The organism is Kaistia granuli DSM 23481 (assembly GCF_000380505.1).
Classification (GTDB): domain Bacteria; phylum Pseudomonadota; class Alphaproteobacteria; order Rhizobiales; family Kaistiaceae; genus Kaistia; species Kaistia granuli.
The window spans coordinates 113416-171086 of sequence record NZ_AQYH01000003.1 but is presented as its reverse complement, the minus strand read 5'-3'; the positions used below and the strand labels follow the sequence as shown (position 1 = coordinate 171086).

At 65.4% G+C, this 57671-nt stretch carries 50 protein-coding genes (2 of these 50 only partly in view); 25 read left to right on the top strand and 25 right to left on the bottom strand.

Annotation, left to right across the window (positions count from 1 at the left end; genetic code table 11):
• The 4 genes from G342_RS0103150 to G342_RS0103135 form a co-directional block, all read left to right on the top strand.
• Positions 1 to 2463, top strand: the 3' portion of a protein-coding gene (locus G342_RS0103150) for a sensor histidine kinase (RefSeq protein ID WP_018181651.1). Its footprint begins 258 nt before the window's first position; only the last 2463 of its 2721 coding nucleotides appear in the window; its start codon lies off the left edge, out of view; the stop codon is at positions 2461 to 2463.
• Entirely contained in the window at positions 2460 to 3155 is a 696-nt protein-coding gene (locus G342_RS0103145; protein WP_018181650.1) for a response regulator transcription factor, read from the top strand. Before G342_RS0103150 ends, G342_RS0103145 begins: the two co-directional genes overlap by 4 nt.
• 128 nt (positions 3156 to 3283) lie before the next feature.
• On the top strand, positions 3284 to 5089 hold the full coding sequence (locus tag G342_RS0103140) for an aminodeoxychorismate synthase component I (protein WP_018181649.1): 1806 nt from the start codon (positions 3284 to 3286) through the stop codon (positions 5087 to 5089).
• A gap of 52 nt (positions 5090 to 5141) precedes the next feature.
• Positions 5142 to 5609, top strand: a complete 468-nt coding sequence (locus G342_RS0103135) for a cupin domain-containing protein (RefSeq protein WP_018181648.1) — start codon at positions 5142 to 5144, stop codon at positions 5607 to 5609.
• A gap of 33 nt (positions 5610 to 5642) precedes the next feature.
• Here G342_RS0103135 and G342_RS0103130 read toward each other — a convergent pair whose 3' ends face one another.
• Positions 5643 to 6164 (bottom strand): L-2-amino-thiazoline-4-carboxylic acid hydrolase, encoded by a 522-nt coding sequence (locus tag G342_RS0103130; protein ID WP_018181647.1) that lies wholly within the window; start codon positions 6162 to 6164, stop codon positions 5643 to 5645.
• Positions 6165 to 6323: 159 nt separating this feature from the next.
• Here G342_RS0103130 and G342_RS0103125 point away from each other — a divergent pair, with 159 nt between their 5' ends.
• Positions 6324 to 8756, top strand: coding sequence for a heavy metal translocating P-type ATPase (locus G342_RS0103125; protein ID WP_018181646.1), 2433 nt, complete (start codon positions 6324 to 6326; stop codon positions 8754 to 8756).
• Between the two features lie 11 nt (positions 8757 to 8767).
• Here the strand turns inward: G342_RS0103125 and G342_RS23060 are convergent, their stop codons facing one another.
• From G342_RS23060 to G342_RS0103105, 4 genes are all read right to left on the bottom strand, one after another.
• On the bottom strand, positions 8768 to 10003 hold the full coding sequence (locus G342_RS23060; protein WP_051094072.1) for an AI-2E family transporter: 1236 nt from the start codon (positions 10001 to 10003) through the stop codon (positions 8768 to 8770).
• A 159-nt stretch (positions 10004 to 10162) separates the two neighbouring features.
• On the bottom strand, positions 10163 to 10459 hold the full coding sequence (locus G342_RS0103115; RefSeq protein WP_018181644.1) for a hypothetical protein: 297 nt from the start codon (positions 10457 to 10459) through the stop codon (positions 10163 to 10165).
• 200 nt (positions 10460 to 10659) lie between these two features.
• Positions 10660 to 11157 carry a pyridoxamine 5'-phosphate oxidase family protein gene (locus G342_RS0103110; protein WP_018181643.1) on the bottom strand — a complete coding sequence of 166 codons (498 nt, stop codon included), beginning with the start codon at positions 11155 to 11157 and terminating at the stop codon, positions 10660 to 10662.
• An 85-nt stretch (positions 11158 to 11242) separates the two neighbouring features.
• Entirely contained in the window at positions 11243 to 12028 is a 786-nt protein-coding gene (locus tag G342_RS0103105; protein ID WP_018181642.1) for an IclR family transcriptional regulator, read from the bottom strand.
• 308 nt (positions 12029 to 12336) lie between these two features.
• On the opposite strand from G342_RS0103105, the gene G342_RS0103100 reads away from it, so the two are divergent.
• The 8 genes from G342_RS0103100 to G342_RS0103065 all read left to right on the top strand — a co-directional run bounded on the left by G342_RS0103100 (position 12337) and on the right by G342_RS0103065 (position 21147).
• The gene (locus G342_RS0103100) at positions 12337 to 13404 is read left to right on the top strand and encodes an ABC transporter substrate-binding protein (RefSeq protein ID WP_018181641.1); all 1068 of its coding nucleotides are present in this window, start codon (positions 12337 to 12339) and stop codon (positions 13402 to 13404) included.
• A gap of 108 nt (positions 13405 to 13512) precedes the next feature.
• A complete protein-coding gene (locus G342_RS23055; RefSeq protein ID WP_210162352.1) occupies positions 13513 to 14304 on the top strand; it encodes an ABC transporter permease in 792 nt (263 codons plus the stop codon).
• Entirely contained in the window at positions 14301 to 15089 is a 789-nt protein-coding gene (locus G342_RS0103090; RefSeq protein WP_018181639.1) for an ABC transporter permease, read from the top strand. The genes G342_RS23055 and G342_RS0103090 overlap by 4 nt, the downstream gene beginning before the upstream one ends.
• Positions 15086 to 16171, top strand: a complete 1086-nt coding sequence (locus G342_RS0103085) for an ABC transporter ATP-binding protein (RefSeq protein ID WP_018181638.1) — start codon at positions 15086 to 15088, stop codon at positions 16169 to 16171. Before G342_RS0103090 ends, G342_RS0103085 begins: the two co-directional genes overlap by 4 nt.
• Entirely contained in the window at positions 16168 to 17667 is a 1500-nt protein-coding gene (locus G342_RS0103080) for an amidohydrolase family protein (RefSeq protein WP_018181637.1), read from the top strand. The genes G342_RS0103085 and G342_RS0103080 overlap by 4 nt, the downstream gene beginning before the upstream one ends.
• Positions 17668 to 17669: 2 nt before the next feature.
• On the top strand, positions 17670 to 18776 hold the full coding sequence (locus G342_RS0103075; RefSeq protein WP_040878121.1) for a DUF4432 family protein: 1107 nt from the start codon (positions 17670 to 17672) through the stop codon (positions 18774 to 18776).
• A gap of 539 nt (positions 18777 to 19315) precedes the next feature.
• A complete protein-coding gene (locus tag G342_RS0103070) occupies positions 19316 to 20002 on the top strand; it encodes a hypothetical protein (protein WP_156830766.1) in 687 nt (228 codons plus the stop codon).
• Between the two features lie 50 nt (positions 20003 to 20052).
• Positions 20053 to 21147: a linear amide C-N hydrolase gene (locus G342_RS0103065; protein WP_018181634.1), complete on the top strand. Its 1095-nt coding sequence runs from the start codon at positions 20053 to 20055 to the stop codon at positions 21145 to 21147.
• 112 nt (positions 21148 to 21259) lie between these two features.
• Here G342_RS0103065 and G342_RS0103060 read toward each other — a convergent pair whose 3' ends face one another.
• Complete coding sequence (locus G342_RS0103060; RefSeq protein WP_018181633.1) at positions 21260 to 21466, bottom strand: tautomerase family protein; 207 nt, start codon at positions 21464 to 21466, stop codon at positions 21260 to 21262.
• A gap of 95 nt (positions 21467 to 21561) precedes the next feature.
• On the opposite strand from G342_RS0103060, the gene G342_RS23050 reads away from it, so the two are divergent.
• Positions 21562 to 22917, top strand: a complete 1356-nt coding sequence (locus G342_RS23050; RefSeq protein ID WP_156830765.1) for an MraY family glycosyltransferase — start codon at positions 21562 to 21564, stop codon at positions 22915 to 22917.
• Here G342_RS23050 and G342_RS23045 read toward each other — a convergent pair.
• Positions 22854 to 24155 carry a glycosyltransferase family 4 protein gene (locus tag G342_RS23045; RefSeq protein WP_018181631.1) on the bottom strand — a complete coding sequence of 434 codons (1302 nt, stop codon included), beginning with the start codon at positions 24153 to 24155 and terminating at the stop codon, positions 22854 to 22856. The two genes, G342_RS23050 and G342_RS23045, sit on opposite strands and share 64 nt — an antisense overlap.
• Positions 24156 to 24440: 285 nt before the next feature.
• Between G342_RS23045 and gmd the strand changes: the two genes are divergently transcribed.
• Positions 24441 to 25511: a GDP-mannose 4,6-dehydratase gene (gene gmd, locus G342_RS0103045; RefSeq protein ID WP_018181630.1), complete on the top strand. Its 1071-nt coding sequence runs from the start codon at positions 24441 to 24443 to the stop codon at positions 25509 to 25511.
• Positions 25495 to 26454, top strand: a complete 960-nt coding sequence (locus G342_RS0103040) for a GDP-L-fucose synthase family protein (protein WP_018181629.1) — start codon at positions 25495 to 25497, stop codon at positions 26452 to 26454. The genes gmd and G342_RS0103040 overlap by 17 nt, the downstream gene beginning before the upstream one ends.
• A 105-nt stretch (positions 26455 to 26559) precedes the next feature.
• On the opposite strand, the gene G342_RS0103035 is transcribed toward G342_RS0103040, so the two are convergent.
• The gene (locus G342_RS0103035) at positions 26560 to 28011 is read right to left on the bottom strand and encodes a lipopolysaccharide biosynthesis protein (RefSeq protein ID WP_018181628.1); all 1452 of its coding nucleotides are present in this window, start codon (positions 28009 to 28011) and stop codon (positions 26560 to 26562) included.
• Positions 28012 to 28277: 266 nt separating this feature from the next.
• Between G342_RS0103035 and G342_RS0103030 the strand changes: the two genes are divergently transcribed.
• Both G342_RS0103030 and G342_RS0103025 read left to right on the top strand, forming a co-directional pair.
• On the top strand, positions 28278 to 29342 hold the full coding sequence (locus tag G342_RS0103030; protein ID WP_040878118.1) for an NAD-dependent epimerase/dehydratase family protein: 1065 nt from the start codon (positions 28278 to 28280) through the stop codon (positions 29340 to 29342).
• The gene (locus tag G342_RS0103025) at positions 29339 to 30700 is read left to right on the top strand and encodes a DUF4910 domain-containing protein (RefSeq protein WP_018181626.1); all 1362 of its coding nucleotides are present in this window, start codon (positions 29339 to 29341) and stop codon (positions 30698 to 30700) included. Before G342_RS0103030 ends, G342_RS0103025 begins: the two co-directional genes overlap by 4 nt.
• Positions 30701 to 30729: 29 nt before the next feature.
• Here G342_RS0103025 and G342_RS23040 read toward each other — a convergent pair whose 3' ends face one another.
• Positions 30730 to 31716 (bottom strand): glycosyltransferase family 2 protein, encoded by a 987-nt coding sequence (locus tag G342_RS23040; protein WP_018181625.1) that lies wholly within the window; start codon positions 31714 to 31716, stop codon positions 30730 to 30732.
• Positions 31717 to 32002: 286 nt separating this feature from the next.
• Between G342_RS23040 and G342_RS0103015 the strand changes: the two genes are divergently transcribed.
• From G342_RS0103015 to G342_RS23030, 6 genes are all read left to right on the top strand, one after another.
• Positions 32003 to 33310 carry a class I SAM-dependent methyltransferase gene (locus tag G342_RS0103015; protein ID WP_051094068.1) on the top strand — a complete coding sequence of 436 codons (1308 nt, stop codon included), beginning with the start codon at positions 32003 to 32005 and terminating at the stop codon, positions 33308 to 33310.
• Positions 33307 to 34119, top strand: a complete 813-nt coding sequence (locus G342_RS0103010) for a glucose-1-phosphate cytidylyltransferase (RefSeq protein ID WP_018181623.1) — start codon at positions 33307 to 33309, stop codon at positions 34117 to 34119. The genes G342_RS0103015 and G342_RS0103010 overlap by 4 nt, the downstream gene beginning before the upstream one ends.
• Positions 34116 to 34769, top strand: a complete 654-nt coding sequence (locus G342_RS0103005) for a PIG-L deacetylase family protein (protein WP_018181622.1) — start codon at positions 34116 to 34118, stop codon at positions 34767 to 34769. The genes G342_RS0103010 and G342_RS0103005 overlap by 4 nt, the downstream gene beginning before the upstream one ends.
• A 136-nt stretch (positions 34770 to 34905) precedes the next feature.
• Entirely contained in the window at positions 34906 to 36147 is a 1242-nt protein-coding gene (locus G342_RS23035) for a glycosyltransferase family 4 protein (RefSeq protein WP_018181621.1), read from the top strand.
• A gap of 4 nt (positions 36148 to 36151) precedes the next feature.
• Complete coding sequence (locus G342_RS25905) at positions 36152 to 37420, top strand: hypothetical protein (protein ID WP_018181620.1); 1269 nt, start codon at positions 36152 to 36154, stop codon at positions 37418 to 37420.
• Between the two features lie 116 nt (positions 37421 to 37536).
• Entirely contained in the window at positions 37537 to 38664 is a 1128-nt protein-coding gene (locus G342_RS23030; RefSeq protein WP_018181619.1) for a glycosyltransferase family 4 protein, read from the top strand.
• Between the two features lie 100 nt (positions 38665 to 38764).
• Here the strand turns inward: G342_RS23030 and G342_RS0102985 are convergent, their stop codons facing one another.
• From G342_RS0102985 to G342_RS0102945, 9 genes are all read right to left on the bottom strand, one after another.
• A complete protein-coding gene (locus G342_RS0102985) occupies positions 38765 to 40051 on the bottom strand; it encodes a glycosyltransferase family 4 protein (protein WP_018181618.1) in 1287 nt (428 codons plus the stop codon).
• Complete coding sequence (locus G342_RS0102980) at positions 40048 to 41193, bottom strand: glycosyltransferase (protein ID WP_198010725.1); 1146 nt, start codon at positions 41191 to 41193, stop codon at positions 40048 to 40050. The genes G342_RS0102985 and G342_RS0102980 overlap by 4 nt, the downstream gene beginning before the upstream one ends.
• A gap of 123 nt (positions 41194 to 41316) precedes the next feature.
• Positions 41317 to 42489, bottom strand: coding sequence for a polysaccharide biosynthesis/export family protein (locus G342_RS0102975; protein ID WP_018181616.1), 1173 nt, complete (start codon positions 42487 to 42489; stop codon positions 41317 to 41319).
• A 75-nt stretch (positions 42490 to 42564) separates the two neighbouring features.
• A complete protein-coding gene (locus tag G342_RS23025) occupies positions 42565 to 44823 on the bottom strand; it encodes a GumC family protein (RefSeq protein ID WP_018181615.1) in 2259 nt (752 codons plus the stop codon).
• 27 nt (positions 44824 to 44850) lie between these two features.
• Positions 44851 to 45678 (bottom strand): response regulator transcription factor, encoded by an 828-nt coding sequence (locus G342_RS23020; protein ID WP_018181614.1) that lies wholly within the window; start codon positions 45676 to 45678, stop codon positions 44851 to 44853.
• Positions 45679 to 45965: 287 nt separating this feature from the next.
• Positions 45966 to 46463: a thermonuclease family protein gene (locus tag G342_RS0102960; protein ID WP_198010724.1), complete on the bottom strand. Its 498-nt coding sequence runs from the start codon at positions 46461 to 46463 to the stop codon at positions 45966 to 45968.
• A gap of 113 nt (positions 46464 to 46576) precedes the next feature.
• Positions 46577 to 46816, bottom strand: coding sequence for a hypothetical protein (locus G342_RS0102955; RefSeq protein ID WP_018181612.1), 240 nt, complete (start codon positions 46814 to 46816; stop codon positions 46577 to 46579).
• A gap of 150 nt (positions 46817 to 46966) precedes the next feature.
• A complete protein-coding gene (locus G342_RS0102950; protein ID WP_018181611.1) occupies positions 46967 to 47188 on the bottom strand; it encodes a hypothetical protein in 222 nt (73 codons plus the stop codon).
• A gap of 116 nt (positions 47189 to 47304) precedes the next feature.
• Complete coding sequence (locus tag G342_RS0102945) at positions 47305 to 47514, bottom strand: cold-shock protein (protein WP_018181610.1); 210 nt, start codon at positions 47512 to 47514, stop codon at positions 47305 to 47307.
• 288 nt (positions 47515 to 47802) lie between these two features.
• Between G342_RS0102945 and mazG the strand changes: the two genes are divergently transcribed.
• On the top strand, positions 47803 to 48660 hold the full coding sequence (mazG, locus tag G342_RS0102940) for a nucleoside triphosphate pyrophosphohydrolase (RefSeq protein ID WP_018181609.1): 858 nt from the start codon (positions 47803 to 47805) through the stop codon (positions 48658 to 48660).
• A 30-nt stretch (positions 48661 to 48690) separates the two neighbouring features.
• Here mazG and hflX read toward each other — a convergent pair whose 3' ends face one another.
• The 7 genes from hflX to G342_RS0102905 all read right to left on the bottom strand — a co-directional run.
• Positions 48691 to 50142, bottom strand: a complete 1452-nt coding sequence (hflX, locus tag G342_RS0102935; RefSeq protein ID WP_018181608.1) for a GTPase HflX — start codon at positions 50140 to 50142, stop codon at positions 48691 to 48693.
• Entirely contained in the window at positions 50143 to 50397 is a 255-nt protein-coding gene (hfq, locus tag G342_RS0102930; protein WP_018181607.1) for an RNA chaperone Hfq, read from the bottom strand.
• Positions 50398 to 50543: 146 nt separating this feature from the next.
• Positions 50544 to 51419 (bottom strand): D-amino-acid transaminase, encoded by an 876-nt coding sequence (locus G342_RS0102925; RefSeq protein ID WP_018181606.1) that lies wholly within the window; start codon positions 51417 to 51419, stop codon positions 50544 to 50546.
• A gap of 83 nt (positions 51420 to 51502) precedes the next feature.
• On the bottom strand, positions 51503 to 52867 hold the full coding sequence (gene ntrX, locus G342_RS0102920; protein WP_018181605.1) for a nitrogen assimilation response regulator NtrX: 1365 nt from the start codon (positions 52865 to 52867) through the stop codon (positions 51503 to 51505).
• A gap of 14 nt (positions 52868 to 52881) precedes the next feature.
• The gene (locus tag G342_RS0102915; protein WP_018181604.1) at positions 52882 to 55161 is read right to left on the bottom strand and encodes a sensor histidine kinase NtrY-like; all 2280 of its coding nucleotides are present in this window, start codon (positions 55159 to 55161) and stop codon (positions 52882 to 52884) included.
• Positions 55162 to 55295: 134 nt separating this feature from the next.
• Positions 55296 to 56738, bottom strand: a complete 1443-nt coding sequence (gene ntrC / locus G342_RS0102910; RefSeq protein ID WP_018181603.1) for a nitrogen regulation protein NR(I) — start codon at positions 56736 to 56738, stop codon at positions 55296 to 55298.
• Position 56739: 1 nt separating this feature from the next.
• Positions 56740 to 57671, bottom strand: the 3' portion of a protein-coding gene (locus tag G342_RS0102905) for a two-component system sensor histidine kinase NtrB (RefSeq protein ID WP_018181602.1). It continues 190 nt past the right edge of the window; the window shows 932 of its 1122 coding nt (coding positions 191-1122); its start codon lies beyond the right edge, outside the window — the gene reads right to left on this strand; it ends in the stop codon at positions 56740 to 56742.

Sequence of the window (57671 nt, the reverse complement as noted above, 5' to 3'; positions counted from 1 at the left end):
ATCGCGCATCGCGGCCAGATCCTCGAGGAGATGGATCTCGATGCGGTCCTGGCGCGGCGACCGCAGCTCGTGCTGGTCGATGAGCTCGCCCATACCAACGCGCCCGAAAGCCGGCATCCGAAGCGCTACATGGATGTCGAGGAGCTGCTCGACGCCGGCATCGACGTCTACACCACGCTGAACATCCAGCATGTCGAGAGCCTGAACGATGTCGTCGCGCAGATCACCCGGGTCCGGGTCCGCGAGACGGTACCGGATTCCGTGCTCGATGGCGCCGACGACATTGAGGTGGTTGATCTCTCGCCGGCAGATCTGATCCACCGCCTGCAGGAGGGCAAGGTCTATCTGCCGACCACGGCGAAGCGGGCCGTCCATCACTTCTTCCAGCCCGGCAATCTGACGGCCCTCCGCGAACTGGCGCTCCGGCGCACGGCGCAGCGGGTCGATGAGCAGTTGCTCAGCCATATGCAAAGCCACGCCATTGCCGGGCCCTGGGGCGCCGGCGAGCGCGTTCTCGTATGCGTCAGCGAGGATCCGCGCGCGCCGGCCCTGGTCCGCTATGCCAAGCGGCTCGCCGACCGGCTGCACGCGCCGTTCGAAGCGCTCTATGTCGAGACCGCCCGGAGCCAGCAACTCTCCGAGGCAGAGCATGACCGTATCGCCGAGGTGCTGCGACTGGCTGAGCATCTCGGCGGCGAGGCGACCACCCTGCCGGGCGGCGACCGGAGCATTGCCGAGGATGTCCTCGGCCATGCCCGGACGCGCAACGTCAACCACATCATCATCGGCAAATCGGAACGCTCGCGGTGGTTCGAGATGCTGCATGGCTCGGTGGTGCATGAGCTGGTGCGCCGGTCGGGCGCCATCAGCGTCCATGTCATCGCCGGCGAGGCCAGCGCTGCACCCGCTGAGAGCCTAGCGGGCAAGCCGGCCGCCCGCGCCGCCAATGGCGGTCCGCCGATCGCCTATCTTGCCGCGCTGGGCGCCGTCGCCGCGTCGACCGGCATCAGCAAGCTGATCCAGCCCTATGTCGGCATCGAGAATGTCGATCTGATCTTCCTGCTCGGCATCATCGCCGTAGCAGGGCGCTATGGCCTGCTGCCGGCGCTGGCCGCGACGGCGGCCGCGTCGCTCGCCTACAACTTCTTCTTCCTGCCGCCGACCTACACCTTCACCATCGCCGATCCGACCAATGTCGCGGCGCTGGTGATCTTCGCGATCGTGACGGTGGTCGTCTCCAATCTCGCGGCGCGCGTCCGGGCGCAGGCGATCACGGCGCGCAGCCGCGCCCGCACGACCGAGCAGCTCTATTCCTTCAGCCGCAAGCTGGCGGGCGTCGGCGCGATCGATGATGTGCTGTGGGCGACGGTCTACCAGGTCGCCTCGATGCTGAAGGTCAAGGTCGTCGTGCTGCTTGGCGAGCGCGACCAGTTCGCGGTGCGGGCCGGCTATCCGCCGGAGGACATGATCGATCCGGCCGACATCGCCGCGGCGAAATGGGCGTTCGAGAACGATCAGCCGGCCGGGCGCGGTTCCGACACGCTGCCGGGCGGAAAATGGCTGTTCCTGCCGCTGAAGACCGGGCGCAGCGCGATCGGCGCCGTCGGCATCAGCTCCGACGATCGCTCGGGACCGATCCTGACGCCGGACCAGCGCCGGTTGCTCGATGCGCTCGCCGATCAGGCGGCGCTCGCCATCGAGCGCGTCTACCTGGTCGAGGATGTCGACAGGGCGCGGTTGACGGCCGAGACCGACCGCCTGCGGTCGGCGCTGCTGACCTCGATCTCGCACGATCTGAAGACGCCGCTCGCCGGCATTCTCGGCGCCGCCGGCACGCTGCGCGATTTCGGCAGCGGGCTGGACGATGCGACCAAGGACGATCTGCTGCGGACCATCCAGGACGAGTCGGAGCGGCTGAACCGCTTCATCGCCAACCTCCTCGACATGACCCGGCTCGAATCCGGCGCCGTCGAGCCCAATTTCGCCCTGCACGATGTCGACGAGATCGTCGGCAGCGTGCTGAACCGCGCCGCCAAGATCCTGCGCGATCATCGGCTCGCCGTGGCCATCGCCCCGGATCTGCCCATGATCCGGGTCGATCCGGTGCTGTTCGAGCAGGTGCTGTTCAATCTCGTCGACAACGCCGCGAAATACGCGCCGGCCGGCAGCGAGATCCGCCTCGAGGCGGTCGCCGGTCAAAAGAGCCTGACGATCCGGCTCATCGACGAGGGAGCCGGCGTGCCGGGCGAGGACCTGGACCGGATCTTCGGCAAGTTCTATCGGGTTCAGAAGGGCGATCATGTCCGGGCCGGTACGGGCCTCGGCCTGTCGATCGCCCGCGGCTTCGTCGAGGCCATGGGCGGCACCATCGTCGTCGCCAACCGCACCGACCGATCCGGCGCAATCTTCCAGATCGAGATGCCGGTGCCGCCGCGATCCAATTCCATCGAGGGGGGCGCATGACCGCCGCATCCATCAAGATCCTCGTCGTCGATGACGAGCCGCCGATCCGGCGTTTGCTGAAGGCCGGGCTCGGCACGCAGGGCTATGTGGTGATCGAGGCGCCGGACGGTCGCACGGCCCTGGAGCTGGCCGAGACGGCGGCGCCCGATCTCATCATCCTGGATCTCGGCCTGCCGGACATGTCCGGCCATGCGCTTCTGGAGCGATGGCAGGAGGCCGGCGCCTCGGTGCCGATCGTCATCCTGTCGAGCCGCACCGACGAGGCCGGCATCGTCCAGGCGCTGGAAACCGGCGCCGACGATTATGTGACCAAGCCGTTCGGCATGAACGAGCTGATCGCGCGGCTGCGCGTCGCGCTGCGGCATCGGCTGCAAGTCCAGGGCGAGAAGCCGATCTTCAAGGCAGGCGAGCTCTCCGTCGACCTGGTCCGGCGCATCGTCCGCCTGCGCGGCGACGAGGTGAAGCTCTCGCCCAAGGAGTACGACATCCTGCGGGTGCTGGTGCAGCATGCCGGCAAGGTCCTGACGCATCGCTTCCTGATGCAGGAGGTGTGGGGCGCCGCCTATGACGTGCAACAATTGCGGGTCTACATCCGCCAGATCCGGCAGAAGATCGAGCCGAACCCCGAGCAGCCGATCTATCTCCGCACCGAAACCGGAGTCGGCTATCGCTTTCGCGAGTCCGACGGCTAGGTGGAACATCGGAGCGGCGCTTCGCCCCGGCGATCGATTATGCGCTTTCCGGCCTGTCGTCCTCGGGCTATCCAGACGCCGTCGTGCATGGTCGCGATGTCTCGATGCCAGCCAGGAATTCGTCCCCGATGCCGTCCTCGATCCGAGCCGCCCTGACCGCTTCCCGGCCTTTCGTGCTGATCGAGGATCGGTTGAACACCTCGATTCCGGCGGAGCTTTATTGCGATCCCGTCGAGATCGTCCGCTGCGATCGCGGCGAGGATGTCGCGGCCGCCTTCCGACGCATCGAGCAGGGGCTCAGTCGGGGTCTCCATGCCGCCGGCTTCGCCAGCTACGAACTCGGCTATGCCCTGCAGGAGAGGCTGGGCCCTGCCCTGCCGGACGGACGCGCGCTTCCGCTGCTCTGGTTCGGACTGTTCCGGGAGCCTCTGCCCATTCCGGCCGTCGAGCTGGACCAGGTGTTTGGTGATCTGGCCCCGCCGCCACCGCTCGCCGCCGTCCGTCCGCGGCTCGACGCTGCCGCACATGCGGCGCAGGTCGGGCGCGTGCTGGACTATCTGCGCGACGGCGATGCCTACCAGATCAATCTGACCTTCCCGGTCGACTTCCACTATGACGGCGATCCGCTGGCGCTCTATGCGGCGCTGCGGGCGAGCCAGCCCGTGTCGCATGGCGGCATGGTCGCGTTCGACGACGCCGCGATCCTCTCCGTCTCGCCGGAACTGTTCCTCGACATCGCGTCCGGCGTCGTCACCACCCGCCCGATGAAGGGCACCGTAATGCGCGGCGACAACGCCGAGACCGACCAGGCGGCGCAGGACACCCTTCAAAACGATCCGAAGCAGCGCGCCGAGAATCTGATGATCGTCGACCTGCTGCGCAATGATCTCGGCCGGGTCAGCGAGATCGGTTCGGTCAAGGTGCCGGAGCTTTTCAAGGTCGAGACCTATCCGACCCTGCATACGCTGACCTCGACGGTGACGTCACGACTGTTGCCGGGAACCTCGCTCGATCATTTGATGCGGGCCGCGTTCCCGTGCGGCTCGATCACCGGGGCGCCGAAGTTGCGGGCGATGGAGATCATCCGCGAGCTGGAGGCGGAGCCGCGCGATGTCTACACCGGCTCGATCGGCGTCATGCGGCCGAACGGTGATCTGCGCTTCAACGTCGCCATCCGCACGGCGACGGTCTTCGGGAACGGGACGGGTCGATATGGCGCCGGCGGCGGCATCGTCGCGGATTCGCAGGCCGCCTCGGAATATGCCGAATGCCTGCTGAAGGCGCGCGTGCTGACCGATCTCGCCGAGGACTACGGGCTGATCGAGACGCTGCTCTGGTCGAGCGAGACGGGGTTCGCCAGGTTGGCTCTTCATCTTGATCGCCTCACCCGCTCAGCTGGGGCGCTCGGTTTCGCCTTCGATCGTCCGGCCGCCGAGGCGAGGCTCGCCGCCCTGGTTCCGTCCCTGACGGCGGGCGGCGAGCACCGCGTTCGTCTCGAGCTGCGCCGCGATGGCGGGATCGAGATGGTCGCGCCCCGCCTCGCGGCCGAGCCGGATCGTCCGGTGGTAACAGCCTTCGCTAGCCTCCGGGCCGACGCCGGCGATCCCTTCCTGCGCCACAAGACGACGCGGCGCCAGATCTACGAGGCGGCGTTCAGCGAGGCGGTCGGACGCGGTGCCGACGAGGCGATCCTGCTCAATCGCTCCGGCTTCGTCACCGAGGCGACGCGGAGCAACATCTTCGTCGAGCGCAACGGCTTGCTGCTGACACCGCCCGTTAGCGACGGCCTGCTGCCCGGCATCCTGCGCCAGAGCCTGATTGAGAGCGGTGCCGCCGTCGAACGGCAATTGCGGCCCGGCGACCTCGCCGGCGCGGCTCGCTGGTTCCTCGGCAACAGCCTGCGTGGATTGCGGCAGGCCCATCTGCTGGACTGACCCGGCATCTCGGCGCATCGTTCGCGCAGCAAGCTTGCGAGGGATCGGAACGATGAGCGACGAAATGCGCTGGAAGCATGACGGCGTCCGGGTGATCAAGGGCGACCGCCTCGATTCCAACACGGCGCAGACCCCCGGCATGCTGCGGCAGGCGGCGATCAACCACGCCCGGGTCGGCGCCCAGAAGATTTGGGCCGGTACCGTGCGAATCGAGCCGAATGCCAAGACCGGCGTGCATCACCACGGCGAGCTCGAGAGCGTCATCTACGTTGTCCGCGGCCGTGCCCGCATGCGCTGGGGTGATCGGCTGGAATTCGTGGCCGAGGCGGAGCCCGGCGACTTCATCTTCGTGCCGCCCTACGTGCCGCATCAGGAGATCAATGCCGATCCCACGCAGCCGCTGGAATGCGTGTTGGTGCGCTCGGACAATGAGGCTGTCGTGGTCAATATCGACACCATCGATCCCGTCGAGAAGCCGGAGGAAGTTTACTGGGTCGATCCCATCCACAAGCATCCCTGATGCCGGTCACGGCGTCTCCCCCGCCTGCCAGAGCTACGGCTTGGCCTCGCCGCCGCTTGTCGCATCGAAGCTGTAGCGGAAGTCGCAATGCTCGGCGCCCTCCATCAGGGTCTGGGTGCGCTGCAGGGTGATGCGCGGGTCGTAGCCCTGACAGAAGACGCCGTCGCGATTGCAGGACAGGAGATGCCCGATGTGGCCGAGGCCCATCTCGCGATAGGTCTCGGCATAGCGGCACCGCCGGACATTGTAGTCGAAATGCTCGTCGCTCGCCCGCAACACCTCTATCTCCAGCGCGTCGTCCTTCGTCCAGAGCGCCTGCAGATCCTGGAACGTGTTGAGGTCGGTGCCGCCTTCGGTCCGTTCGGCGAACATCCGTCCGGCGTCGATGGCCGCCTGGCTGATCGCGGCGTCGAGAATGGCCTGGGCGCGTGCCTCGCCGATTTCCCGCACCATGCCGGCGTAGATCGGCGCGATGATCGCGGCCTCGATTCTGCGGCGCTGCAGGATTCCGATTTCACCGTCAGTCGCGCTGTTTTCCTTGCTGGTCTCTGCCATCGCTAGCTCCTCGCGGCGGGAAACCGGCTCGCAGCCTCATCTTATCCGGAACTCGATCGGCATGCGCGCCTCCTTTGGCACGGGGAAGCGGGAGGCCTTGACCTTCCCACAGTTGGAAGCCCTAGGCTGGCCGTTCGATTCCCAAACGGAGGCTCTGCCATGGTCGCGGAAACCGGAACCAAGCCACATCAGCACGGCCACGGCGAGGCCGAGGGGCATGCCCATGGCCACGTCCATGCTCCGGCTCATTCGCATGACCAGAAGGGCAGTTCCGGCCATGCGCATGGCGCCCTGCCCGACGGCATGGCGAAGGACCCTGTCTGCGGCATGGCCGTGGATCCCCGTGAGGCGAAGCAGCGCGCGCATTATCACGGCGAAGACTTCTTCTTCTGCTCGGCTGGCTGCCGGACGAAGTTCCAGGCACACCCCGAGCGCTATGCCCATCCGGCAGGTGCGGCGCCTGTGTCCGATGCGCCGGAGGGCACGATCTTCACCTGCCCGATGCATCCGGAGATCCGCCAGATCGGACCTGGCAGCTGCCCGATCTGCGGCATGGCGCTGGAGCCTCTGATCGCGACGGGCGACGAGGGGCCGAGCGAGGAACTGCGCGACATGACGCGGCGCTTCTGGATTGGCCTCGTGCTGGCCGTCCCTGTCTTCCTGCTCGAGATGGGGGGGCATCTCGTCGATATCGGCCATCTCATCGGTGGCCAAGCGTCGAGCTGGATCCAGATGGTGCTGGCGACGCCGGTGGTGCTGTGGGCGGGCTGGCCCTTCTTCGTCCGGGGCTGGAACTCGCTGGTCAATCGCTCGCTGAACATGTTCACGCTGATCGCGATGGGAACCGGCATCGCCTGGCTCTACAGCATGATCGCGACGCTGGCGCCCGGCCTGTTCCCCGCCGAGTTCCGGGGCCATGACGGCTCCGTGGCGGTCTATTTCGAGGCCGCGGCCGTCATCACCGTGCTGGTGCTGCTCGGCCAGGTGCTGGAGCTGCGCGCGCGCGAACAGACGTCCGGTGCGATCAAGGCGCTGCTCAACCTGTCGCCGGCAACGGCGCGGCGGATTGCCGAGGATGGCAGCGAGACGGATGTCGATCTCGGCCATGTCCAGGTCGGCGACCGGCTGCGGGTGCGGCCCGGCGACAAGGTTCCGCTCGACGGCGAAGTGCTGGAAGGGCGCTCCAACGTCGACGAATCCATGGTGACCGGCGAACCGCTTGCCGTGGCCAAGACGGCCGGCGCCAAGGTGATCGGCGGTACGCTGAACGGCCAGGGTTCCTTCGTCATGCGGGCCGAGAAGGTCGGCGCCGATTCCATGCTGGCGCAGATCGTCCAGATGGTCGCCAAGGCGCAGCGTTCGCGGGCGCCGATCCAGCGACTGGCCGACCTTGTCTCGTCCTGGTTCGTGCCTATCGTCGTGCTAGTGGCGCTGGCAGCCTTCGTCGCCTGGGCCGCCTGGGGACCGTCCCCCGCCATGGCCTATGGCCTGATCGCCGCGGTGAGCGTGCTGATCATCGCCTGCCCCTGCGCGCTCGGTCTGGCGACGCCGATGTCGATCATGGTCGGCGTCGGTCGCGGCGCCAAGGCGGGCGTGCTGATCAAGAACGCCGAGGCGCTGGAGCGCATGGAGAAGGTCGACGTGCTCGTCGTCGACAAGACCGGCACACTGACCGAGGGCAAGCCGCGCGTGACCGCGATCCGGCCGGTGGCAGGATTCGCCGAGGACGAACTGCTTCGCCTTGCCGCGAGCCTGGAGCAGGCGAGCGAGCATCCGCTCGCCGCCGCCATCGTCGCTGCGGCGCAGGAGCGCGGCATCAAGCTCGACCCGGTCGAGGATTTCGATTCTCCCTCCGGCAAGGGCGTGATCGGCAAGATTGCCGGCCGGTCGCTCGCGCTCGGCAATGCGCGCTATCTGCGCGAGCTCGGGATCGACGTCACGGCGGTCGAGGCCGAGGCTGACCTTCTGCGCGGCGATGGCGCCACGGCGATCCTTGTCGCGGTGGAGGGCCGGGCCGCCGGCGTCATCGCGATCGCCGATCCGATCAAGCCGACGACCCAGGAAGCGATCCGCGCGCTGCACGAGGCCGGTATCCGCATCGTCATGCTGACGGGCGACAACCGGACCACCGCCGACGCGGTGGCGCGGCAGCTCGGCATCGACGAGGTCAAGGCGGAAGTACTGCCGGAAGACAAGGGCAACATCGTCGCCGCGTTCCGGGCCGAAGGAAAGGTCGTCGCCATGGCGGGCGACGGCGTCAACGACGCCCCTGCCCTCGCCGCGGCGGATGTCGGCATCGCCATGGGCACCGGCACCGACGTCGCGATGGAAAGCGCCGGCGTGACTCTTTTGCGAGGCGACCTGCTGGGCATCGTCCAGGCCCGCAAGCTCAGCCAGGCGACGATGAGCAATATCCGGCAGAACCTGTTCTTCGCCTTCGTCTACAACGCCGCCGGCATACCGGTCGCCGCCGGCCTGCTCTATCCGATCACCGGCTTGCTGCTGTCGCCGGTGATCGCGGCGGCGGCGATGGCGCTGTCGTCCTTCAGCGTCATCGTCAACGCGCTGCGGCTACGCGTCGCCAAGATCTGACTGCCCGGGATTTAGGAGAGCCGCGCCGTCTCTTCTCGGCGCGGTTCTTCATCACCGGCGAGCATGGTCTGCTCCGGCACCAGGCCGGGCGGCACCACCGTCAGTTCCGATGCCGGGCCGGCCGGCATGCCGGCCACCTTGGGCGGGTCGACGGATTCGATGTCGCGGATCCATTCCCGCCAGATCGCCACGATCAGGGCCATCAGCACAGGGCCGATGAAGAGGCCGAGGAAGCCCAGGGTTTTGACGCCGCCGACAAGTCCGAAAATGGTCGGCAGGAAGGGCAGCTTGATCGGACCGCCGACCAGCTTGGGGCGCAGCGTCTTGTCGACGATGAAGAGCTCCACCGTGCCCCAGATGAACAGGCTCACGCCCGCGACGATCGAGCCGCTGGCCGCGAGATAGAGCGAGACCAGTGTCATCGAGAGCGGCGCCCCGCCAGGGATCAGCGCCATCATGCCGGTGAGCACGCCGAGGGTGACCGGCGACGGCGCGCCGGCGATCCAGTAGGCGACGCCGAGGACGATGCCCTCGCCGATCGCGATCAGCGTCATGCCGGTGACGGTGGAGCTGATCGTCGCCGGGACGACGCGGGAAATCCGCTCCCACCGCATCGGCACGATGCGCTCGCCGATCAGGTCGATCTTCGAGACGAAGCGCTCTCCGTCGCGGAAGACGAAAAACAGGGTGATCAGCATGAAGATCAGCGTGAGCAGCAGGCCGAACAGGCCGCCGCCGGCCGCGAGAACTGCGCGATAGATATTGCCGATATTGGCGCCGCTGACCGCGTAGATCATCTCGCCGATGGCGCCCGGCCGGCCGATATATTCGGCCCAGCGAACCGACAGCCATTCACCGACGGCCGGTATGGCGGCGATCCAGGCCGGCACTTCGGCGCCGAAACGATTGGTCTGGATTGCCCATGCCAGCAATTGCCGGACTTCCTCGACCGCATAGGCGGCTGCAAAGGCAATCGGGACGATCAGGAAACAGGTGAACAGGATGATCGCCAGCGTGGCGGCCGCCGTCCGGTTGCCGCCGACGAATTCGACGATACGGCGGTAGATCGGCCAGCTGGCGAAGGCGATCACCAGCGCTGCCAGAACGGGGACGAGAAAACTGTGAAAAAAGTAGATTCCGGCGGCGGCGATCAGGATGAGCAGCCAGCGCGCCGCCGACAAGGGAGGAATGAGGCCGGATCGAGATGATCCCGCGACGCCGAGGAGCCGTGGCTCTCGTGCCTGCATCGGCGTCTCACTGGGGATATTCGTATCTGGCAAATCAACTCCTCCGCTTTGGCCGAGTATCGATCATGTCGCTTCGAATCTGTAGAGCGAAGCGCAGAAAACACAGTGCCTGATCACCTCAGATCAAAACCGGCACGAATTCCGCAGCTCGGCGAGGCTTCAGGCCGGGCTGGCCGCCGGGCCCGCTTCAAGCACCTTCAGTGCGGCTTCCAGCTCATATCGTGCGCCTCGGACCCAGACGCCAGGCGGAGTCTGGGTGGCCACCACCTGGACATAGGTCTTGCTGATCTTGGCGCGGATCTGACGATCAACCACGTCGCGCGTCGCGTCGGGGAGAAAGAAGCAGTAGGACGTCCAGCCGCGCGCGTCGGACGAGAGCTTGCGCGCGTCCCAGTCGCTCTTCTCCGCGACCAGGTCCTTCTCCTCGATGAAGATGCGTTTCTCGATCTCGGGCACGCGTTGGATCCCCCTTGCAATGAGAGGGTGCCCTAGCTGATTCAGGCGACAGAAAGAATGCGGTGCGTCCGCGCGGAGGTTCGATATCTCGGATCTCTGCCGCGGCTCACCAAACAATATGGGCGGCTCATGAGAGCCGCCCTCGGGCTTCTAGGGAGGTTTGTCCGACAGACGCGCGCTGGCGCGGGCCTGTCGCCAGACTACATGCGAACGGTGCCGTGATCGCCCAAGGCCGGCTTGGCGCCGGTGACGGCCGCCGTCAGCATGACGGCGGTCGCGATCAGCTGGTTGGGGGAATCCCATAGTTCGGCCCGGTCCGGCTCCACCGTGAGCAGGCGGATCGATGGATCGTCGGCCGAATCCCACCACGCCTTGTCGAAGGCGGACCAGAGTTCCCGGATTTTCACGCGGTCGTCGCTGATCGAGCCGTGCCCGGCGATGACGACATTGGTGGAGCCGTCGACGAAGCCCAGCAGGACATCGGGATAGCTCTCGATCTGGCTGTAGCGATCGCTTTTCTGGTCGACGAGGAAGTAGAAGGTGCGTGCCTCCTTGTCGACATGGGCGGTGAGCGGCCATTGCCCCATCCGGTTGCCGTCCCACGCGGTGAACAGCGCAAACTGGATCTTCTGCGTCAGATGCCAGACGCGGGCCTCGAGCTCGGCCGGCGTCTTGCCGTGATCTTCTTCGTGGGCCATGAGGGTCTCCTTGGTTGCCCTTGGAGAACGTCAGGCGGTGCGGTTGGTTGCCGCCCGCCCCTGGCCCTGCCCCGCGCGCGCGATGTCAGCGTTCGATCAGCGCCTCGCTGATCTGGCGGCACATCTCGACCAGCTTCGCGCGAACACTGTCCTCGACGGAGGCGGCCCCCCGCCGGCTCAAGCAGGGAATGACGACGCTGGCCACTGCCCTGCCATTGCGATCGAGGATGGGGGCGCAGACGTCGACGACGGCGAGAAGATCATGGCTCTGCGCCACCAGCGAGCCGTCCGCGACGATCTGGTCCAGCATCGTGGCCAGCTGGGACGGATCGTGCGGCTCGTCGGAAAGCGCCAGGCTTTCGGCGATCATGCGGGCGCGGGTCTCTGGCGGCTGGAAGGCGATGATCGTCTGGCCGGAACTCGCCTCGATCGCCGGCCGACGATAGCCGAGCCGAAGCGTCAGATTGAGCTCGGCGCTGCCGGCCGCTGCCGCGATCACCACCGTCTCGCCCCGATTGACGACGACCAGGTGCGAGGAATGTCCCGTGCCGTCGCTCAGCCGCTCCATGGCCGGCATGGCGACCTCGACCAGCTTGCGCGATCGCGGGGTGCGCATGCCGAGCTCGAACAGCTTGTTGCTGAGCGTCAGTCGGTCGGTCGCGGCGTCGCGGTTCAGATAGCCGCGTTCGACCAGCACGAAGACCATCCGGAAGATCTCGTTCTTCGAGCGGCCGAGGCTGTCGGCGATGTTGCGGGCCGAGAGCGGCTCGCCGGCGTCGGCCAGCAGCTCCAGTATCTCCAGACCCTTCTCCAGCGCCGGCGCGGTGTAGGCGCCTTTGCGGCTGGCCTCCGGGTCGTCAGCTTCCGACATTTCGGCACTCCGGTTTCATCAACGGTCCTTGACTTTATATACAAAGCGACTTTTAGATTGAAGTGGGAGTTGGGAAGAAAGGCAGGATTTCCGCAGAGGAAAAAACGGTCGTCATGGCGCGAGCAGGGAAATGCGCCAGCCGATTCGGCATGCCACTTTTCGGACCAAGACCAGAAGCTCGACTGTTCCAGAGAATAGGGGAGACGATCTTGAACGAGATGGTTAGAGGGTTCCTTGATGCCCGGCTTAACGCAGACGTCAGCCGGCGGAGATTTATTCAAGGCGCGGCAGGACTTGCCTCGCTATCCGTGCTTGGCGCCGCGACCGGTGCCTCCGCGGCCGAAACCCCGAAGCTCGGCGGACAGCTGAACTTCCTCGGCTGGGACGGCGAGCATGGCGGCAACGTCGCCAAGCCGTTCCTGGAAAAGAACGGCATCCAGCTGCAGGCCTCCTTCCAATCCGCTGCCGACGAGGCGCTGACCCGCTTCAACACCGGCGGCCGCGGCGCGATGGACCTGTTGACGCCGAACAAGGATTTCCAGCGCGCGATCCTCGCTTCGAATGTCGAGCTGTTCCAGCCGCTCGACCTCGCCCGCATTCCGACCGCCGAGGGATTGTTCCCGGCGTTCAAGGGCGCGCCCTGGTTGGTGCGCGACGGCAAGACCTACGGCATCCCGATCATCTGGGGCGACGAGCCCTGCGTCTTCAATCCGACGAAGTGGGACAAGATGCCGGCCCGCTACACGGATTTCGCCGATCCGAAGTACAAGGGCCAACTCGTTCTGCTCGACGACCCCTTCGGCAATATCTGGCTCTACGCCGTTTCGCTCGGCATGAAGGAGCCGAGCCGTCTGACCGCCGCGGAGCTGGAGCAGGTCATCGAGGCCATGCTCAAGATGAAGCCGAACGTCGTCACCATCGGCGCGTCGCATGGCGACATGGCCGACGTGCTGATCCGCGGCGATGCCTCGATCGGCATCGGTGGCTGGGCTTACCAGACGCTGATCGCCAAGGAGAAGGGCGTCAAGCTCGTCGTCGGTTCGCCCGAGGTCGACGGCACCTTCTTCTGGTCGGACGCCTACGCCATCGCGGCCGATGCCCCCAACCTCGACAATGCCTATGCCTTCATCGACTTCATGACGTCGGCGCAGTCGAACGCGGCGCTCGCCAAGGAGCTCGGCTCGGGCTGCACGGTCGAGGCGGCCTATGACCTGCTCGATCCGGGTCTGCGCGACCTCTACCCCTACGACAACGTGCGCAAGCCCGGTGGCGGCATTCTCGGCACCCAGATCGTGGTGCCGCCGCAAGAGGCGGACGGCGATGTCGTCGGCGCGCCCGCCTGGGTCGAAGCCTGGCAGACCTTCAAGGCCTCCTGATCCGTCCCGGTGCGACGAGGAATGCAATGATGACGGGCTCCGGCCTTTGCACGCCCCGGGCGTGCGACCTCCAGTCTTCGCCCGCTGCTGCCGGCAAGTCTGCTCTATGTGTTGTTTTTCGCCGTACCGATGCTCAGCCTGTTCGTGCTGAGCTTCTGGCGAGCGAAGGGGTTCGAACTGATCCCGGACTTCACGCTCGCCAACTACGAGAAAGCCGTCGTCTCGAAGCTCTATCGCACGCTGCTGGTCCGCACCGTGCTGGTGGGCTTCGTGACGGCCGCGATCGTCGTGCCGATCGCCTTCGCCCTCTCCTACGCCATGCGTTTCGTGTTCGAGCGGCGCGGGCAGCTGATCCTGCAACTGGTGCTGCTGTCGCTGTTCAGCGGCTACCTCGTCCGCATCTATGCCTGGCGAACGATCCTCGGGAAGCAAGGGCTGCTCAATTCGACGCTGCAATGGCTCGGCCTGATCAACGAGCCGCTCGAGTTCCTGATCTACAGCAACATCGCCGTCGTCATCACGCTGAGCGGCCTGCTCCTGCCGCTCGCCGTGCTGCCGATCTATTCGGCGCTGCTCAACGTGTCGCGCGACCAGATGGAAGCGGCGCGCGATCTCGGCGCCGGCCGTGTCCATCTCATCCGGACCATCCTGCTGCCGCTGGCGATGCCGGGCGTCCGCACGGCCTTCGCCTTCGCCTTCCTGCTCGCCGCCGGTGACTTCGTCACGCCGACCCTCGTCGGCGGCACGCAGAGCCTCTTGATCGGCAACATCATCGCCGACCAGTTCCGCGGCATCGGCTCCAACTGGCCGCTCGGCGCGGCGCTCGCCTTCGTCACCATCGCCATCGTCCTCGTCATCTATCTGGCCGTCGTCCAGATCCTCGCCCGTGTGACCCGATGACCGGAAAACGCAGAAGCCAATGGATCGCGGGGCTCTTCGTCCTCGCCGTTCTCACCTATCTCTACGCGCCAATCATCGTGATCGTGCTGTTCTCCTTCACGACCTCCCCGCGCCTGTCGATGCCGATCGAGGGTCTGACCTTCGACTGGTACCGCAGCGCGCTCGACAACCCGCTGATCCTCAGCGCGCTGACCAATAGCCTGGTGCTGGCTCTGATCTCGGCGGTGGCGGCGGGAATCATGGGAGCGGCCTTCTCCTTCGGCCTGATGCGGCTGAAACGACCCCATGTCCGCGAGGCGCTGATCGGCGCCAGCCTGCTGCCGGCGATCGTGCCGCTGCTGGTGATCGGCATTTCGCTCGCCGTGTTCTTCCGTGTGCTCGGCATGCCGCAAGGCCTGATCAACACCGCGATCGGCCATCTGATCGTCTGCCTGCCCTTCGTCGTCCTGACGATGAATGCGCGGCTGGAGACGTTCGACTTCTCCATGCTGGAGGCGGCGCGCGACCTGGGGGCCACCCCGGTCCGCACTTTCCTTGACATCACCTTCCCGCTGATCCGGCCGTCGGTGGTCGGCGCTGCCCTTCTGGCCGCCGCCCTCTCGCTCGACGAGTTCGTCATCACCTGGTTCAACATCGGCAACCAGCAGAGCGTCCCCGTTCTGGTCTGGGGGATGATGCGCCGCGGCGTCGACCCATCGATCAATGCCATCGCCACGCTGCTGCTGACACTGCTGGTCGGCCTCGTGATCTGCTCCAACCTGCTCGGACGAAAGAAGCGCTCGTGACCAACGCCGCCGTTGAAATCATGGGGGTTCGCAAGAGCTTCGGCTCGATGACCGCCCTCGAAGACGTTGATCTGACCGTTGCCGACAACGAGTTCGTGTCGCTGCTGGGTGCCAGCGGCTGCGGCAAGTCGACCTTGCTGCGGATCGTGGCCGGCTTCGAATATCCGACCAGCGGTAAGGTGCGGGTCTATGGCGAGGATGTGACGACCCGCCCGCCAGAGCGCCGGCCGACCAATCTGGTGTTCCAGCGCGGCGCCCTTTTCCCGCATATGAACGTCTACGACAACATCGCCTACAGCCTGAAGCTGAAGAAGTGGTCGAAGAAGCGCATCGACGACAAGGTCGAGGAAATGCTGGCGCTTGTCCGGCTCGAGCATCTCGGCGGGCGCGGCCCGACCGAGCTGAGCGGCGGCCAGGCGCAGCGCGTGGCGCTCGCCCGGGCGCTCGCGGGCGAGCCCAAGGTGCTGCTGCTCGACGAACCGATGTCGGCGCTCGATCTTAAGCTCCGTCAGCAGATGCAGCTGGAATTGCGGGCGATCCAGCGCCGGCTGGAGGCGACCTTCGTCTTTGTCACGCATGACCAGACCGAAGCGCTCGTCATGTCGGACCGGATCGCCATCATGAATCGAGGCCGCATCGTCCAGGTGGGCACGCCGCAGGATATCTACCGGCGGCCGGCCAATGTCTTCGTTTCCGATTTCATCGGCCAGACCAACCTGCTGCGCGGCACGGTCCAGTCGATCCAGGGCGGGGTGGCGACGCTCGATGTCGTCGGCACAAGACTGACGGTTGCAACGGTTACCGGCGTCTCGGTCGGGGCGCGGGCCGCGCTGTCGATCCGGCCCGAGGCCGTGCGGGTTTCTCGCCAAGAAAGCCTGCCCGAGGGGCGCGGTGTCGAGGGGCGCATCTCCGAGATCATCTATCTCGGCAGCTCGATCCGTGTCGGCGCTGTCCTGGCTGATGGCACGACCGTCTGGGCGGATCTGCGCGACGAGGAAGCCGAGGGGCTCGCGGTCGGAGATCTGGTGAAACTGGTCTGGGCGCCCGCCGCGCCGACGCTTCTGCTGGGAGACAACGAATGACCAATGGGGCCATCAACGCCGCACCGGCGGAAGCCGATCTCATCATCCGCCACGGCTATGTCATCACCATGGATGACGAGAGCCGGATCCTCGAAGACGGCGCGATCGCCATCCAGGCCGGCCGGATCCTCGCTGTCGGCCCCGATGCCGAGATCACCGCGCGTTATACGGCGACGCAGGTCGTCGATGCGAAGGGTGCACCGGTGCATCCGGGCTTCGTCGAATGCCATCTGCACGCCTCGTTCCAGATCTTCCGAGGCGCCCTGCCCGATCAGCTCTCCGAAGGCGATGCCTTCGACACCTTCGAGAGTGTTTTCTTCAATACCGTCAATGACGAGGAGGAGTATCTTTCGGTTCTCCTCGCCTGCATGGAGATGGTCCGCAACGGCACCACCTGCTTCCTGGAAGCCGGTACCGTGCTGGAGCCCGCCATGGCGGCGCGCGCGGCCGAGCAGGTCGGCATCCGCGCGATCCTCGGCGACGCCTTCATCTGGGACCAACCGCAAGGCTTCGCCCAGGGCATGCTCGAAACCCATGAGGCCGGATGCTCGGCCTGCGCGGCGCAGGCCCGGGTTCGGACGGAGCTCGCGCGCGCGCCGAAGACCCGCGAGGAGGCGCTGGAGCGGATGGGCGGCGAACTCGCGCGCAATGCGGATCCGGATGCCCTCGTCACCGGCCATGTCGCGATCCTCGGTCTCGGCACGGCGAGCGAGACGCTGATGATGGAGGCGAAGGCGCGCGCCGACGCCGCCGGCGTCGTTCTCAACCTGCACCAGTCCTACAGCCCGGCCGATACCGACGCCGACCGCCAGCGCTTCGGCAAGGATCCGCTGCTGCATCTCAACGATATCGGCTTCCTCGATCGCAACGTCACCTTTGGTCACGCCAACCACCTTACCGACGCCGAATGCGACGCCCTGCTTGATCGCGGCACCAGCATCGCCTGGGCGCCGGCGGCTTCGATGATGTGGGGGCATGGCGGCTGCTTCGATGGGAGACATGCCGAGCTGTGGCGGCGCGGCGCCAACATCGCGCTCGGCTCGGATTCCGCCAATTGGTCGAACGATTTCGATCTCTGGCGGCAGGCGAGCCTGGCCGTTCTGACCGCGCGCGAGGCGCATGGCGACCGCGGCTATCTGATCGCCGAGGACGGCCTCTACATGGCGACCCGCGGCGGCGCCCGCGCCGCCGGCATGGAGGATCGCATCGGCTCGCTGGAAGCCGGCAAGCGCGCCGATATCGTGATCCACACGCTCGACCGGCCGGAGATGATCCCGGTCACCAACATGATCCGAAACCTCTTCTACGCGTCGCGTTCGAAGGCGGTCCACACCGTCATCATCGATGGCAGGATTGTGCTGGAAAATGGCGCCTTCATCGCGCTCGACGAGCGTCGCCTGTTGACCGAAATCAACAAGGCTGCTCAATCGCTACTCGCACGCATGGGACACGCTGTGGTTGCCAATGCGCTGCCTCGCATGGAAAGGCGCGGTTGATCATGAAGTTGGATGTGGCCACGATTACGCTTCTGCCCGAGCAGTTCAGCCGGGCGGAAACCGTCATCGCCTCCTACGCCGGACTGACGGCATCGACGTTTCGTTACAGCACCGGCGTAGCGGGCCTGCGCATCGACAATGGCGTCGGCACGATGGAACTGCTGCCGTTCCAGGGCCAGCAGATCTGGGACGCCACCTTCAACGGCCGCCGGCTGACGATGGGCTCGATGTTCGACGAGCCGGAGCCGACGCAGGCCTATCTCGGCACCTATGGCGCGCTGTTCCTGCATTGCGGCGCGACGGCGATGGGAAATCCGAGCCCGGCCGACAACCATCCGCCGCATGGAGAACTGCCGAACGCGCTCTATCACGGCGCCGAATTGCTGATCGGCGAAGACGAGCATGGCCCCTTCATGGGCCTCTCCGGTCGCTTCCGGCATAAGGTCGCCTTCACGCACAACTACGTCGCCACCCCGACCGTGCGCCTGCATGCGGGAAGCTCGAAGATCCATGCCGAGATCGAGATCAAGAACCTCAAGGGTTCGCCGATGGATCTCATGTATCTGGCGCATGTGAACTTCCGCTATGTGCCGGGCGGCCGGATTGTCGATACCGTGGCGGACGACCAGACGGGCTACCGGATCCGTTCCCTGCTGCCGCCGGAGGAGACGCTCACCGACGAGTACAAGGTGTTGCGGAAGGCCGCCCTCGCCGATCCCGGCCTGCACAAGCATCTGGACGCAACGCAGCGGGTCGAGCCCGAGCTGGTGATGGCGATGGATGTGGCCGCCGACCCCTCCGGCTGGTCGCATGCTCTGCAGGTGCTGGAAGATGGCACGGCCGATTTCATCAGCTACCGGCCGGACGAACTCTCCCATGCCATCCGCTGGATGGTCCGCAATTCGGACCAGGAAGCGTTCGGCCTGGTGCTGCCGGCCACCGCCGAGGCTGACGGCTATCTTGCCGAGAAGGCGAAGGGCAATCTGCGTCAGTTGCTGCCGGGCGAGAGCTGGCGTTGCCAGCTGGTCTTCGGAGCGCTCGCGGCTTCCGAAGTCCCCGCCTACGAACGGGTCATCGACGCGGCGCGCGAAGGCCAGCGTCCAGTATGATCGACTTGGGCAAACCGGCCCGCGCTCGATGCGCGGGCTGGTTCCATACCGGTCTGCGCCGATGCCCGGCCTGGATCACCTCGCCTCGCCTTTCGCGAAGGACTGGCCTGAATTCATCCCGATAACCCGCTCGGCGAATTAGACAAATCCCTGTCCGTCCGTGGGCATTAATAATCTAGATATATAATTGTAGCGCAGTATCATCTCCGGAATGCCTCGTTGACGGGCGTGGCGCCGAGCCGGTATGAAACAGGCGGGGGCGCCGTCTGTGGCTTCTGTATTCGCAGTCGCTTTTTGCCGCGCCGGTTTGAAGCAAAACCCGGCCGGGCTCATCCTCCGACAAGATTTTAGTCCTGCCGAGATCATGGACCAGCAACATGCGACGTCGTCACTGCATTGCCAATTCGAGCCTGTCAGGTTCGTGGCAGCTCCCATCGCCGGCGAGAGGCCGGTTTGCCGGCGTAGTGCTCACCGTTGCGATCGGTCTGGCTTCGGTCGGCGCCGCTTTCGCCGCGGATATATCGTCACCGGAAGAGCCGGTGGCTCCCGTCCCTGCCGCGAGCGGCTGGACCTTTGCCGTCACGCCCTATGTCTGGATGTCGTCCATGTCCGGCGAGGTGAAATACGGGTCGCTGCAGGCGAATTTCGATAGCAGCTTTTCCGAGATCATCGACCATCTCGATTTCGCCGTCATGGGCACGGTCGAGGCGCGCTATGACCGGTTCAGCGTCTTTTCCGACCTGATTTACATGAAGCTCTCCGCCGACGCCAAGGTGGATCGGCTCGGGCTGGAGGCCGATTTCGGCGCGGAGATCCTGCAATGGACTCCGGCCATCGCCTACTCGATCCTCAAGACCGAGCGCGGCAATTTCGACGTGATGGCGGGCGCGCGGCTATGGTCGCTCGAAACGTCGCTCGACGTCAACGACACCTATGTCCAGTACGGCCTGGATCGCGATCGCTCCGCGACCTGGGTCGACGGGATAGTTGGCGTGAAAGGCCAGTATTCCCTCACGGATTCGGTCTATCTGAGCGGCTGGGCGATGGCCGGCGGCGGCTCCTCGGACTTCAACTGGGATCTGCTCGGCGCCGTCGGCTACAAGTTCAACGACCGCTTCTCGGCGATGGCGGGCTATCGTGCCCAGAGCATCGACTACGAGAAGGGATCGTTCGTCTTTAACCAGGTGCTTCAGGGCCCGATCGTCGGCGGAACGATCAAGTTCTGACGCCAGGCACCCCCTTTCATTTCGTGTAGCTGCAGCCAGGAGACCCCGGCATGAAGACTCTCTCGCGCTCGCTTGCCCTGATGCTGTCCGTTGCCGTCTTGACGCCTTCGATGATCCCGTTGGCCGACGCCTGCACACGGACGCTGTATGTCGGCGCTGACAATACGGTCATCACCGGCCGCAACATGGACTGGAAGGAGGATATGGCCTCCAACCTCTGGGCCTTTCCGGCAGGAATCGAGAGGGACGGCGCTTCGGGGCCGGAATCGATCCGCTGGAAGGCCAAGTATGGCAGCCTCATCACCTCGGGATACGAGGCCGGATCGACGGATGGCATGAACGAGAAAGGCCTCGTCGCCAACATCCTTTATCTGGCGGAGTCGCAATATGCCGCGCCCGTCGCCGGCCGTCCGTTCCTGTCGATCTCGCTCTGGGCCCAATACGCCCTCGACAATTTCGCGACCGTCGACGAAGCGGTCGAACACCTGCGCGCCGAGCCATTCAACCTGCTCGCGCCGACCCTGCCGAACGGCGCGCCGGCGGCGCTGCATCTCGCTCTTTCGGACGCGACGGGTGATTCCGCGATCTTCGAATATGTCGAGGGCAAGCTGCAGATCCATCACGGCAAGGACTACACCGTGATGACCAACTCGCCGATCTATTCGGAACAGCTGGCGCTAAACAGCTACTGGAAGGAGATCGGCGGTCTGGTGTTCCTGCCCGGCACCAACCGCGCCGCGGATCGCTTCGCGCGCGCCTCCTTCCTGCTCGATGCAATTCCGAAGCAGGCCGACCCCAACTACATCGCGGGCGTTCCGCAGCAATCCTTCGAGTATCAGGCCGTTGCCAGCGTTCTGAGCGTTCAGCGCGCGGTCAGCGTCCCGCTCGGCATCACGACGCCGGACCAGCCGAATATCTCCTCGACGATCTGGCGTTCGATCTCGGACCAGAAGAACCTGATCTATTACTTCGACAGCGCGACGCGGCCGAACACGTTCTGGGTCGATCTCGGCAAGATGGATCTGAAGCCAGGCGCTGCGGTGAAGAAGCTGACCATTCAGGATGGCGAGGTTTTCTCCGGCGAAGTGTCGGGCGATTTCAAGCCGGCCAAGCCCTTCGCCTTCCTCCCCGGCAAGCCCGAATAGTCTTTTCGACCCGTTGCTTCCGCCGTTTTTTCCTATGGGAACCGACGCTCTCCGGAGCGTCGGTTTCTTCTTGATGGCGGCTCGCTGGCGTCCGCGCCGGGGCAGCCGCCGTTCAGAGCCCGCGTCGGGCCGCGACGCTTTTCGGGCCGAGATACCAGTCGCGCGCCGCGACCTCCTCGAATACGACCCAGACGTCGCTGTCGGAGAGGCCCGTCGCCTCCTTCACCGCTTCAGTCACCTTCGCGGCAATCGTTGCCTTCTTGCCCTCCGGATCGCTCGCAATGACTTCCCGGACCAGGCGAATGTTGATGAACGGCATTCTCGGCTCCTCCCCATCTGTTTCCTGACGACAAACTGCGGGCGCGGCGACTCTCGGCTCGCGGCGCATCGGCGCTGCCAGTCTGCATTCAATAAGTGGCTCGCACCACCATTGCCTCGGTCGAACGGGGCATCCGCTCCGGGCGGCTTCCCCCGAAGGATGAACCGGCATCCCCACGTCCCGCAATCCGAGGAGTTCCTTCCGCCAGACTGCTGAATCGGTCCACCGGCGACCGCCGGCCTATCGTGCATCAGCCGTTCCGACCTTTCCTTCCGGCATTCGTCGTCAGCGGCCCTCTCCTTCGTTCAGCACGATGCGGAGACCGGTTCATGTCGATCGGCGCGCCCTTTCTTGCCCTGGCCTTCCTGCTTTCGGTTGTCGCGGTCGAGATATTGCGGCGTCTCTCGCCGTGGCTCGGCCTGGTCAACAGGCCTTCGGCGCGCAAGGTCCATACCGGCCTCGTTCCGCTCTGCGGCGGCGTGGCAATGTTCCTGGCGTTTTCGACGATCGTCGCCTTGCGGACGGGGCAGCCATCCACCCCGCTCCTGGCGGATCTCTGGCTTCTGGTCGTCGTGCTCGGAATGCTGGTCGGCATCGGATTTTGGGACGATCTCCGGGACATCGGACCGGGCAAGCGCCTTGCCGTGCAGACCGTGGCCGCGATGGCGCTCCTGGTTGGATGGGGCGCGCAGTCGGGAGCGCCACTGGTGATTGCCTTCGATGGCGTGGCGGCGCTGCCGGGCTGGATCGCTCTTCCCGTCACGCTGCTCTTCTTCGTCGGCCTCACCAACGCTTTCAACATGATCGACGGACTGGACGGCCTGGCGGGTGGCATCGGCGCCGTCGCCTTGGCCGGGACCGCGCTGGCCGGGCTCGTGACGGCCCGCCCGGCGGTCGCCGACGGCAGCCTGCTACTGCTCGCCGTGGTGTTCGGCTTTCTGGTGTTCAACATGCGCAGTCCGTGGCGCGCCCGCGCATCGGTATTCATGGGCGACGCGGGCAGCATGATGCTCGGCGGAGCCGTCGCCGGCTTCATTGTCAGCCTGTCGGCGGTCGACATGGCCGCCGCCGCGCCTGCACGGCCCCCCGTCCTGTTTCCGGCGTTGCTGTGGTTGGTCGCGCTTCCCGTGATCGATACCGTCAGCCTGATGGTTCGCCGACCCTTGGCCGGCCGCAGTCCGATGGCGGCGGATCGGGCCCACCTGCATCATCTTCTGGTCGATCATGGCCTGTCGCCGGTCCGCGCCACTGCGGCGCTCGTGGCAATTTCCGCGCTGCTTGGCGGCGTTGGACTGACCGGAATCCTTCTGGCCTGGTCAGGCTTCTGGATGGGGGTCGGGTTGGCCGTTCCCGTCCTGGCGCATAGCGCGTTCGTGCGATTTGTCGCCTATCGAGGGCGGCGCAGGCTGGCCGAGCCATCGCTGGCGGCCTCGCCCGAGGCGGCGGAATAGCCCTTCTCGTGATCAGGGGAACGGCGGCCTGTCGCGATCCCCTGCAACAGGGCCGTCCACGCCGCCAAGCCATGTCCCCGCCGGTGCGCGGTGTCGAAGGCCAGGCGGGCATTGGCGCCTCGCGCTTCGCGCATCCCCGGACTTCGCTGCAGCGCGGTGATCTGCCTCGCCAGCGCCGGCGCGTCGCCGATCGACACGGTCTCGCCGCAACCGTGCCGGCGAAGCGCTGTGGCCACCTCGCCATCCGAGGCTCCGATGAAGATGGCGGGGCGGCCGGCAGCCAGGATCCCGTAGAGCTTGCTGGGCACGACATAGGGCTCAAGCGCGGGTAGTAGCGAGATGAGATGGACGTCGGCAACCGACAGGCTCTCCGTCAGGCGAGCGCGGGCCTGAAGCGGCCGCAACACGACATTGCCAAGCCGGCGCCGGCGGATCTCTTCCTCCACCTGACCACGGGCATATCCCCCACCGATCAGCAGGAAGCGGATGCCCGGCTCGTCGCGTAGAAGGTCCGCGGCGTCCAGAAGAGTGCGGAACTCATGCGCACGCCCGAAATTGCCGGAATATCCGACAACGAACGGATCGGCGAGGTTCCATTCCTGCCGCAGGCGGTTGTCGTCCGGATGGACAGGAACGATCGCTTCTTCCGACCAATAAGGGATGATGGCGGTCTTGCCGGACGCGACGCCACGCTGGCGCAGCGCCTGTGCCATCGCATCGGTCGGGACGACGTTGGTGCGGGCCAGGCCGAGCGACCAGTCGCGCAAGCCGAGCAGTGCCCAGGCGACGACGCCGGTTCGCATGAGGACATCGAGTTCGATCGCCACCTCGGGAAAGAGATCGTGCAGCCAATTGACCACATGAGCGCCGCGCCCGGCGAGGCTCGCGGCGATCGTGACGGACAAGAGCGGCGGATCGGTGCAGGCGATGACAATGTCGCCACGCCGGACGTGGCGAAAGCACCAGAGCGCGGCGGCGGCATGGAAGCTCAGATAGTCGGCCGCGCGGCCTGCGAGCCCCGCCCGGCCGTAGTGCGAGGCCGGCAGCCGGTGCACGGAGACACCGTCGAGGTCCTCCCGCCGAGGCAAAGGATCGTGCGGATCATCGTGCCGGAAACGGCTGGCCAGGATCGTCACCTCGACGTTCCGCGCCGCCTGCCCGAGGGCGAGGCTGGAAACCATGCGGCTGGTCGCCGACTCGTCGGGATGGAAATAGCGGTTCACCAGCACGATGCGCATGGCTCGGCGTCTCCGGCCCGGATGGGCCCGGCAAGTCTTTCATCGCCGAAATCCGACCGACAAGGCCTGCAAATACCCGAGCCGCGGTCATGGCAGCGACGTGCTGCCATGCGAAAGGCTTAGCCGCGAGCGGCGAGCGTTCGGACCTACCTCCTTGGTCGAGGCACGTCCGTCGAGGGCTGGCGCTGGCGGATGAAAATCGGGAAGGCCATCATCCGATCTGACAGGCGGCACGGTGGCGAGGGCTTCGTATAATTCCTGCCTCGGGGGACACGGAGCCAAGCCATGTCGCGCAAGAAAGCCTTGATCGTCGGCGTGACCGGCCAAGACGGCGCCTATCTGGCCGAGTTGTTACTCGGCAAGGGCTACGAGGTCCACGGCATCAAGCGCCGGTCGTCGTCCTTCAACACGCAGCGGATCGATCATCTCTATCAGGATCGCCATGGGCCGGAGGTCCGCCTCCACCTGCACTATGGCGAACTGACGGATGCGACCAATATTTGCCGGATCATCCACGAGGTCGAACCGGACGAACTCTACAATCTCGGTGCCCAGAGCCATGTCCAGGTCAGTTTCGAGACGCCCGAGTACACAGCGAATGCCGATGCGCTCGGGACGTTGCGACTGTTGGAGGCGCTGCGGATCGCCGGGCTTTCGCAGCGTTGCCGGTTCTATCAGGCGTCGACGTCGGAGCTGTTCGGCGGCAGTCTGACGGCGCCGCAATGCGAAACGACCCCGTTCGCGCCGCGCAGTCCCTATGCCGCCGCTAAGCTCTATGCCTACTGGATCACGGTGAACTACCGCGAGGCCTATGGCATGCATGCCTCGAACGGCATCCTGTTCAACCATGAGAGCCCGCTGCGCGGCGAGACATTCGTCACCCGCAAGATCACGCGCGGTGTCGCCGCGATCGAGCATGGGCTGCAGCAGACGATCTATCTTGGCAATCTCGATGCCCGGCGCGACTGGGGCCATGCCCGCGACTATGTCGACGGCATGTGGCGCATCGTGCAGCATGGCAAGGCCGATGATTTCGTCCTGGCTACCGGCGAGACCCACACGGTGCGCGAGTTTGTCGAGCGCGCCTTCGGCGAAGTCGGCCGGGCGGTGGAGTGGTCCGGCCGCGGCGCCACCGAGAAGGGCCGTGACGCCCGCAGTGGCGCGACACTGGTCGAAATCGACCCGCATTATTTCCGGCCGACGGAGGTAGACCTCCTCCTCGGTGATCCCGGTAAGGCTCGGGAACAACTCGGCTGGTCTCACACGATCTCGTTTCCGGAACTGATCGCCGACATGGTGCAGGCGGATCTGGGGGCGGTGCTCAGGGAGGCTGGCCGCAATGATCGCAGCGCCTGACACCTTCGCATTGGCCGGTAAGCGGGTCTGGGTGGCCGGCCATCGGGGCATGGTGGGATCGGCCCTCGTTCGCCGCCTTCGGCGCGAACCCTGTGAAATCCTGACCGTGTCGAGCAGCGAGCTCGATCTCCGGCGGCAGTCGGCCACCGAGGCCTGGATCGCAGCGATGCAGCCGGATGCCATCGTGCTCGCGGCGGCGCGAGTCGGGGGCATCGCCGCCAATGCCTCGCATCCGGCGCTGTTTCTCTATGACAATCTGGCGATCGCGACGAACGTGATCGAGGCTGCGCGTCGGGCCGGCGTGACGAAGCTGCTGTTCCTCGGATCGAGCTGCATGTATCCGCGCGCCGCACCCCAGCCGATCCAAGAAAGCGAACTCCTGGGCGGTCCGCTGGAGCCGACCAACGAGGCCTACGCGCTTGCCAAGATCGCCGGGCTGAAGCTGGCCGAAAGCTACCACCGCGAATATGGCTGTCGGTTTATCGCGGCGGTGCCGCCGAATCTGTATGGCCCGAACGACAACTACGATTCGGAAAGCTCGCATGTGCTGGCGGCGTTGATCCGTCGCATGCACCTTGCCAAGGCGGACGGCGTGCCGAGCGTCGCGATCTGGGGGTCCGGCCGGCCGACGCGAGAATTCCTGCATGTCGACGATCTTGCCGATGCCTGCGTAGTACTGCTGACGCGCTACGAGGCGGCGCAGTTCATCAATGTCGGCTCGGGCAAGGAAATCCCGATCCGGGCTCTCGCCGGCCTGGTTGCCGAGATTGTCGGCTATCGCGGCGAGATCACCACCGATCCCGACAGGCCGGACGGCATGCCGCGCAAGGTCATGGACACCCGTCGCATGACGGATCTCGGCTGGCGCCCGTCGATCGATCTGCGCGACGGCATTGTCGCGACCTATCAAGCCTGGCTGAGCGAGCGCGCTGCGGTGATGTGACCTGCTTGGCTGCGGTTGCCTTGTCTCCAACGCCGTCGAGCTTGAACGTCGGCCGACGCCTCCATGGCGTCGATCGGGCGGAGGGCTGCTTCCGCTTGAGCGGGCTCATGTTGTGGCGCCTCGCAATCCTCGAAACAGATCGGCGTAGAAGCGCGCCTGCCCGAAGACGCCGAGGATCATCGCGGCGTATATCAACAGCATGACACCACCGCCCAGAAGAACCTGCAGCAGCGGCGAAAGCTGTGCGCCTTCGGCCTTGCCGACCAGGATCGCCGCCATGCCGGCGACTGCCCCGGCCAGGAAGGATCGGCCTATGACCGGCAGGATGTCCCGCGGCGCCACCGGGCCGCCATGCAGGCTCCAGAATACGTGCGGCACGAACCAGAGCACCATCGCGGCCGAATAGGCCATCGCCACACCCCTGGGGCCGAACGGCAGTCCGATGCTGCAGGCGACGACCACGACGCTTGCCACCACAAGAGCAATGCGAAGGCTTCGATCCTGACGGCCGGTGGCCAGAAGCAGCCACCCGAAGGGATTGATCATGCTGAAGATCAGGACGGTCGGAGTGAGCAGGCGGAAGATGATGGCGGCCTCCAGCCATTTCGGGCCGAACAGGATCAGAAAGATCGGCTCGGCGAAAAGGCAGAGAAACAGCGTGAGCGGCACCGACAGGGAGACCAGCAGCGCATACCCCTTGAGAAAATAGGTCCTGAGGCGCGACGGTTCATCCTGCAGGCGGGCGAGAGCCGAGAAGGCGACGCTGCCGACCGCGTTGCTCAGATTGTCGATCGGGACCGAGATCAGCTGATAGGCACGGCCGTAGTTCCCGAGAGCCTCGGCGCCCCAGAACCGCCCGATCAGAACCTTTTCCAGATTGAAGCCGATATAGGTGATGATCGTGTTGGCGGTGACGGTCCCGCCGACGCGCAGGAGCGGCACCACCCCGGCGACGTCGAGGCGTCTGCCCGGCTGCCAGCGCGTCGCGGTCCACATGCCGACGGTGGTTGCCAGTTGGGTAAAGAACGTGGCCCCGACCAGCGCCCAATAGCGATAGCCGGCCAGGGCGATGACGACGCCGGAGAGCAGGCCGACCAGCTGCGCCGCAAACTCGACCAGTGTCAGACTGCCATACCGCATCTCGCGCTGGAGAATGGCGAGATGCTGCACGCCGGCCGCTCCGACGAGGAATCCGGGCGCCAGGAGGATGGTCAGCCAGAACAGGCGGGGCTCGCCATAAAAGGCGACCAGCACCGGCGCCAGCAACCCGCAAAGCAGCGCGAACGCTCCGCCGATCAGCATGTTGATCCAGAACAGGGTCGACATCTGGGTGGCCGAGATCGCCTTGGCTTGCACCGCCGCCGTCGATAGGCCGGCCGATGCGAACATGGCCAGCATGCCGGTGATCGCGGTCGCCATCGCCACCAGGCCGAACTCGCTCGGATCGAGCAGCCGCGCCAGCACCACCATGAATGCCAAGCGCATCAGGACGCTCAGCCCCTGCCCGAGCAGCTTGGCAAGGCCGCTCCGTATCGTCCGGCGCCGCAGGTCTTCCATGCTGCCTCGTCTCCGGTGCGCTCGGCGGGTGCGATCGTCTCAATTGTACGGCGCGCTCGAAGGGATTCTCCGCGATTTAAAGGGGTAGACGGTTACACCCTCCGGCTGGGAATTGCTGGACATTGCGAGCGACCCCACCCCCACCCCTGCCCCAAAGAGGAGGTCTGTCCCCTCCATCAGCCAGGCAGTGCAGCATCGCCGCCTGACCTAGGCTTTCCCCCTGCCCCGCCCGCATGTAGCTGGCCGGGCCCGACGGGGGATGGACCATGAGAGTGCTGGTCACAGGTCATCGGGGCTATATCGGCACCGTCATGGTGCCGATGCTGCTGGCGGCGGGCCATGCCGTTTCCGGATGCGACGCTGATCTCTATGCCGATTGCACCTACGCACCGGGTGGCCGGATCGCGGCGATTCCGGAGCTCCGCAAGGACGTGCGCGACCTGACGGCGGGCGAACTCGCCGGCTTCGACGCGGTGATCCATCTGGCTGCCCTGTCGAATGATCCGCTGAGCGACCTGCAGCCGGCGCTGACCATTGAGATCAATCACCGCGCCAGCGTCGGGCTGGCGTCGCTTGCCAAGCAGGCGGGCGTCCGTCGGTTTCTCTTTGCCTCGTCCTGCAGCAATTATGGCCGAGCCGGCGACCGGATGGTGGATGAGACGGCCGAGCTGCACCCCGTCACCGCCTATGGGCGATCGAAGGTGGATGCCGAACGCGACGTCGCGCAGCTCGCCGACGCACGCTTCTGTCCGGTCTATTTCCGCCCGGCGACGGCCTATGGTCTGTCGCCGCGCCTGCGCTTCGACATCGTGCTCAACAATCTCGTGGCCTTGGCCGTGACGAGTGGAGTGATCCAGCTCAAGTCCGACGGGACCCCCTGGCGACCGGTCTGCCATGTCGAGGACATCGCGCGGGCGTTCGTGGCGGGGCTCGTTGCGTCGGAAGATCGGGTTCACAACGAAGCGTTCAATGTCGGGCAGACCGCCCACAACTACCGCATCCGTGAGCTCGCGGAGATGGTCGCGGAGGGGGTTCCCGGCTGCCGCATCGAGACCGCTCCTGGCGCCGGTCCGGACACACGCTCCTACCGGGTTTCGTTCGAAAAGATCCGGCGACGGCTACCCGAGTTTGATCCGCAATGGGACGCGCACCAGGGCGTCGCGCAACTCCTGGCCGCCTACCGGTCGTCCGCCCAGGCTCTGGCCGAGTTCGAAGGCCCGCGCTACCAGCGCATCGGGCACGTGCGTTCGCTGATGGCGGCGGGCATCCTCGGAGAGGATTTGCGCCGTCGGGCGCCCGCTTCTCGAACCGATGCGATGGCTACGATATGACGATGGCTTCCGCAGACCCGCGAGGGGTCGCCGCCGCCTCACTGGCGGAGACATGTCCTGCGTCGATCGGCGACGAGATCTATCGGCTGGTGACGGAGCTGTTCCCGATTTGCCGGAGTGTCGCTGGCGAAGGGGTGCGCGAAACGTTGCGTCGGATGCAACGCGAAATCCCTCTCACCATCCACGAAGTTCCGACTGGGACTGATGTCTTCGACTGGACCATCCCCAAGGAATGGACGATCCGCAATGCGTATATCCAGAGCGAGGCTGGCGAGCGCGTCGTCGACTTTCGACGCAACAATCTACATGTGATGAACTATAGCGTCCCGGTGCGCGCCAATCTGGAGCTCGCCGAACTCAAGAAACATATTTTCACGCTTCCCGAGCAGCCTGACGCCATCCCCTATCGGAAGTCCTATTTCGAGCCGGCCTGGGGTTTCTGCATGGCGCACAACGCGATGATGGCGCTGCCCGACGGACGGTATGACGTGGTCATCGATTCGAGCCATGACGACGGCAGTCTGAGCTATGGCGAGTATCGGCATGATGGCGCGTTGGAGGACGAAGTCCTGCTCTCGGCCCATATCTGCCATCCGTCGCTGGCGAATGACAATTGCTCCGGCCTGGCGCTACTCGCCTTGCTGGCGAAACAACTCGCCGGCAGGCGGACTCGCTACAGCTATCGTTTCGTCTTCGCACCGACGACCATCGGAACCATCGCATGGCTCGCCCGCAACCAGGATGCGACGAACCGCGTGAAGCATGGGCTGGTTGTCACATGCGTCGGCGACGGCGGCGGTCCAACCTACAAGAAGAGTCGCCGAGGCGATGCCGTCATCGACCGTGCGGCAGCACATGTGCTACGGCACGCAGCCCCATCGTCCAATGTGATCGACTTCAGCCCATTGGGATATGACGAAAGGCAGTATTGTTCCCCCGGCTTTGATTTGCCAGTCGGGGTTTTTCAGAGAAGCCTGTTCGGTGCGTTCCGCGAATACCACAATTCAGGAGACAATCTCCACTTCGTGCGCCCCAAGAATCTTGCCTCTTCCTACAAGATGGTCTGCGATATTCTTGATGTCCTGGAGAGGAATTTCTACCCTCGCAGCACGATCATGAAGGGAGAACCATACCTGGGACGGCATTGCCTCTATGCAGTTGAATCGAAAGGGGGAGTTGGCGCAGCCGCAAATCTGCCGATGCTCTGGGTTCTGAGTTTTGCCGACGGTCAGCATTCGCTGCTCGATATCGCCGAACGCGCCAGTTTGCCATTCGCGACACTGATAGGCGCAGCGCGCGCTCTGCAATCGCTCGAGATACTGGAAAGAGCGGACACTCCAGAGCGAACCGCGTGCTGACTGGCGGTTAGGAAACGGTCCGGGGCTGCTTAGCTCCAACTCGCCGGCAGCAAACGTCGCATGGCGGCCGTCACCGAGCCATCCCCCGGCTCTGCGCCCTTGCGCAGCAGGTAGCCGAGCGGCGGCAGCAGTGCCGTCGACCAGGATCGGCCCACCACATAGCGAAACAGCCCTGCAGCGTTCCGGACATCGCCCCGGCACAGATGGCTCATACCCGACCAATAGGCTCGGCCGACAAGACCGCGGGCCGCCAGCCTGGCGAGCCGGGTGGCGTCGGGATGTGCGGCGCCTTCGTGCGCGAAGAACCAGACGAATGCCGCTTCATAGGCGAGAATCTGCAGGCGACGATTGTCGCGTACCACTGCCGATCTCTCCTTCTCGTGCGTGCGCATGAACAACTGAGGCGTGTGGGTACTGGCGATGTCCCCGCCTAGAAGGGTCAGCCGCATCATCAACTCGAAATCATCGGATTGATCGAGCGCGGCGCAGTAATATCCGGCGCGCTTCTGGACCGGGGTTCGCACGACGGCCGAACAACTGCGTACGGAGTAGAGTCCCGTGCGACAGAACTGCTCCAGAAGGCTCCGTGCCGGCTTGATCCGCCACAGCGCCGTATTTGCCACCGTGTCGCTGCGTCGCCCCGGAATGTCGGCCGCGAGATCCCCGAACGCCAATGTGACATTCGGGTTCTGTTCCAGCACCGAAATAGCCCGCTGCAAGGATCCTGCCGTCAGGAGGTCGTCTGCGCAGAGGATCATGAAATAGTCCGACGATGCCCAGTCGATCGCTTCATTGAAGGATGCCTGGTGGCCGAGGTTGATCCGATGCTGGACGAAGCTGATGCGTGGATCCCCTGTCGCGGCTTGCTGCGCGATCTCGGCACTATCGTCGCTTGAGGCATTGTCGATGATCAGGAGGCGCATGGCGGCAACGTCCTGTGTCAGGACACTCTCGACGCAGTCCCGCAAGTACCGGCCGTAGTTGTAGTTGGGAATGGCGACATCGATGCTGGGCATGACTTCCTGCGCTCGCACGAACGAGAAGACGAGACCTTTGCCCGATTGTGAGCGCCCGCACACCTCCGGAACAAGCCAGCCGAAGGCCCTAGAGACCCGTTGGTGTGCCAGTTGTTCGGCTTGGAAACTCCTCCAAATGAGGTAGCGGTTTCTGTCCTTCCATCATCAGAACGTGCAACGCGACCTTCTTGCAGTTCTTGTTATGTTCCGAAGGCAAACGAGTGCATCCAGTGCGGATGTTCCGCTGCTACGGGGCGTGTCGAGAGATCGTCGAGGGAGGACTCGGATGATGAAACTTTTCGGATCGGCGCCAGAGGGTGGGCGACCGCATTCTGGCAAGTGTCGGCTTTGCGGCAGTGACCTGCGGCACGTCTTCGTCGATCTCGGCATGTCGCCACTTTGCGAGCGTTTCGTGCCGGAGGAGGATCTCGACCGCGCCGAAGTTAGTTACCCGCTTCGCGTCCTGGCGTGCGATTTTTGTCTCCTCGTGCAGCTCAAGGCCTATGTCGAGCCGGATGAAATCTTCAGCGACTATGCGTATTTCTCCTCCTATTCGTCCAGTTGGGTGGCCCATTCCAAGAGCTATTGCGAGGCGATCACGCGGCGACTTCAGCTCGATGCGGGAAGTTCTGTTGTCGAGATCGCCAGCAATGACGGATATCTGCTTCAGCACTTTGCGCCGCTCGGCGTTCGCGCACTCGGCATCGAGCCGGCACAGAATGTCGCCAGGGCGGCGATCGAGAAGGGTGTCGAGACGCGGATCGCGTTCTTCGGCTCGGAATTGGCGCAGCAGCTGGTGTCGGAGGGAAGGCAAGCCGATCTCATCATCGGCAACAACGTACTGGCGCAAGTTCCGGACCTGAACGACTTCGTCGAAGGAATGCGGATTCTTCTCAAACCGGACGGCGTGGTGACGCTGGAGTTCCCGCATCTGGCTCGACTGATGAACGAGACGCAATACGACACGATCTACCACGAGCACTTCTCGTATTTCTCGCTGCTCGCGATCGAACAGATAGCCGCGCGGCATCAGTTGCGGCTTTTCGATATCGAGGAATTGACAACGCATGGCGGATCGCTTCGGGCTTATCTGGTGCACGCGGCTTCCAGTCGTCCGCAGTCTCCCTCGGTCCCGGCGCTGTTTGCGCGCGAGCGGGCGATGGGGCTCGATCGGGTTGCGACTTATTCCGCCTTCGCCGAACGCGTTCGGGCCTCGAAGCGCAAGCTGCTTTCCCTGCTGATTGGACTTAAGAACGAGGGCAAGACCATCTGCGGCTATGGCGCACCGGGCAAGGGCAATACCCTGCTCAATTATTGCGGCATCGGTACCGACTTCCTCGACTTCACGGTCGACCGCAACCCGCACAAGCACGGTCATTTCACCCCCGGCATGCACATTCCGATCCTGCCGCTGGAGGCAATCGAACTCGCCAGGCCGGATTATGTCCTCATCCTGCCCTGGAACCTCAGGGACGAAATCATGGCCCAGATGGCTCACATCGCGGAATGGGGCGCGCGCTTCATCGTGCCGATCCCCGAGCCGCGCATCGTCGAGCCAAACGGCAATGCGAAATGGCGGGAGGTCGTATCATGAAGGTCGTTTTGTTCTGCGGCGGTCTCGGAACGCGGATCCGCGAATATCCCGAGAGTATCCCCAAGCCGATGATCCCGATCGGCCAGCAGCCGATCCTCTGGCACCTGATGAACTACTACAGCCAGTACGGGCATACGGATTTTGTTTTGTGCACCGGCTACAAGGCGAATGTCATCAAGGAGTTCTTCCTGAACTACCGGCCGCAGGCCTATGCCGATTGCGTCGTTTCGGGCTTTGGCACCAAGATCGAGATGCTCGGAGCGCCGGAACAGGATTGGCGCGTGGCGCTGATCGATACCGGGATGTGGCGCAACATCGGCGAGCGGTTGCTGGCTGTCCGCGAGCATGTCCGGGACGAGGAGATCTTCCTCGCCAATTACAGCGACGGCCTCAGCGATGTCGATCTGGGCGACATGATCGCGCGATTCAGGGCCAGCGGAAAGCTTGCCTGCTTCCTGGCGGTGCGGCCGCAACTCAGCTTCCATTTCGCCGACATTGCCGGCGACGGCGGGGTCCGGGGCTTCAGGACAGCGGATCGCTCCGATCTCTGGATCAATGGCGGCTTCTTCCTGTTCAGGCCAGGGATCTTTGATTTTCTTCTGCAGGGCGAGGAACTCGTGCTCCAGCCGTTCGCCCGATTGATCGAGGCTGGCGAACTGCTGGCCTACAAATATGAGGGCTTCTGGCGGGCAATGGACACGCTGAAGGACCGGCAAGTGCTGGAGGAAATGGTAGAGCAAGGCCGGATGCCGTGGCGGAGGATGGAAAGCGCCGCGATGGCCGGGCCGCTGGCGATCGCCGGGCTATGAAACCGCTCTCGTTGGTGCGGCCGGGCGATGGTCTCTCGGTGCTCTGCCTCGGCGCGCATTCCGACGACATCGAGATCGGCGCGGGCGGCACGCTGCTCGCCTGGATCGCGGCAGGGGCGCGCCTCGATGTGCGGTGGTGCGTTCTCAGCGCTCCTGGCGAGAGAGCCAGGGAGGCGCAGCGATCGGCCGCCTCCTTTCTCGCCGGCGCCTGCAAGTCCGACGTGGTTGCCGGCACGTTTTCCGATGGGCTCTTCCCGGAACAGGGAGAGGCGATCAAGGCCTGGATGGAGAACCTGAAGTCGGGCCGCGCACCCGACCTTATCCTGACCCATCGCCGCGACGACGCGCATCAGGATCATCGCGCCGTCTCGCGGCTGACATGGAACACGTTTCGCGATCATCTGATCCTCGAATACGAGATCCCGAAATGGGATGGCGATCTCGGTCGACCCAACCTCTATGTGCCGTATGGCGAGGACGTGATGGAGCGCAAGATCGCGCTGCTGGTCGAGCACTTCGCCTCGCAGCGATCGAAAGACTGGTTCGACGGCGAGACTTTTCGTGGGCTCGCCCGACTTCGCGGCGCCGAGTGTCGATCGTCCGGGCGCTATGCCGAGGCCTTCATTTTGCGCAAGGGCGCGATCGGCTAATTCGCGCCGCCGATGCCGCCCCCTATCCGGGTGGTCGACCTCGTCAGCCCAAGTCACGACTGCGACAGGCGCAGGCCCTGCCCTAGTCTCGTGAACAATCTAGCCAGGCACGCTCCTTCGAACGGAGGTTCGGAGTATGAAACTCGCCTACTTCGTCTATCCGCATCGCGGTGGGACCTTCACGGTATTTCGCCATCTGCGCGCCGGTCTCGCGCCACTCGGTATCGATGTCCGCTGGCTCGGGATCGGGCCCGCCGCCCATCAGGCGGCAACCCATCCCGACTGGCAGGCCGAAAGCCCGAACGGAATGGCGTGCGGACAGCCTACCGACGACGAACCGGCCCAGGCGAGGGCGTTGCTGGCAGCCGTCACCAGCGGCGGCTATGACGGCGTCTTCGTCAATGTCCATGCCGATCCCGTGCAGACCAACCTCGCGCGCCATCTCCCCGCATCCGTGCTTCGTGTCCTCATCGTGCACAACATCACCCCCGGAACCTATGCAGCGGCGGCGGCCATTCGGGATCATGTCCATGGCACGGTCTGCGTCTCGCCCCGCATCAAGGCGGACCTGATCGCTCGCCATCATTTCCATCGCGCCGCGATTTGTACGATCGGCAACGCCGCGGATCTGCCGGCTGCGTCGCCTCGCGGGCCCCGACCCGGGGGATCGTCGCTACGAATCCTCTCTCTTGGCCGCATCGAAGACCAGGCCAAGGGCGTGCTGTGGCTTCCCTCTATCCTGCGCCGGCTGCCACCAGATGTGAGGCTGACCATCGCCGGCGACGGTCCGGATCTTCCGCGTCTAGAGCAGCGATGCGCCTTTCTGGGCGAGCGCGTTCGCTTCACCGGCGCTGTCCCACCGGCCGTCGTTCCGGCGCTGATGGCCGAGCATGACATCCTGCTGGCTCCCTCCCGGTTCGAGGGCTTCATGATCACCGCGGCCGAGGCGATGGCGGCCGGATGCGTGCCGGTTGTTTCGCGCATCCATGGAGTTACGGACGCGGTGGTCGATGATGGCGTGACGGGACTGCTATTCCCGGTCGGTGACATCGAGGCGGCGTCGGTGGCCATCCGACGTCTGATTGATCTGCCTTCGTTCTGGCTCACCCTGTCGCGTCGCGGCACCACCTCGGCGCGGGAGCGATTTGGTGTCAACCGCATGGCGGAGAGCTATGCGGCCCTCCTTCATCGCCTCCAGCTCTCGCGCCCAGGGATCGCTCCGCCTCTTCCCATGCAGGCCTGGCGTCTTCCGTCCGGTCTCCGCCCCGGCCTGCGAACGCATCTGCCGATCCCGCTCAAGAATCTGATTCGGGGAATCCGTGAGCGAGCGCGTCCAAGCGGGCGCTCGATGCGCAAGATTGAAGAACGTGAGGCGTGACGCGATGGCGATGCCGCTGATCTGGACACTCGTTCTCGCCTCTGCCGGCGTCGTGATCGCGAGTCTCCGAAGCCCAGAGGGCGCCTATCACTATCCGTTTCTAGCGGGTGCGACATTTCTGGGCTTCATCGCCCCGCAATTGCCGGCGTTCGCCGACGACCCGTTTTTTCCGGCGGGCGCCGTGGCAAGGACGGCGGCATTTGCGATCCTTTGCCTCGCCGGCTGCGTGCTCGGCTGGTGTGCCGCGCGCCGCTCCGTGACGAAAGGCGCGCCTTGGCGCCTCGACGAGCACAAGCTGCTCGCCATCGCCGCGGTTCTGTCGGGCATCGGCGCCTATTTCTATATGAAGATCAACAACCTCCCCTACGACATCAAGTTTTCGGTCTATACGGGCCTGCCCGTCGTCTACATCTTCTTCGCCCGGTTGCTTCCCTATGGCTTTGCCATTGCGCTAATCGTCTGTGCCCACCGGCCAAGCCTGCCGGGACTGGCCATCCTGGCATTCGATCTCGTGATCTACGCCGATCGGATACTGATGCACGGACGACGTAGCGAAGCGGCAGACTTCGTTTTCCTGATCGCGCTGGCGTTCTGGTTCCAGCGGCGCTGGGCCGCCCCACGGCTGCTCTCGCTGCTGTTCGTCCTCGCCGCCGCGCTCGCCCTCACCAGCACAGGAGACTATCGTTCTGTTACGACTGCGCGCGACCCATCGCCATGGTCGTCCCTGCTGAAGATCGATGTCGGCGCCAATTTTGCCGATGTCGTCGCGCATGGCGGCAATGAGGTACGGAACGCGGTCAACCGGATGGAAGCGGTTCGCCAGACCGAGGCGTTCGACTTCGGCCTCAGTCACTGGAACGCAACGGTATTCAACTACGTGCCGGCGCAGCTCTTCGGCGCCAGCTTCAAGGAAGGGTTGATGATCCCGCTAGAGGGCCAGATCGCACGAGACTACGCCCCTCATCCGGGCACGACAGAGACGGGCCTGACTGACGCCTTCGCCTCGTTCGCCTATCTGGGCGCCCTGAAGTTCTTCCTGCTCGCCTACCTAATGCGACGCCTCTATGACGCCGCCATGGCCGACAGTACGATGTGCCAGATAGTCTACGCGCTATCGTTGGCGCCGGCGATGCACGCCATTACCCACCACACGCAATGGCCGTTTTCAGCCTGGATTCACATGCTGGTATTTCTCGTGCCGGCGCTGCTGCTGGCGCGCGTGCGGAGGGACGGTATTCAGGCGCACGGCGCACCGATCCGGTTGTCGCCATGAACGCGCCAGCACGAAGCAAGCCGCGAAACGCAGTGCCTCACTTGCCTCGCGTCGCCGTCTTGTTTCAGCGTTTCGGGCCCTACCACATCTCGAGGCTAGATGCGGCGGCACGGCAAGTGTCGGTCATCGGTATCGAACTCAGCGGGACCGACCGAACCTATGCGTGGGAAAGCACGCGAGGATCGGGCGAGTTTCCGCGACAGATCGTATCCGGCGATATCGATGCCGAGTCCGTTCGCACCATGCTGGGCAAGGTATCGGCAACACTGGCAACAGCGCGACCCGATGTGGTCGCCATCGCCGGCTGGTCCCATCCAGCGGCGCTGGCAGCTCTGCTATGGTGCGCCCAGAACGGCAAGCCGGCCATCGTCATGTCGGACAGCGCCGCGGCAGACACGCCGCGTCTTCCATGGCGCGAAGCCGTCAAACGGCGGATCATCTCGCTCTACGCAGCCGCCTTGGTCGGCGGCGACGCGCATCGCCGCTATCTGGTGGCACTCGGCATGAACGACGTTGGCATCTTCGATGGGCTTGATGTCATCGACAATGCGCATTTCTCCGAAGGAGCGGATCGGGCTCGTGCCGACGCCGATGCGCTGCGCACCGAGCAGGGCCTGCCCGCACGCTATTTCCTGGCCTCCAGCCGGCTGGTCGCCAAGAAGAACCTCTTCGCTCTCGTCAACGCCTATCGCGCCTATCGCGCGACCGCTGGCGCGCCGGCATGGGATCTGGTCATCCTGGGGGACGGCCGGCTGATGCCGGAGCTTCGTGCCCTCGTCGCTCGGGAGGGGCTGACGAGTTGGGTGCACCTACCCGGTTTCCGGCAATATGCGGAACTCCCCACCTTTTATGGCCTCGCCGGTGCCTTTGTTCTGGCCAGCACAACCGAGCAATGGGGGTTGGTGGTGAACGAGGCCATGGCAGCGGGCCTGCCGGTGCTGGTGTCCTCGCGTTGCGGCTGCTCCGACGCGCTCGTGCAGCACGGCGTCAATGGCTACCGGTTCGATCCGCAAGACATAGGGCAACTCGCGCAGCAGATGCGGATGATTGCAGTGGATCCCCTCGCGGCCGTGGCCATGGGGCGAATCGGCCGAGCGACGATCGCCGCATGGTCGCCGGAGCGATTTGCCGTCAATCTGCGGCGCGCCGTCGATCACGCGCTGGAAACGCCAGCGCGTACTGGCCTCTTCGCGCGGGCTCTGACCGCCGGGATGTTGTTCCGTCGGGAACGACCGGATGATTGAAGCCTACGAGACGCCGGGGAGAACTTCCGTCACGCCAAGATCGCGCCGCTGCCCGGCTGGGCCTGCCGATTCGATCGGGCGACCAGTCTACCCCGAGGATCTACCGGATGCGCTGCAGCATTTGATGCCAAGCCGCACCATAGCGCGGGATGGTCATCGTCTCGACGCGTCGACGAGCGGCCTCGCCCATTTGCAGCCGCAGGGCAGGATCCCGGATCAGGCGCTCGATCGAGTCCTTCATGCCGTCGATGTCCTCGCAGCCATGGACGAAGCCCTCGACGCCGTGGCGCACCGGCGTGCCACTGTTGGGCGTAGTGACGATCGGCAGCCCGGTGGCCATCGCCTCCATCACGGCACCAGCCGATCCCTCGCAGGCCGACGGGAACAGGAAGATGTCGAAGCTCTCCAGCCAATACCGGACCGCCGAAGCGGGAACACTACCGGTGAGATGAGCCTGTCCGCGATGACGATCGACACGACCCGCGTCGAGTGCCACCGGACCGACCAGGATGAAGCGGACGATCTGGGGATCGAACGCCCGGGCGATTTGGAGAAATGCGGGGCTGCCCTTGCGCAGTGAGACATGGCCGACGAAACCGATCCGCACAGGCCCGCTTCGCTCGCGCCGATCCTGGAAGGCAAAAGCGTTCGCATCAACCGGATAGGGGATGACCGAAATCCTATCGGGCTCGATTCCCTGTTGAAGCAGGCCGTCGCGGACATAGCTGGAGGCACACGTGATATGGTCGGATGCCTGCCAGGTTCGTTGTTCGATCTGGCGCATGATCGCGGCGCCCGGCGCGGCGACCGCCGTTTCCCAGCCGGGCCAGCGCTCCGCTTGTCGCGCTTCCTCGCGGATCTGCACATCGATGGGCGCGATCATCTGGTCGGAGATGACGGTGATATTGCGGTGCCGCGCCACCTCGCAAAGGAGTGGGTCGATATTGCGGACGAAGCCGGCGAGAACGTTGGCGCCCCGCCAGCCGTCATCAAGAACCTGCCGGCAGATCGCCCGCGAGCGCTGGACAAAGATCTCTTCCGGCAAGACGGCTCGGCTTTCGAGAAGGCGGGAGATCAGAGCCGGCCAGCCGGTGGCGACCACCCGGCTGCCGGCGAGGTCGGCGCAGCGACGCCCTGCGAGGCGGCGGCCAGCGCCCTTCGAGATCTTCGCCATGGCGTCGGCCATCAGGGCCTCGGCCGAGCCGGATCGTATGAACCAGTCGGTGTGGACGGTGCCGAGAATGCCGGCCGCTTTGAGCGCCAGCGGGAGCGCGTAGCGCAGTCGCGCTCCGTCCTGGATGACCGTGACGTTCAGGGGTGTGGGCAGAAGGCCGTCCCGGAGCGCTCCGGGCTCCGCCGCCAGCACGGAGGCTTCGTTCCGCTTCATGCCAGATCCACCGTCTCGGGCCGGTCGGCAAGACCGAGGAGCCAACGATAGACGTCCTCCATGTCATCGGCTACCCGGGGCCAGGCATAGAGCTCGGCGACGAGGCGGGCGCCGAGCTCGCCGATCTCGTCCCGGCACGCTGCCGGCATGGTGAACAGCCGCCGCAGTCCCATCGCGATGCTGTCCCGCTCCGGCAGGATGCGCAGCGCACCGGCACGGGCAAAGCCATGCGGCAGATTGCACTGCGGTGTCATCAACACCGGTAGCCGCGCCGCCCAGGCTTCCAGCACGGCAATCGGCAGGCCCTCGCTGAGGGACGGGAGGACAAAGGCGTCGGCGGCGGCCAGCGTGCGCGCCTTTTCCTCGCCAAATTGCGGGCCGACGAAATGGACGATCCCGCGCAGGCCGAGAGCCTCCGTCATTTGTTCGAGCTTTTCGCGATAGCCGGGGTCGCCCCAGCCGGCGATGACGAGATGCCATGCCTGGAGCGCCGCGGCGTCCCGCGCCACAGCCAGGCCCGTCAGCAGATCGGGGATGCCCTTTTGCGGGGCAAGACGACCAAGGAACAGCAGGATCGACGCCCGCCCTGGCACCCGGCTTCGCCAGAGAGGCGCCGCCGCCCCCTTGTCCGCGGCAACCCCGACGCCGTTCGGCACGACGCAGACCGGGTTTGTGAGACCAGCGGCTCGGATCGAAGCCAGTTCGGCATCACAGAGCGCATGCAGACAGGAGGCTCCGCGCAGATGGCGCATCTCATAGGCAAGGCTCGCCAGTTGCTTCTTCCAGCGGCGATGCGCCAGAGCCCATCGATCCAGCTGGCCATGCGGCGTGACGATATAGGGCGCCTTGCGCGCCGCAGCCCATCTTGGCGCAGCGACGGAAGGATACATCCAGAGCCCATGCACATGCAGAAGATCGGCTCGACTGGCGCGGAGCGCTTGGCCGAAGGCCGGGGAATAGCCGAACGATCTCGGCCCGTGCGTGGGAAACGACCGCGCGGGGACGCCACAGCGCGTCAGGACGTCGACGCCGCCGGCGGGATGATCGAGGCCGAGGACCTCGACATCGATTCCAGGCCGCCCCCCCAGCGCCGACGCCAGCCCGGCCACGGCTTCAAAAATGCCGCCGGAAGCTCGGGACAATCGGCCCATCGCCATGGCGACGTGCATGCGGGCGGGAGTTCGCGGCGATTGCCCCCAATACCCGCTGCTCGCCACGGAATGCATATCCGGCATGCTGCCCTCCCTAGTTGCTCCCTGGCGGCGTCAGCGACCTTCCGTTGGCTGCCGTCCGTCGAGCTCGTCAAGATGACGATCGACTTCGAGAATATCGCCGGGCTGCAGCCGATCTCGGTCGCCGACCCGGACCGGCTCGGTTCCGGTCGCCGTGCGACGGACGACGATATAGGTGGCTGCCGGCAGCTGTCGGTTGGCTCCCGCCTCCAGATCCTCACTGGCAGCCCCTATGCTGGCCGTCAGCGAGGCGATCCTCTGCTCGGTCCGGGCGATCGCCAGCTCCAGCAACCGCAGCGCCATGGCATTCTCAGCGGCCCGGCTTTCCTGCAGCGCAGCCGCGCGCTGGTCGATCTCGAGACGGCCGTGTCTTGCGCGCGCGAGGAAGCTCATCACATCCAGCTTGTCGCGCTTCAGCTCGGAATGCTGGCGCTGGATCTCGCGCAGTCGCGACAGCGCCGTCAGGCCCTGATTGGCCAGCTGCTGCGTCGCTTCGACATCCTGGGTGATCAGGTCGAGTTCGCGATCATGCAGCTGGAGGCTTTCCCGCAGGGTGGCGATTTCGTCGTCGAGCGCGCGCCGCTGCGCGTCGAAGGCGGCGATCTGGCCGGCGAGCGATGCCTTGCGGATCTGAAACAGGGCGGTCTCGGCAGCGACCATGTCAAGAGGAGCGCCGGAGGCCGACAGGCCCGCAGCGTCGAAATCGGTCTCGGATATCTCGGCTCTCAGGCGTGCCCGCTCGACGCGCTGCGACCAACGGAAGAGCTTCTGATCGGCAAAGTCCTGTCGCAGGGCCAGCAATTGCAGGGCGGCGCCGGTGACGGGAGCCAGCGGGCGGCGCAAACCGCCGCCGAGCGCGACCAGCTCCAGCACGATCATGCCGGGACGGAATTCGTGGCGACCGGGCGTCTGGACATCGCCGGTGACAAAGACCGGCGCGTGGCCGATCACGTCGACGCTGACGGTGTGATCGGCTGGAATGCGCCCCGCCAGCCCTCTCGCAAGCCGTTGGGCGGCTTCTTCCGGCGACAGATCCATCAGCAGCACGCGTCCGATGCGTGGATAGGTGATGGAGCCGTCGGGGCCCAGCGTGAACTTGCCGCCGAGGTCGGGCTCGCCGAAGACGGCAACCTGGACCATGTCGCCGACGCCGAGCCGATAGATCTCAGTGGCTTCGGCGCCTCTGCCCCAGAGCAGGAGGATCAACGCTAGCGCCAGCAGCGGGAGACGCGACGGCCCGTTGCGGAGAATTGCGGCGGACGCTGCAATTGAGGGCCCCATCTATGCCTCGCGCATCTGGATCGATAGAGCTTCACCTGCCGGCGTCACCCGGCCTGTGGACAGGCTCGTCGCAAGGATCGGCGCTGGCATGGTGCCTGGCCGTTCAAAGCTCTGATGCAGGCGAAGCGACACACGATTGAGCACCAGGGCGCGGACCGTCAGCCCGCAATAGGCGAGCCGCTGGACCGACGCGGTGACGCTCTCATAGGGAGTTCGAGCCCAGCGGGCGACGAAGACAATGGCATCGGCATGGACGCCGATCTGCGCCGCGTCCGACGAGGTGATGACAGCAGGCGTGTCGATGATGACGGTGTCGAAACGGTCACGCAGCGCGGCGACCAGCTGGCCGAAGCGCTTGCCGGCAAGAAGATGTGGCGGATCCTCGCCAGGCCCGCTCGCCGCGACCAGCTGCAACGGGGTGGCGGGATCCGGCGTCAGGAATTCGTCCAGCGGCCGGTCGCTGCCGAGATACGCCGCCAGTCCTGGCAGATCGCCGCCCGGCAATCCGGCGTGAGCCATGCGGGCCACGGCCTGATGGTGCAGATCGGCATCAACGAGCACGATCGATCGTCCCGCAGCCGCCATCGAGCGGGCCAGCGACAGGGCGAGCGTCGTCTTCCCTTCGCCGGGCAATGCCGAGGTCACCATCAGCACAGCGGTGCGTCGGGTCGCCGGGGACAGGCGCAGCATCCATTGCAGCGTAGCGAGGGCTTCGCTGAAGGGCGAGCGGGGCATGCGAACCACCAGTCCGGCCGAGTCCCGGCCGTGTCGACCCGGAACGGCCGGGATGGTCGTCAGAACCGGCAGCCCGGCGGCGGCTTCCAGCGCCTGACGGGACCGGACGCGATGGTCCAGCCGTCCGAGCATCAGGGCCGTTCCGATGCCGCTGACGGCACCGGCCATCAGGCCGAGTAACGACGTCGAGAGCAGGCGCGGGCTGGAGGGCCCGATCGGCACGGTGGCTTCGGAGATCAGGCGCACGCCGGGATCCGTGAGCTCCTTGCGGTCGCCTATCTGCTTGGCGCGGCCGAGCAGGCTTTCGTAGACGGCCCGGTCGGCATTGGCTTCGCGTACCAGCCCTTCCAGACGGACGCGAGCGGTGTCGGAGCCGCCATAGTCGGCTTCGGCGGCCTGTAACTGTTCCTGTAGCGAGGCGACCCGGCGACCGGCGGTGTCGATCTCGTTGCGGAGGCTGATCAGGATATGCTCGACCTCGCGGCCGATCTGTTGTCGCACCGTCTCAAGCTCGGAGGTCAGGGCGGGTATCTCGACGCTCTGCGAGGCGCCGGTATCCTTCAGGACCTGCAGCCGGCGCTCCAGCTGCGTCTGACTGACCCGCAGCTGCTGGATGATCGGCGAGCCGAGCACGTCGCTGAAGCCGTCGAGACCATCCTGTCGACCGGCCAGCAGCGTCGCCGTCTTCTCTCGCGCCTCGGCGGTGGCGAAGGCGGCGCGGGCGGCGATCAGCTCGCTGCTCAGCGCGCTCACGCGTTGCGCGGCGATCGTCACACCGTCTATTTCAAACAGGCCCGACGAGGCCCGGAAGCGCTCGGCGCCCTGCTCCGCCTGCTGCAGCTTTGCCCCGAGGGTCGAAAGTCGTTCTTCGAGCCAATCGCTGACGCGTCGGGTCGCATCGATCTGGACGTCGTCCTGATAGTCGAGATAGGCGCGCGCATAGGCATTGGCGATCCGCGCCGCGATCACGGGATCGTCGGCGCTGTAGGCGATGTAGATCGTGTAGGAGCGGCCGTCATTGACGACGTCGAGATTGGCGCGGAGGCGTTCTTCCAGGGCGGACTGCGGATCGGGCTGCGGCGCCGCCTGGCGGCCGGGCAGTCGGGCGAGGATGCGAGCCAAAACCCCGCGCCCCTGCTGGACAAGGGACTCCCGGGCGGCGGGAATCCGAATGCCGCCCGTCTCCTCGTCGCCAAACGGCGTCGCGCCTTCCTCGGCGAATTTGGCGATTACCCGTTGCGCCATGACGCGGGAGGCAATCATGTCCAACTCCGTCCGCAAAACCGGATTTTCCTGCGGCAATGGCGTGACGACCTGATCGATCGGCATGGCCTGGATGCGGCGGACATCGAGCGCGATCACCGCCTCGGCAAGGTAGTTCGGCGCTTGCAGCGCGTAGGACAGGATACCGGCGGCCAGTCCGGCAGCGACGAAGCCAACGACCAGCCGTCCACGCTGGCGCACGGCCGCAAAGCCGTGCACGCCGGCATCCTGCCAGCCGATCGGAGGCGAAGACTGGATCACGATCGTGTCCTGTGATGTGGAAGGAGCTCAGGCGCAGACGATGGTCGGCGGCATCGACCGATGCAGCTTGTCCGCTTTCGAGGCCGGCTCATGCGGCGTCGCGCTGGCCTGCGGCCGGGCTCGACGCGACGGGAACGCGGCGGCCTGAATGAGATTGTTCAGCTTGAACGCCACTTCGGTGCGATTGTGCGCGCCAAGCTTGCGCATGATGCTGCGGATGTGGACCTTGATGGTGCTTTCGCGGAGATCGAGCTCATAGGCGATGATCTTGTTTGCCTTGCCCTTGCGGATGGCTTCCGCGACGGCGGCTTGGCGCGGCGTCAAGAGGTCCGCCAGCGGATCGTAGGCTGGCTCCGGATACTCCGACGCAAGGATCTCGTCGCGCGACGACGTCAGACAGCTGGCGGGCACAAACAGCCCTCCCGCCCGCGCCAGATTGACGATCTCGATGGCGATATGGAGCCCGACGCTCGTCGGGATGTAGCCCCGCGCGCCCCGCTCCAGCGCCAATAGCACATGCGCGGCGCTCTCGCTGTCGGCGAGCAGGATGGCGGGGATGCCGGGGAAATCGCGCGCCAGCCTGTCGAGCGCGACTTCGACATCGACGTCATCGGCGCGTTGGCTGCCGATGCTGAGGAGAATGGCCGAAACCTGACTATGATGGTCCGCGGCCCTGCCCCACTCGTCGACGGAGCCGAAAGTCAGGATTTCGAGATCGCCACGGCTGGCCATAAGGCCACGGGCCAGACATTCCCTGTCCAGCACACGGCGATCGATCAGGGCGATCCGGATTTCCGCGGCCAGGGCTGCCGGTCCGCGCTCCGCGTCCAGATGGACGCTGTCAACATTCCACATGTCCGGCTCCATTCAGGTCACCAGATGAAGAATTGATTGGCTTGTCTATGCGTGCAATAATCCAAGTATACAACCAGATTGATGAGTTTCCACAACTCTAGGTTGTATTTTTGCTTTTCTTCTCGCTACGAATTCAACATTGGCCGGCGCTATCTGCAGTCTTGGCTGCAACCTCCTTCGAACGGAGTAGGCCAAAGCGTTGCTGGTGCCATCCGGGTGGCTAGCTTCAGCCGTCTCGCCTGGGGCGTCTTTCGCCTGCGCCGTCCAATCGGGACGCGCGTCCGAGATTAGAAGGCGTCGGACCGGGGATGCTCGCGGCGCCAGTCGGCGGGCGGGATGAATTCACCCTGCCAGATTCCGCGTCTGTCACGCCGCGCCGCATGCTCCGCCGCGACGTAGTCGCCCTCACCCCGGCCGCCGAAATTGACGGCGAGGCCATCGCGAACCATCACCTCGCCGATATCGTCCACGCCCTTGGCGCGGCAAGTGGCGACGACACGTCCGAAGCGATCCCGGGCGGAGGGTGAACAAGCCAGTTCGCCGCGCGCGACCAGGGCGCGCAGCGCCTTGCGGGCCTGCTCGCCGCAGCGCCACGGCACACCGCCGGCATCCTGGCAGGACTGATGAAGTTCCGGAGCATCGATGCCCGACAGCCGGAAGTCCTTCCCATCGATCGCCAGCGAGTCGCCGTCGCGCACGATGATCCTGGAGCCATCGGAAGCCCGGATCTCGCGAAGCTGCTGATCCAGGTAACCGATGAACAGCAGGCCCGCGACCAGGAGCACGAGGAAGATCAGCGGCGGCGCCTTACGGCGCCGGGAGCGTGGACGAATCATGACCGGCAATCTAGCGACATGCGAGCCATGAGCGGGAGCGTGTTAGCAGCAACAGCCAGGACTCAGGCTCGGGCCTTCGGCCTGGCGACGGTCTTCTTCGGCGCCGGCTTGGGCTCGGCTTCCTCGGCGGCTTCCTTGGCGAGTCGCAACTGGCGCAGGCGGCTCGTCTTGGCGACCTGCGCAGCGACCCGATCGCGCTCGCCCGCCATCACCGCTGCCTCGCCGCTGCGAAGCTTTTCGGCCTTCTTGAAGCGCTCTTCCGCGCGAGCCTTTGCTGCATCCTTCGTATCGCTGGGAGACATTGCCTTCCTTTCGCGCCGCAGGCGGCTTTCGGCAACTGGGTCGTCAATCCGGGAACGAGACGAACAGGCTGATCGGCGGCACCAACGGAGTCGCCGCCGCCTGCACTCTATCAGCTTTGTCCGGAAGGTGGGGCTGACGCAGCGATCGCCTTACTTCTTTGAACGGCGGATCGACTCGATCGGGACGGCGGGAATGCCGGACTTATCGGCAATCAGCCGATCCTGCGCTTCGATTTCGGCGCGAGCGGGTTCGTCGCCGTCTAGGCCGCCGAGAATATCGCCGGGAACACGCCGATTGGAGCGCTGCGTGCCGTCTTCATAGAAGACGTCGAACAGGACGATTTCGCTGCGGGCGGCTGGTTTCTTGGCCATGGGACGACTCCAAACAGTTTGTCGCCGGAGCCGGGGATCGAGATCCGCATGCCCGACTTGAAAATAAAAAGGGTCCGGCGTCGAAACGCCGGACCCCGTAACGCGAACCGGTTGGTTCAAGCGTTCTGCAGGTTCGCTGCAGCCGACTTGCCGCTGCGGCGGTCGGCTTCGATGTCGAAGCTCAGCTTCTGGCCTTCGACCAGGCCGCGCATGCCGGCGCGCTCAACGGCGCTGATGTGAACGAAAACGTCCGGTCCGCCGCCGTCCTGCTGAATGAAACCAAAGCCCTTCTGGCCGTTGAAAAACTTTACGGTACCGGTAGCCATTTCTCGTGTCCTTTGTCATGCCGTGGCTATGGCCGCGCGACTCCCGCGTCGGCCAATCCGAGTTCCAGCGATGTCTTGGGACGCGCCACACGGGCAAATATCAAGGCAGAGCTAAATATCGAATTCGGTCTATATAAGTCCAAACGGTCAAAACAACAAATCTATCATTTCAAGAGCCATCGGATCGCGGCCGCCGACTTGCGCGGGTCGGTCGCGGCGCCAGGCTTTCCAACGGCTCAACAGCAGACCAGCGGCGCGACAAGCCCGTTCCAATGACGAGGAATCACTATGCAGCCGTCGCAAGACATTGAGCGCCTGATCGAGATCATGGTGGCGCTGCGCGATCCGGATACCGGCTGTTCCTGGGACAAGGTGCAGGATTTCCGGTCAATTGCTCCTTACACGATCGAGGAAGCCTATGAGGTGGCCGACGCCATCGAGCGCGGCGATCTCGTCGATCTGGAAGAGGAACTGGGCGATCTGCTGCTGCAGGTGGTCTATCACGCCCGCATGGCGGAAGAAGTCGGCGCCTTCGGCTTCGGCGACGTCGTGATGGCGATCACCGCCAAGATGATCCGGCGCCATCCGCATGTCTTCGGCAGCGAGGAAGCGCGGAGCGCCGGCGCAGCCAAAGGGCTCTGGGAGCAGGTCAAGGCGGAAGAGAAGCGGATCCGCGCCGAGAAGCGGCGCGCGGCGGGAGAGACCGATGGCGTCGCGCGCGGCCTGCTCGACGATGTCCCCGCCGGCATGACGTCGCTCGCCCGCGCGGTGAAGCTGCAGCAGAAGGCCAGCACCGTCGGATTCGACTGGAATGACCCGCGTGCCGTGCTCGACAAGATCAAGGAAGAGATCGCCGAGATCGAGCACGAACTCGACCAGCCGGCCGTTTCCAAGACACGGGTGCAGGACGAGATCGGCGACCTGCTGTTCGCCGTCGCCAATCTCGCGCGTCATACCGATGTCGATCCCGATGCCGCTCTACGCGGCACCAATGACAAGTTCAGCCGCCGCTTCCGCCATATCGAGACAAGCCTTGCGGCCAAGGGGCGGAGCCCCGCCGAGACAAGTCTCGACGAGATGGAAGCTCTGTGGAACGAAGCGAAGACGCGGCTGCAACAGCCGACGCCAAGCGACGGATCCGAATAAATTACCTGGAAGTGCTGACCGCCATGGCGGTCAGCTTTTGTCGATCGGATCCCAGACCTGCGGGGCCGCCTTGGCCGCCGCCTTCTCAGATGAGGGCAGCAGCTTCGCGCCCGGGAATTCGCGGTGGAAGCTCTGTTCGTGCTTCTCCGGCACCCGGATGGTGGCGATGGTCCTGCCGTCTTCCTCGTCGAGGCGCGTCAGCACCTCGCCAAGCTCATAGAGCCGATGCAGCTTCGCCAACGCCTCGCCCGAGAGCGACACGGTATAGACCGGCCGCCCCTCGTTCAGTCGCTGCTCGACCATGTCGAGCAGGCCAGCGACGCCCTCGCCGGTCAGGGCCGAGATCGGCACGATGGCCGGCTTGCCCTTGTCGGCATTGGCGCGCGCCGCCGGCCGGGCTTCTTCCGGCAACAGGTCAATCTTGTTCCAGACCTCGATCAGCCGGTCCGTCTTGCCCACTTCGACGCCCAGTTGTTCCAGCACGTTCATGACGTCGCGGGCCTGGGCTTCGCTGTCTTCATGCGCGATGTCGCGAACATGCAGGATCAGCGTCGCTTCGATCACCTCTTCGAGCGTCGCCCGGAAGGCGGCCACGAGGTGTGTCGGCAGGTCGGAGATGAAACCCACCGTATCCGACAGGATCGCCTCGGTGCCGTGCGGCAGCTTCAGCCGACGCAGCGTCGGATCGAGCGTCGCAAACAGCAGGTCCTTGGCGAAGATGTCCGATTTGGTGAGCGTGTTGAACAGCGTCGACTTGCCGGCATTGGTGTAGCCGACGAGCGCCACGATGGGCTGCGGCACCTTGCGGCGGCTCTCGCGCTGCAGCCGGCGGGTGCGCACGACGGTCTCAAGCTCATGCTCGATCCGGGAGATGCGCTCCTGGAGCGCGCGCCGGTCGGCCTCGATCTGGGTTTCACCGGGGCCGCCGAGGAAGCCGAAGCCGCCGCGCTGGCGCTCTAGGTGGGTCCAGCTGCGGACGAGACGGCTCTTCTGGTAGTTGAGGTGGGCGAGTTCGACCTGCAGCGTGCCTTCACGAGTCTGCGCGCGTTCGCCGAAGATCTCGAGGATGAGAGCCGTCCGGTCGATGACCTTGGCTTTCCATTCCTTTTCGAGATTCTGCTGCTGAACCGGCGTCAGCGCGTGGTCGACGATGACCAGGCCAATATGATCGGCTTCGACGCGCTCGGCGATCTCGGCGACCTTGCCGGTTCCGAACAGCGTGCCCGGCTTGAACATCGGCAAAGGCACGGCGATGCCGTCGACCACGTCGAGTTCGATGGCCCGTGCCAGCCCGATCGCTTCCTCGACGCGGGCGGTCGGGCTACGGTCGACGCCGCTCTTTTCGGCTTCTGCCCGCCGCGTGCGCGCTGGACGAACGGGAACGAGCACCAATGCCCGCTCCGGCACATGCTTGGTTTCGATATGACTATCGGATGCCTCGGGCCCTTCGGCGCCTTCCGGCAGATCGTTATTCTCGGACAATCAGGCTCCTGGCCGCTCGCCCTCTTCGCCCGGCTCGAAGAGCTGAACGGGAGCGCCCGGCATGATGGTGGAGATGGCGTGCTTGTAGACGAGCTGGGAATGGCCGTCCCGCCGCAGCAGCACGCAGAAATTGTCGAACCAGGTGACGATGCCCTGCAGCTTCACACCGTTGACGAGGAAAATCGTCAGCGGGATCTTGCTCTTGCGGACATGGTTGAGGAACGTGTCTTGTAGATTTTGGGCGCGTTCTGCCATTCTTGTCTCTCACGCTTAACCTTGTTGGGGACCAAGTCCCGGCGGCCGGTTCACGTTCCGGCCTCGTGTCACTTTGCCCGCAGAATCGCCGCGCGTCACCAAGAAATGCGACGCAGTGCAAAGCTGTGCGAATCTCGGCCGGCGGCTCAACCGCGCATGCGGGCCGGCGCCGCGGTGGCAAAGTCGTGGAAACGCCGGCGCAGTTCCGTCGCCACCGTTCCCGGAGCGCCATTCGCGATCGGGCGTCCGTCGAGCTCGACTACCGGCATCACGATCGCCGTCGCCGCGGTGAAGAAGGCCTCGCGCGCAGCATGCGCTTCCGCCAGGCTGAACGGGCGTTCCTCGATCTTGAGGCCCGCCGCCTTGGCGACTTCGAACAGCACCGTGCGGGTGATGCCGCGCAGGATGCCGCTTTCGGCCGGTCGTGTGACGAGGACGCCGTCCGGCGTGACGATCCAGGCATTGGTGGAGGAGCCCTCCGTCACCATGCCGTCAGCGTCGACGAACCAGGCCTCGTAGGCTCCGGCCTCCTTGGCCGCCTGCTTGGCGAGCACGTTCGGCAACAGCGAGACCGTCTTGATGTCGACCCGTTCCCAGCGATTGTCCGGGACGCTGATCACCGAAACGCCCTTCTCCGCCTTCTTATCGCCGGCGCTGCTGGGCGCAGATTTGGAGGTGACGACGATCGATGGCGGCGTGCCTTCGGCGGGGAACAGATGATTGCGGGGCGCGACGCCGCGGGTGATCTGCAGATAGACGAGGCCCTCGGTCACCTTGTTGCGGCGAACGACTTCGCGCAGGACAACGCCGAGCGCGGCGAGACTCATTGGCTGCGCGATGCGCAGTTCCTTCAGCGAGCGCTCGAGCCGGGCCATGTGCAGCGCTTCGTCGATCAGCCGGCCGTTGCGGATCTCGCAGACTTCGTAGACGCCGTCAGCGAACTGGTAGCCACGGTCCTCGACGTGAACGACGGCCTCGGCGTGACGAAGGTAGAGACCGTTCACATAGGCAAAGCGCGACATGGCATTCCTGCTGGGCGAAGAGAATCAGGCATCGGCGACCGCCGCCGGGCGCGCCGCATCGGACAATGCGACGCCGGCGGCCGTCAACCGACGCCGAGCGATTTCAACTTCCGGTGCAGGGCCGAGCGTTCCATCCCGACAAACTCGGCCGTGCGGGAAATGTTGCCACCGAAACGGTTGACCTGCGCCGTCAGATATTCGCGCTCAAAGATCTCGCGCGCGTCGCGCAGCGGCAACGACATCAGATGCTCGCCGCCACGATTGGGCGTCGTCGGCAGCATCTCGCCCACCTCCGGCGGCAGCATGTCCGCCGAGATCGCCTGGCTCTCGTCGCCGCGCGCCAGGATCAGCAGCCGCTCGATGTTGTTGCGCAGCTGGCGGATGTTTCCCGGCCAGTCATGCGTCTGCAGCACCGCCATCGCGTCCGAGCCGACAGTGCGGATCGGCAGCCCCGTCGTGCGCGAGATCTGGTCGATGAAGTGGGTGACGAGCTCGGGCACGTCGTCGCGGCGTTCCGCCAGCGCCGGCACGCGCAGCGGCACAACCGAGAGCCGATGGAACAGATCCTCGCGGAAGGCGCCGTCCTGGATCTCGTGCTCGAGATCGCGCGCCGTCGACGAGATGATGCGGACGTCGACCTTGACCTTGGCGGTACCGTTGACGCGCTGGAAGCTCTGGTCGATCAGCACGCGCAGGATCTTGCCCTGCGTCTCCCTCGGCATGTCGGCGACTTCGTCGAGGTAGAGGGTGCCGCCATGCGCCTCTTCCAGAGCGCCGACGACGCGCGTCGAGCCGGTGCCGTTCTCGGTCCCGAACAGCTCGTGCTCCATGCGATCGGGCGTGATCGCCGCCGCATTGACGACGACGAACGGGCCATCCATGCGCAGCGAGGATTCATGGATGGCGCGCGCCACCAGTTCCTTGCCCGATCCGGACGGGCCGGAAATCATGATGCGGCTGTTGGTCGGCGCGACGCGTTCGATCGTCTGCTTCAGATGGCTCATCGCGATCGAGGAACCGACCAGGCGGTTGGAATCCCCTGCCCGCTCGCGCAGGTCGCGCACCTCGCGGCGAAGCTTGGACGCTTCCAGCGCCCGCTCGGCGATGAGCAGCAGGCGGTCGGACTTAAACGGCTTCTCGATATAGTCGTAGGCGCCGCGCCGGATCGCCGACACGGCCGTCTCGATATTGCCGTGGCCGGAGATCATCACGACCGGCAGGTCGGGATGCTGCGCCTTGATGATGTCGAGCAGAGCCAGGCCGTCGATGCGACTGCCGGTCAGCCAGATGTCGAGGAATATCAGCGTCGGCCGGCGCTTCTCGATTTCGGCGAGGGCGGTATCGGTATCGCCAGCGGTCCGCGTTCCGTGACCCTCGTCCTCGAGGATTCCGGCAACGAGCCCGCGGATGTCAGCTTCATCATCGATGATCAAAATATCGGATGGCATGATCTCTATCTTCGTCAGGCGTCTACGGGATTGGTCTTGTGGTTGGCGCCGGGGCTTGCCCCGCCGTCGTGCGACGGACGCGGCAAGGTGATCCGGACCATGGCGCCCCGCCCCCCAGCGGCAACGGCAGGCGAATCGAGCAGGTCGAGATGCCCGCCATGTTCTTCGATGATCTTGCTGACGATGGCGAGGCCGAGGCCGGTCCCCTTCTCGCGCGTCGTCATGTAGGGCTCCAGCAGGCGGTGCCGGTTTTCATGTGGCAGGCCGATGCCTGTGTCGATGATCTCGACGATGTTGAAGTCGCCTTCGACGCGAGCCTGCACCGTGATCTTCGGCGGGATCGGATCGTCGGCCGGCACAGCCGCGATGGCCTCGGTGGCGTTCTTGACCAGATTGGTGAAGGCCTGCGAGATCAGGCGCGGGTCGAACCGCCCGATCAGCGGCTGCTCCGGCAGGTTGACTTCGAACGTGATTTCCGGATTGGCGACTTCCATCAGGAAGACGGCCTCGCGCGCGGCCTCGCCCAGATCGCGCTCCTCGAAGGTCGGCTTCGGCATCCGCGCGAAGGACGAGAACTCGTCCACCATGCGGCCGATATCGCCGACCTGACGGATGATCGTGTCGGTGCACTGGTCGAAGACCTCGCGACCCTCGACGATCCCCTTGCCGAAGCGGCGCTTCAGCCTCTCGGCGGAAAGCTGGATCGGCGTCAGCGGGTTCTTGATCTCGTGTGCGATGCGGCGGGCGATGTCGGCCCAGGCGGCGCTGCGCTGCGCCGTCACCAGATCGGTGATGTCGTCCAGCGTAATGACATAGCCGTGGTCGGACGTGTCGGATTCCTCGGTCGTGACGCGAACGTTGATGGTGCGCTCGCGGCCGTCGCGGACGACCGATACCTGGTCGCGATGCTCGGTCCGGTTGGTCTCGGCAAGAGCCGCCGACACCACTTGGGACAGCTCCGGCACGATCTCGATCACCGGCCGGCCGAGCGTGTCCTCCTGGTCGAGACCGAGCAGGCGCAGCGCGCCCCGGTTGGCAATGGTGACGACGCCGTTCGCGTCGGTTCCGACCACGCCGGCGCTGACGCCGGCGAGCACCGCCTCGGTGAAGCGGCGGCGGCTGTCGATCTGCTCGCTGGCGGCCACCAGTTCGTGGCGCTGGCTGCGGAGTTCGGCCGTCATTGTGTTGAAGGTCGCGCCGAGCGCGCCGAGGTCGCCGTCCGAGCTCTTGAACGGCACATGCACTTCGAGATTGCCGCGACCGATTTCGTCGGCGGCGTCGATCAGCCGGCGGATCGGCGAGACGAGCCGGTTGGCGAAGCCGATGCCGAGCCAGACGGCGGAGAGCAGCACGACCAGGGCCAGGCCCAGATACAGCAGGCCGAAGGCGATCTGCACGCCGAGGCGGGTCGCCTCCAGGCTCTTATATTCGTTCACGCTCGCCGTCGTCTCGGCGATGTAGCGGATGACCTTCGGGTCGATCTCGCGCGTGATGTAGAGGAAGACGTCGGTGTAGTTGTCGAGCCGGACAAGCGCGCCGACGACATTGGTGGCGCCGGGCGCGATCAGGATCGGTTCCGAGCCGGGCTTGGCGACGCGCGTCAGGGCGTCGGGCGGCGGCGGCAGATAGCCGGTCGAGAACTGGAAATTGGCCTGGGCGATCAGCGTGCCGTCCGGCTTGACGAGAAACACGCCGGGAATGCCGCGCAGCGCCGCCATCGAATTCATGAACGACTGGAACCGGTCCGGGTTCTGCTCCAAGAGCACCTGCGCGCGCTCAAAGTCGGACTTCAGCCCCAGAATATCGACCTTCAGCGTGCGCGCGTGTTCTTCGGCGTAGGCCTGGGCGATCGACAGCGAGGTATCGACGATGGCGCGGGTGCGCTCGGAGAACCAATGGTCGAGGCCCCGGTTCAGCGTGATGCTGGCCACCACGGCGATCAGGATGGCCGGCACGACGGCGACGATGCTGAACAGCCCGACGATCCGGATGTGCAGTCGCGCCGCGGCGCGTCCCCGACGCCGGGCCCGGATCAGCATGGCGACCTCGAGCCCGAGCTCGAGCATCAGCAGGCCGGTGAGCACGCCGTTGACGGCGAGCGCCCAGAACACGACGGGAGCGGTCGGCTCGACCGGCGTCAGTCCCATCAGCAGGAAGAAGCTGAGGCAGGCGCAGGTCAGCGCCAGAATGACGGTGACGTAACCTGCCGCGCGCACGGTGAAGCGCAGGCGGCGACGCTCGGATTCAGGCGCGACTGTGCCGTCCGCCAAAGCCGGTTCATTCGCCGCGATCATGCCGCGGCTCCGCCGGAGAGGTCAAAATGCCAGAATCGCATACGGTTCTCAGAGCCCTTCATGCGGGGACACTGGGACCGAATTGCAACATCAATGTGGCGAACCGGCAACAGGCGCCGGTCCGCCCCGGCTTGTCAGCGCGGGTTGCGCATCACCTGGACGTCAAGGTCGCGGATCTTCTTGCGGAGCGTGTTGCGGTTGACGCCGAGCAGCTCCGCCGCCTTGATCTGGTTGCCGCGCGTCGCCGCCAAGGCCGTGCTGATCAGCGGGTATTCGACGTCGCGCAGGATGCGGTGATAGAGGCCGGGCGGCGGCAATCCCTCGCCAAAGCCGTGGAAATAGGTCGAGAGGTGCCGCTCGACCGAGCTCATCAACGTATCCTCCATCGCCGCGCCGTCCGCGGGCATCGCGGCCGCCGGCTGGTCGAGTTCCGCTTCTATGATGTTCTCGGTGATCGTGTCCTGCGGGTAGAGCGCTGCCAGGCGCCGGATCAGGTTTTCCAGCTCGCGCACATTGCCCGGCCAGCGGTAGCGCTTCAGCCGCTCGACCGCCGCGACCTCGATCTGCTTGTGCGGAAGGCCATCCTTCTCGCCCAGCGTGAAGAAGTGACGAACCAGATCGGGGATATCCTCCGAGCGCTCGCGCAGCGCCGGCAGGCGGATCGGCACGACGTTCAACCGGAAGAACAGGTCCTCGCGGAACAGCCCCTGGTTGATCAGGATTCGCAGGTCCTTGTTGGTGGCGGCGACGATGCGGACATCCGTCTTTATCGCGGTGCGGCCGCCGACCGTCGTGTATTCGCCCTGCTGCAGCACGCGCAGCAGGCGTGTCTGCGCCTCCATCGGCATGTCACCGATTTCGTCGAGGAAGAGCGTGCCGCCCTCGGCCTGCTCGAAGCGGCCGGCGGAGCGGGCTTGCGCGCCGGTGAAGGCGCCCTTCTCGTGGCCGAACAGTTCGCTCTCGATCAGGTCGCGCGGGATGGCGGCCATATTGATGGCGACGAAGGGCCCGGTGCGGCGCTTGCCGTAGTCATGCAGCGCGCGGGCGACAAGTTCCTTGCCGGTGCCCGACTCGCCGGCGATCATGACCGTCAGATCGGTCTGCATCAGTCGCGCCAGCACCCGATAGATGTCCTGCATGGCGGGCGAGCGACCGACCAGCGGGATGTTCTCGCTGCCGTCGTCGATGCGGGCGTCCTTGGCGCGCTGCTTTGGCTCGGCCAGCGCCCGGCCGACGATCGAGATCAGCTCCTTCAGGTCGAACGGCTTTGGCAGGTATTCGTAGGCGCCGCGCTCGGAGGCGCGGATGGCGGTCATGAACGTATTCTGCGCGCTCATGACGATAACAGGCAGTTCCGGCCGGGCGCGCTTCATCCGCGGCAGCAGGTCGAAGGCGTTTTCGTCCGGCATGACGACGTCGGTGATGACGAGGTCGCCCTCGCCCTGGCTGACCCATCGCCACAGCGTCGCCGCGTTGGAGGTCAGGCGGACTTCGTAGCCGGCGCGGGACAAAGCCTGGTTTAACACGGTGCGGATCGCCGCGTCGTCGTCAGCCACGAGGATGGTGCCGGTCGCCATGTCAGTTGTCCTTGTCTGCAGGTGCTTCGCCCGGGAATGCCGGCATCAACACACGGAAGGTTGTGCGGCTCTGCTGGGAATCGCATTCGATGACGCCGCCATGGTCGCCGATGATCTTGGCGACGAGTGCCAGGCCGAGGCCGGAGCCGTTGGTCTTGGTGGTGACGAAGGGGTCGAACAGATGCGGCAGCATGTCCGCCGGCACGCCGGGACCATTGTCGCGCACCGTGAATTCGAGCGGCAGCGTGACCCGGTTGGTCGAACCCGGAACGGAGAGCCGGATGCCGGGCTTGAAGGCCGTCGACAGCAGGATCTCGCCATTGTCGTCATGGCCGATCGCCTCGGCGGCGTTCTTCACCAGATTGAGGAAGACCTGCACCAGCTGGTCGCGATTGGCATAGACCGCCGGCAGCGACGGATCATATTCCTCGATGATGCGGATATTGCGGGCGAAGCCGGATTGCGCCAGCCGCTTCACATGTTCCAGCACGACATGGATGTTGACCGGCGCGCGCTCGACCGGACGCTCGTCGGAGAACACCTCCATGCGGTCGACCAGCTTCACGATCCGGTCCGTCTCGTCGCAAATCAGGCGCGTCAGGGCGCGGTCCTCGTCGTCGACGGACGATTCCAGCAGCTGGGCGGCGCCGCGAATGCCGGAAAGCGGGTTCTTGATCTCATGCGCCAGCATGGCGGCAAGCCCCGTCACCGAGCGCGCCGCGCCGCGATGGGTGAGCTGGCGGTCGATCTTCTCGGCCATCGTCTTTTCCTGCAGCAGGATGACGACCGAGTCCGGCCGCTCCGGCACGGGCGAGGCATAGATGTCGACGATCCGGTCGCTGCCATTGCGCGGCGTGCCGACATCGACGCGATATTCGTTGACGGCGGCGCCGCGGGTCCGCACCTGCTCGATCAGCGAGAGCAGCGGGCTGC

Excerpts from the sequence above, each read along its gene's own strand:
- G342_RS0102915 (WP_018181604.1), bottom strand. The coding sequence starts at position 55,161 with ATGATCGCGGCGAATGAACCGGCTTTGGCGGACGGCACAGTCGCGCCT.
- G342_RS23045 (WP_018181631.1), bottom strand. The coding sequence starts at position 24,155 with ATGCGCATCGTGCTGGTGAACCGCTATTTCCATCCCGACGAGTCGGCG.
- G342_RS0103140 (WP_018181649.1), top strand. The coding sequence starts at position 3,284 with ATGCCGTCCTCGATCCGAGCCGCCCTGACCGCTTCCCGGCCTTTCGTG.
- mazG (WP_018181609.1), top strand. The coding sequence starts at position 47,803 with ATGCAGCCGTCGCAAGACATTGAGCGCCTGATCGAGATCATGGTGGCG.
- G342_RS0102925 (WP_018181606.1), bottom strand. The coding sequence starts at position 51,419 with ATGTCGCGCTTTGCCTATGTGAACGGTCTCTACCTTCGTCACGCCGAG.
- G342_RS0102945 (WP_018181610.1), bottom strand. The coding sequence starts at position 47,514 with ATGGCTACCGGTACCGTAAAGTTTTTCAACGGCCAGAAGGGCTTTGGT.
- ntrC (WP_018181603.1), bottom strand. The coding sequence starts at position 56,738 with ATGGCGACCGGCACCATCCTCGTGGCTGACGACGACGCGGCGATCCGC.
- G342_RS0103145 (WP_018181650.1), top strand. The coding sequence starts at position 2,460 with ATGACCGCCGCATCCATCAAGATCCTCGTCGTCGATGACGAGCCGCCG.
- G342_RS23035 (WP_018181621.1), top strand. The coding sequence starts at position 34,906 with ATGAAACTCGCCTACTTCGTCTATCCGCATCGCGGTGGGACCTTCACG.
- gmd (WP_018181630.1), top strand. The coding sequence starts at position 24,441 with ATGTCGCGCAAGAAAGCCTTGATCGTCGGCGTGACCGGCCAAGACGGC.
- G342_RS0103130 (WP_018181647.1), bottom strand. The coding sequence starts at position 6,164 with ATGGCAGAGACCAGCAAGGAAAACAGCGCGACTGACGGTGAAATCGGA.
- G342_RS23040 (WP_018181625.1), bottom strand. The coding sequence starts at position 31,716 with ATGCCCAGCATCGATGTCGCCATTCCCAACTACAACTACGGCCGGTAC.
- G342_RS23060 (WP_051094072.1), bottom strand. The coding sequence starts at position 10,003 with ATGCAGGCACGAGAGCCACGGCTCCTCGGCGTCGCGGGATCATCTCGA.
- G342_RS0103080 (WP_018181637.1), top strand. The coding sequence starts at position 16,168 with ATGACCAATGGGGCCATCAACGCCGCACCGGCGGAAGCCGATCTCATC.
- G342_RS0103015 (WP_051094068.1), top strand. The coding sequence starts at position 32,003 with ATGATGAAACTTTTCGGATCGGCGCCAGAGGGTGGGCGACCGCATTCT.
- G342_RS0103030 (WP_040878118.1), top strand. The coding sequence starts at position 28,278 with ATGAGAGTGCTGGTCACAGGTCATCGGGGCTATATCGGCACCGTCATG.
- G342_RS0103105 (WP_018181642.1), bottom strand. The coding sequence starts at position 12,028 with ATGTCGGAAGCTGACGACCCGGAGGCCAGCCGCAAAGGCGCCTACACC.
- G342_RS0103090 (WP_018181639.1), top strand. The coding sequence starts at position 14,301 with ATGACCGGAAAACGCAGAAGCCAATGGATCGCGGGGCTCTTCGTCCTC.
- G342_RS23020 (WP_018181614.1), bottom strand. The coding sequence starts at position 45,678 with ATGTGGAATGTTGACAGCGTCCATCTGGACGCGGAGCGCGGACCGGCA.
- G342_RS0102950 (WP_018181611.1), bottom strand. The coding sequence starts at position 47,188 with ATGGCCAAGAAACCAGCCGCCCGCAGCGAAATCGTCCTGTTCGACGTC.
- G342_RS0103025 (WP_018181626.1), top strand. The coding sequence starts at position 29,339 with ATGACGATGGCTTCCGCAGACCCGCGAGGGGTCGCCGCCGCCTCACTG.
- G342_RS0103125 (WP_018181646.1), top strand. The coding sequence starts at position 6,324 with ATGGTCGCGGAAACCGGAACCAAGCCACATCAGCACGGCCACGGCGAG.
- G342_RS25905 (WP_018181620.1), top strand. The coding sequence starts at position 36,152 with ATGGCGATGCCGCTGATCTGGACACTCGTTCTCGCCTCTGCCGGCGTC.
- G342_RS0103040 (WP_018181629.1), top strand. The coding sequence starts at position 25,495 with ATGATCGCAGCGCCTGACACCTTCGCATTGGCCGGTAAGCGGGTCTGG.
- G342_RS0103010 (WP_018181623.1), top strand. The coding sequence starts at position 33,307 with ATGAAGGTCGTTTTGTTCTGCGGCGGTCTCGGAACGCGGATCCGCGAA.
- G342_RS0103060 (WP_018181633.1), bottom strand. The coding sequence starts at position 21,466 with ATGCCGTTCATCAACATTCGCCTGGTCCGGGAAGTCATTGCGAGCGAT.
- G342_RS0103075 (WP_040878121.1), top strand. The coding sequence starts at position 17,670 with ATGAAGTTGGATGTGGCCACGATTACGCTTCTGCCCGAGCAGTTCAGC.
- G342_RS0103035 (WP_018181628.1), bottom strand. The coding sequence starts at position 28,011 with ATGGAAGACCTGCGGCGCCGGACGATACGGAGCGGCCTTGCCAAGCTG.
- ntrX (WP_018181605.1), bottom strand. The coding sequence starts at position 52,867 with ATGCCATCCGATATTTTGATCATCGATGATGAAGCTGACATCCGCGGG.
- hfq (WP_018181607.1), bottom strand. The coding sequence starts at position 50,397 with ATGGCAGAACGCGCCCAAAATCTACAAGACACGTTCCTCAACCATGTC.
- G342_RS0102955 (WP_018181612.1), bottom strand. The coding sequence starts at position 46,816 with ATGTCTCCCAGCGATACGAAGGATGCAGCAAAGGCTCGCGCGGAAGAG.
- G342_RS0103065 (WP_018181634.1), top strand. The coding sequence starts at position 20,053 with ATGAAGACTCTCTCGCGCTCGCTTGCCCTGATGCTGTCCGTTGCCGTC.
- G342_RS0103110 (WP_018181643.1), bottom strand. The coding sequence starts at position 11,157 with ATGGCCCACGAAGAAGATCACGGCAAGACGCCGGCCGAGCTCGAGGCC.
- G342_RS0103005 (WP_018181622.1), top strand. The coding sequence starts at position 34,116 with ATGAAACCGCTCTCGTTGGTGCGGCCGGGCGATGGTCTCTCGGTGCTC.
- G342_RS0103135 (WP_018181648.1), top strand. The coding sequence starts at position 5,142 with ATGAGCGACGAAATGCGCTGGAAGCATGACGGCGTCCGGGTGATCAAG.
- G342_RS0102985 (WP_018181618.1), bottom strand. The coding sequence starts at position 40,051 with ATGAAGCGGAACGAAGCCTCCGTGCTGGCGGCGGAGCCCGGAGCGCTC.